The 56,247-nt window shown below is 72.2% G+C and carries 51 protein-coding genes (1 of these 51 running past the window's edge); 18 read left to right on the top strand and 33 right to left on the bottom strand.

Features of this window, described 5'->3' with window-relative positions:
• Positions 1 to 90 precede the first annotated feature (90 nt).
• The 4 genes from ACYVM4_RS05745 (at position 91) to ACYVM4_RS05760 (ending at position 5,152) form a co-directional block, all read left to right on the top strand.
• A complete protein-coding gene (locus tag ACYVM4_RS05745) occupies positions 91 to 1,554 on the top strand; it encodes an LCP family protein (protein WP_460667938.1) in 1,464 nt (487 codons plus the stop codon).
• 174 nt (positions 1,555 to 1,728) lie between these two features.
• On the top strand, positions 1,729 to 3,474 hold the full coding sequence (gene leuA, locus ACYVM4_RS05750; RefSeq protein ID WP_368819663.1) for a 2-isopropylmalate synthase: 1,746 nt from the start codon (positions 1,729 to 1,731) through the stop codon (positions 3,472 to 3,474).
• A gap of 128 nt (positions 3,475 to 3,602) precedes the next feature.
• The gene (recO, locus tag ACYVM4_RS05755) at positions 3,603 to 4,355 is read left to right on the top strand and encodes a DNA repair protein RecO (RefSeq protein ID WP_460667939.1); all 753 of its coding nucleotides are present in this window, start codon (positions 3,603 to 3,605) and stop codon (positions 4,353 to 4,355) included.
• Between the two features lie 2 nt (positions 4,356 to 4,357).
• Positions 4,358 to 5,152, top strand: a complete 795-nt coding sequence (locus tag ACYVM4_RS05760) for an isoprenyl transferase (RefSeq protein WP_368819665.1) — start codon at positions 4,358 to 4,360, stop codon at positions 5,150 to 5,152.
• On the opposite strand, the gene ACYVM4_RS05765 is transcribed toward ACYVM4_RS05760, so the two are convergent.
• Positions 5,083 to 6,162, bottom strand: a complete 1,080-nt coding sequence (locus ACYVM4_RS05765; protein WP_460667940.1) for an alpha/beta hydrolase — start codon at positions 6,160 to 6,162, stop codon at positions 5,083 to 5,085. The genes ACYVM4_RS05760 and ACYVM4_RS05765 overlap by 70 nt on opposite strands.
• Before the next feature lie 93 nt (positions 6,163 to 6,255).
• Here ACYVM4_RS05765 and ACYVM4_RS05770 point away from each other — a divergent pair, with 93 nt between their 5' ends.
• Positions 6,256 to 7,341, top strand: a complete 1,086-nt coding sequence (locus tag ACYVM4_RS05770; protein ID WP_460667941.1) for a quinone-dependent dihydroorotate dehydrogenase — start codon at positions 6,256 to 6,258, stop codon at positions 7,339 to 7,341.
• Between the two features lie 111 nt (positions 7,342 to 7,452).
• On the opposite strand, the gene ACYVM4_RS05775 is transcribed toward ACYVM4_RS05770, so the two are convergent.
• The gene (locus ACYVM4_RS05775) at positions 7,453 to 8,013 is read right to left on the bottom strand and encodes a DUF3043 domain-containing protein (RefSeq protein WP_368819668.1); all 561 of its coding nucleotides are present in this window, start codon (positions 8,011 to 8,013) and stop codon (positions 7,453 to 7,455) included.
• A 107-nt stretch (positions 8,014 to 8,120) separates the two neighbouring features.
• Between ACYVM4_RS05775 and ACYVM4_RS05780 the strand changes: the two genes are divergently transcribed.
• The 5 genes from ACYVM4_RS05780 (at position 8,121) to ACYVM4_RS05800 (ending at position 13,259) form a co-directional block, all read left to right on the top strand.
• Positions 8,121 to 9,542, top strand: coding sequence for a dipeptidase (locus ACYVM4_RS05780; RefSeq protein WP_368819669.1), 1,422 nt, complete (start codon positions 8,121 to 8,123; stop codon positions 9,540 to 9,542).
• 84 nt (positions 9,543 to 9,626) lie between these two features.
• Entirely contained in the window at positions 9,627 to 9,998 is a 372-nt protein-coding gene (locus tag ACYVM4_RS05785; RefSeq protein ID WP_368819670.1) for a HesB/IscA family protein, read from the top strand.
• Positions 9,999 to 10,248: 250 nt separating this feature from the next.
• Positions 10,249 to 11,130, top strand: a complete 882-nt coding sequence (gene ctaC / locus ACYVM4_RS05790) for an aa3-type cytochrome oxidase subunit II (RefSeq protein ID WP_460667942.1) — start codon at positions 10,249 to 10,251, stop codon at positions 11,128 to 11,130.
• 9 nt (positions 11,131 to 11,139) lie between these two features.
• Entirely contained in the window at positions 11,140 to 12,852 is a 1,713-nt protein-coding gene (gene ctaD, locus ACYVM4_RS05795) for an aa3-type cytochrome oxidase subunit I (RefSeq protein WP_460667943.1), read from the top strand.
• 2 nt (positions 12,853 to 12,854) lie between these two features.
• The gene (locus ACYVM4_RS05800) at positions 12,855 to 13,259 is read left to right on the top strand and encodes a cytochrome c oxidase subunit 4 (protein WP_368819673.1); all 405 of its coding nucleotides are present in this window, start codon (positions 12,855 to 12,857) and stop codon (positions 13,257 to 13,259) included.
• Between the two features lie 1,216 nt (positions 13,260 to 14,475).
• On the opposite strand, the gene qcrB is transcribed toward ACYVM4_RS05800, so the two are convergent.
• The 4 genes from qcrB to ctaE form a co-directional block, all read right to left on the bottom strand.
• Positions 14,476 to 16,137: a cytochrome bc1 complex cytochrome b subunit gene (gene qcrB, locus ACYVM4_RS05805; RefSeq protein ID WP_460667944.1), complete on the bottom strand. Its 1,662-nt coding sequence runs from the start codon at positions 16,135 to 16,137 to the stop codon at positions 14,476 to 14,478.
• Positions 16,137 to 17,231: a cytochrome bc1 complex Rieske iron-sulfur subunit gene (gene qcrA / locus ACYVM4_RS05810; RefSeq protein WP_368819675.1), complete on the bottom strand. Its 1,095-nt coding sequence runs from the start codon at positions 17,229 to 17,231 to the stop codon at positions 16,137 to 16,139. Before qcrA ends, qcrB begins: the two co-directional genes overlap by 1 nt.
• A gap of 73 nt (positions 17,232 to 17,304) precedes the next feature.
• Complete coding sequence (gene qcrC / locus ACYVM4_RS05815; RefSeq protein WP_368819676.1) at positions 17,305 to 18,096, bottom strand: cytochrome bc1 complex diheme cytochrome c subunit; 792 nt, start codon at positions 18,094 to 18,096, stop codon at positions 17,305 to 17,307.
• Between the two features lie 59 nt (positions 18,097 to 18,155).
• Positions 18,156 to 18,794 carry an aa3-type cytochrome oxidase subunit III gene (gene ctaE / locus ACYVM4_RS05820; protein ID WP_460667945.1) on the bottom strand — a complete coding sequence of 213 codons (639 nt, stop codon included), beginning with the start codon at positions 18,792 to 18,794 and terminating at the stop codon, positions 18,156 to 18,158.
• 252 nt (positions 18,795 to 19,046) lie between these two features.
• On the opposite strand from ctaE, the gene trpD reads away from it, so the two are divergent.
• Complete coding sequence (gene trpD / locus ACYVM4_RS05825) at positions 19,047 to 20,105, top strand: anthranilate phosphoribosyltransferase (protein WP_460667946.1); 1,059 nt, start codon at positions 19,047 to 19,049, stop codon at positions 20,103 to 20,105.
• Between the two features lie 141 nt (positions 20,106 to 20,246).
• Here trpD and ACYVM4_RS05830 read toward each other — a convergent pair whose 3' ends face one another.
• Together ACYVM4_RS05830 and ACYVM4_RS05835 are read right to left on the bottom strand one after the other, a co-directional pair.
• Positions 20,247 to 20,525, bottom strand: a complete 279-nt coding sequence (locus ACYVM4_RS05830; RefSeq protein ID WP_460667947.1) for an Lrp/AsnC family transcriptional regulator — start codon at positions 20,523 to 20,525, stop codon at positions 20,247 to 20,249.
• A gap of 51 nt (positions 20,526 to 20,576) precedes the next feature.
• Positions 20,577 to 20,993, bottom strand: coding sequence for a DUF3054 domain-containing protein (locus ACYVM4_RS05835; RefSeq protein WP_460667948.1), 417 nt, complete (start codon positions 20,991 to 20,993; stop codon positions 20,577 to 20,579).
• An 802-nt stretch (positions 20,994 to 21,795) separates the two neighbouring features.
• Between ACYVM4_RS05835 and ACYVM4_RS05840 the strand changes: the two genes are divergently transcribed.
• Positions 21,796 to 23,241 (top strand): alanine racemase, encoded by a 1,446-nt coding sequence (locus ACYVM4_RS05840; RefSeq protein WP_368819681.1) that lies wholly within the window; start codon positions 21,796 to 21,798, stop codon positions 23,239 to 23,241.
• 10 nt (positions 23,242 to 23,251) lie between these two features.
• Here ACYVM4_RS05840 and ACYVM4_RS05845 read toward each other — a convergent pair whose 3' ends face one another.
• The gene (locus ACYVM4_RS05845; protein ID WP_368819682.1) at positions 23,252 to 23,650 is read right to left on the bottom strand and encodes a hypothetical protein; all 399 of its coding nucleotides are present in this window, start codon (positions 23,648 to 23,650) and stop codon (positions 23,252 to 23,254) included.
• A 264-nt stretch (positions 23,651 to 23,914) separates the two neighbouring features.
• Between ACYVM4_RS05845 and ACYVM4_RS05850 the strand changes: the two genes are divergently transcribed.
• The 3 genes from ACYVM4_RS05850 (at position 23,915) to ACYVM4_RS05860 (ending at position 26,070) form a co-directional block, all read left to right on the top strand.
• Complete coding sequence (locus ACYVM4_RS05850) at positions 23,915 to 24,406, top strand: NfeD family protein (protein ID WP_368819683.1); 492 nt, start codon at positions 23,915 to 23,917, stop codon at positions 24,404 to 24,406.
• 63 nt (positions 24,407 to 24,469) lie between these two features.
• The gene (locus tag ACYVM4_RS05855) at positions 24,470 to 25,591 is read left to right on the top strand and encodes an SPFH domain-containing protein (protein ID WP_460667949.1); all 1,122 of its coding nucleotides are present in this window, start codon (positions 24,470 to 24,472) and stop codon (positions 25,589 to 25,591) included.
• A gap of 143 nt (positions 25,592 to 25,734) precedes the next feature.
• Positions 25,735 to 26,070, top strand: a complete 336-nt coding sequence (locus ACYVM4_RS05860) for an RNA polymerase-binding protein RbpA (RefSeq protein WP_031283042.1) — start codon at positions 25,735 to 25,737, stop codon at positions 26,068 to 26,070.
• A gap of 84 nt (positions 26,071 to 26,154) precedes the next feature.
• Here ACYVM4_RS05860 and ACYVM4_RS05865 read toward each other — a convergent pair whose 3' ends face one another.
• The 16 genes from ACYVM4_RS05865 to ACYVM4_RS05940 form a co-directional block, all read right to left on the bottom strand.
• Complete coding sequence (locus ACYVM4_RS05865; RefSeq protein ID WP_460667950.1) at positions 26,155 to 26,892, bottom strand: polyprenol monophosphomannose synthase; 738 nt, start codon at positions 26,890 to 26,892, stop codon at positions 26,155 to 26,157.
• Positions 26,893 to 27,087: 195 nt separating this feature from the next.
• Entirely contained in the window at positions 27,088 to 28,776 is a 1,689-nt protein-coding gene (locus tag ACYVM4_RS05870; protein WP_368819686.1) for an amidohydrolase, read from the bottom strand.
• Between the two features lie 93 nt (positions 28,777 to 28,869).
• The gene (locus ACYVM4_RS05875) at positions 28,870 to 31,707 is read right to left on the bottom strand and encodes a DEAD/DEAH box helicase (RefSeq protein ID WP_460667951.1); all 2,838 of its coding nucleotides are present in this window, start codon (positions 31,705 to 31,707) and stop codon (positions 28,870 to 28,872) included.
• A 72-nt stretch (positions 31,708 to 31,779) separates the two neighbouring features.
• A complete protein-coding gene (tatC, locus tag ACYVM4_RS05880) occupies positions 31,780 to 32,673 on the bottom strand; it encodes a twin-arginine translocase subunit TatC (RefSeq protein WP_368819688.1) in 894 nt (297 codons plus the stop codon).
• A 135-nt stretch (positions 32,674 to 32,808) separates the two neighbouring features.
• Positions 32,809 to 33,114 (bottom strand): Sec-independent protein translocase subunit TatA, encoded by a 306-nt coding sequence (tatA, locus tag ACYVM4_RS05885; RefSeq protein ID WP_368819689.1) that lies wholly within the window; start codon positions 33,112 to 33,114, stop codon positions 32,809 to 32,811.
• Positions 33,107 to 33,475, bottom strand: coding sequence for a hypothetical protein (locus ACYVM4_RS05890; RefSeq protein WP_368819690.1), 369 nt, complete (start codon positions 33,473 to 33,475; stop codon positions 33,107 to 33,109). The genes tatA and ACYVM4_RS05890 overlap by 8 nt, the downstream gene beginning before the upstream one ends.
• 23 nt (positions 33,476 to 33,498) lie before the next feature.
• Positions 33,499 to 35,574: a WYL domain-containing transcriptional regulator gene (locus tag ACYVM4_RS05895; protein WP_460667952.1), complete on the bottom strand. Its 2,076-nt coding sequence runs from the start codon at positions 35,572 to 35,574 to the stop codon at positions 33,499 to 33,501.
• A gap of 11 nt (positions 35,575 to 35,585) precedes the next feature.
• The gene (locus tag ACYVM4_RS05900; protein WP_368800690.1) at positions 35,586 to 35,981 is read right to left on the bottom strand and encodes an FKBP-type peptidyl-prolyl cis-trans isomerase; all 396 of its coding nucleotides are present in this window, start codon (positions 35,979 to 35,981) and stop codon (positions 35,586 to 35,588) included.
• A gap of 89 nt (positions 35,982 to 36,070) precedes the next feature.
• Entirely contained in the window at positions 36,071 to 37,030 is a 960-nt protein-coding gene (locus ACYVM4_RS05905) for an FKBP-type peptidyl-prolyl cis-trans isomerase (RefSeq protein ID WP_368819692.1), read from the bottom strand.
• A 132-nt stretch (positions 37,031 to 37,162) separates the two neighbouring features.
• Positions 37,163 to 38,608: a Pup--protein ligase gene (gene pafA, locus ACYVM4_RS05910; RefSeq protein ID WP_368819693.1), complete on the bottom strand. Its 1,446-nt coding sequence runs from the start codon at positions 38,606 to 38,608 to the stop codon at positions 37,163 to 37,165.
• Between the two features lie 5 nt (positions 38,609 to 38,613).
• Complete coding sequence (locus ACYVM4_RS05915) at positions 38,614 to 38,823, bottom strand: ubiquitin-like protein Pup (protein WP_368819694.1); 210 nt, start codon at positions 38,821 to 38,823, stop codon at positions 38,614 to 38,616.
• A gap of 34 nt (positions 38,824 to 38,857) precedes the next feature.
• A complete protein-coding gene (dop, locus tag ACYVM4_RS05920) occupies positions 38,858 to 40,495 on the bottom strand; it encodes a depupylase/deamidase Dop (protein WP_460667953.1) in 1,638 nt (545 codons plus the stop codon).
• Positions 40,492 to 42,318 (bottom strand): proteasome ATPase, encoded by a 1,827-nt coding sequence (gene arc / locus ACYVM4_RS05925; RefSeq protein WP_460667954.1) that lies wholly within the window; start codon positions 42,316 to 42,318, stop codon positions 40,492 to 40,494. Before arc ends, dop begins: the two co-directional genes overlap by 4 nt.
• Positions 42,315 to 43,436, bottom strand: coding sequence for a tRNA (adenine-N1)-methyltransferase (locus ACYVM4_RS05930; protein ID WP_368819696.1), 1,122 nt, complete (start codon positions 43,434 to 43,436; stop codon positions 42,315 to 42,317). Before ACYVM4_RS05930 ends, arc begins: the two co-directional genes overlap by 4 nt.
• A 132-nt stretch (positions 43,437 to 43,568) precedes the next feature.
• Positions 43,569 to 44,702 carry a site-2 protease family protein gene (locus ACYVM4_RS05935; RefSeq protein WP_460667955.1) on the bottom strand — a complete coding sequence of 378 codons (1,134 nt, stop codon included), beginning with the start codon at positions 44,700 to 44,702 and terminating at the stop codon, positions 43,569 to 43,571.
• Positions 44,699 to 45,409 (bottom strand): HAD family hydrolase, encoded by a 711-nt coding sequence (locus ACYVM4_RS05940; protein ID WP_368819698.1) that lies wholly within the window; start codon positions 45,407 to 45,409, stop codon positions 44,699 to 44,701. Before ACYVM4_RS05940 ends, ACYVM4_RS05935 begins: the two co-directional genes overlap by 4 nt.
• A 75-nt stretch (positions 45,410 to 45,484) precedes the next feature.
• Here ACYVM4_RS05940 and ACYVM4_RS05945 point away from each other — a divergent pair, with 75 nt between their 5' ends.
• On the top strand, positions 45,485 to 46,393 hold the full coding sequence (locus ACYVM4_RS05945; protein ID WP_368819699.1) for a PAC2 family protein: 909 nt from the start codon (positions 45,485 to 45,487) through the stop codon (positions 46,391 to 46,393).
• A gap of 102 nt (positions 46,394 to 46,495) precedes the next feature.
• Here ACYVM4_RS05945 and mshC read toward each other — a convergent pair whose 3' ends face one another.
• The 3 genes from mshC to ACYVM4_RS05960 all read right to left on the bottom strand — a co-directional run bounded on the left by mshC (position 46,496) and on the right by ACYVM4_RS05960 (position 49,189).
• Positions 46,496 to 47,779: a cysteine--1-D-myo-inosityl 2-amino-2-deoxy-alpha-D-glucopyranoside ligase gene (gene mshC, locus ACYVM4_RS05950; RefSeq protein WP_368819700.1), complete on the bottom strand. Its 1,284-nt coding sequence runs from the start codon at positions 47,777 to 47,779 to the stop codon at positions 46,496 to 46,498.
• A gap of 97 nt (positions 47,780 to 47,876) precedes the next feature.
• Positions 47,877 to 48,707: an undecaprenyl-diphosphate phosphatase gene (locus ACYVM4_RS05955; protein ID WP_368819701.1), complete on the bottom strand. Its 831-nt coding sequence runs from the start codon at positions 48,705 to 48,707 to the stop codon at positions 47,877 to 47,879.
• Positions 48,708 to 48,817: 110 nt separating this feature from the next.
• Positions 48,818 to 49,189, bottom strand: a complete 372-nt coding sequence (locus tag ACYVM4_RS05960) for a primosomal protein (RefSeq protein WP_368819703.1) — start codon at positions 49,187 to 49,189, stop codon at positions 48,818 to 48,820.
• 40 nt (positions 49,190 to 49,229) lie between these two features.
• Between ACYVM4_RS05960 and ACYVM4_RS05965 the strand changes: the two genes are divergently transcribed.
• The gene (locus tag ACYVM4_RS05965) at positions 49,230 to 49,463 is read left to right on the top strand and encodes a DUF5703 family protein (RefSeq protein WP_368819704.1); all 234 of its coding nucleotides are present in this window, start codon (positions 49,230 to 49,232) and stop codon (positions 49,461 to 49,463) included.
• 30 nt (positions 49,464 to 49,493) lie between these two features.
• Here ACYVM4_RS05965 and ACYVM4_RS05970 read toward each other — a convergent pair whose 3' ends face one another.
• The 3 genes from ACYVM4_RS05970 to ACYVM4_RS05980 all read right to left on the bottom strand — a co-directional run bounded on the left by ACYVM4_RS05970 (position 49,494) and on the right by ACYVM4_RS05980 (position 52,719).
• Positions 49,494 to 50,735 (bottom strand): acyl-CoA dehydrogenase family protein, encoded by a 1,242-nt coding sequence (locus ACYVM4_RS05970; RefSeq protein ID WP_368819705.1) that lies wholly within the window; start codon positions 50,733 to 50,735, stop codon positions 49,494 to 49,496.
• Positions 50,736 to 50,911: 176 nt separating this feature from the next.
• On the bottom strand, positions 50,912 to 52,249 hold the full coding sequence (locus tag ACYVM4_RS05975; protein ID WP_368819706.1) for a M20/M25/M40 family metallo-hydrolase: 1,338 nt from the start codon (positions 52,247 to 52,249) through the stop codon (positions 50,912 to 50,914).
• 38 nt (positions 52,250 to 52,287) lie between these two features.
• Complete coding sequence (locus tag ACYVM4_RS05980) at positions 52,288 to 52,719, bottom strand: hypothetical protein (RefSeq protein ID WP_368819707.1); 432 nt, start codon at positions 52,717 to 52,719, stop codon at positions 52,288 to 52,290.
• A gap of 490 nt (positions 52,720 to 53,209) precedes the next feature.
• On the opposite strand from ACYVM4_RS05980, the gene ACYVM4_RS05985 reads away from it, so the two are divergent.
• Complete coding sequence (locus ACYVM4_RS05985) at positions 53,210 to 54,343, top strand: CAP domain-containing protein (protein WP_460667956.1); 1,134 nt, start codon at positions 53,210 to 53,212, stop codon at positions 54,341 to 54,343.
• Between the two features lie 42 nt (positions 54,344 to 54,385).
• Here the strand turns inward: ACYVM4_RS05985 and ACYVM4_RS05990 are convergent, their stop codons facing one another.
• Complete coding sequence (locus tag ACYVM4_RS05990; RefSeq protein WP_460667957.1) at positions 54,386 to 55,393, bottom strand: zinc-dependent alcohol dehydrogenase family protein; 1,008 nt, start codon at positions 55,391 to 55,393, stop codon at positions 54,386 to 54,388.
• Positions 55,394 to 55,562: 169 nt separating this feature from the next.
• Positions 55,563 to 56,247 carry the 3' portion of an MBL fold metallo-hydrolase gene (locus tag ACYVM4_RS05995; protein ID WP_368819710.1) on the bottom strand. 59 nt of this gene lie beyond the right edge of the window, so the window shows 685 of its 744 coding nt (coding positions 60–744); its start codon lies beyond the right edge, outside the window; its stop codon occupies positions 55,563 to 55,565.

A 56,247-nucleotide genomic window follows, 5' to 3' on the forward strand; every position in this document is an offset into this window, starting at 1 on the left:
GGCGACTAGCATGACACCCGGCGCCCCGGCCGGGCGCCGTCCCCCCGACCCCGGGCCTCGTGCCCGGGGGCCTGCCAGGAGAGAGTCATCGTGTCCTCAACGCCGCCCGACGCCCACGGACGCCACCGCGCCCCCCGATGGTCCCGGAAGCGCTGGGCCGCCGTCGCGCTGGTCGTCGTCCTGCTCGCGGTCCTCGGGGCCGGCGTGGCCGCGACCTGGCGGCTGCAGTCCAACCTGGACACCTCCCCGCTCGACCTGGGCGACGGGACCGGGCCCGAGACCGGTCCGCTGGACATCCTCGTGATGGGCACGGACACCCGTGACGGCGAGGGCAACGAGCGGTACGGCGACGTCGAGGACAGCGCGGGGGCCGGCCTGACCGACGTCATGATGCTGGTGCACGTGAGCGAGGACCGCAGCGGCGTGACCGTGGTGTCCCTGCCGCGCGACCTGGTCGCCGACATCCCGCGCTGCACGGACCCCGGGTCCGGCGAGGTGCACCCGGCGGAGGAGGACGCGATGCTGAACTCGGCGATCGCCAACGGCGGTCCCGGATGCACGGTCGCGACCGTCAACGAGATGACCGGCCTCAAGATCGACCACTTCATGCTCGCCGACTTCAACGCCGTCAAGGAGCTCTCCTCGACCGTGGGAGGCGTCGAGGTGTGCGTCAACGAGGCCGTCGACGACCCGAAGTCGGGGCTGGAGCTGCCCGCCGGCGTGTCCTCCGTGGAGGGCGAGCAGGCTCTGGCGTTCCTGCGCAGCCGCGCCGCCTTCGGCGACGGCGGGGACACGAGCCGGATCCGGTCGCAACAGTCCTTCCTCGCGTCCATGGCCCGCAAGATCAAGGACGAGGGCACGCTGTGGGATCTGCCGAAACTGTACGAGATCGCCGACGTCGCCACGCGCAACCTGCACGTCGACGAGGGGCTGGGCTCCGTCCCGACGGTGGTCGGCCTCGGCACGGCCGTCCGGGGGATAGACCTCGGCAGCATGGTCTTCGTGACGGTGCCCACCGAGCCCTCCGTGCTGGACCCCAACCGGCTCCAGCTCGACGAGGACCCGGCCGAGCACCTCTTCGAGGCCCTGCGCGAGGACCGGCCGCTCACCTCGCCGGCCGCGGAGCCGAGCGAGGACCCGTCCTCCTCGGCGAGCCCGTCGCCCGACGCCGCGGTCCCGACCGTCGACCCGGCCACGGTCCCGCTCACGGTCGCGAACGTCTCCGGCGTCGACGGCCGGGACGCGGACATCGCCGACGTGCTCGAGGAGGAGGGCTACACCGCAGTCGAGTCCGGCCCGCAGGCCACCGAGCTGCCGGGCACGCAGGTCTTCTTCGGCGCGGGCTGGTACGGGGCTGCCGTCGAGGTCGCCGAGCTGCTCGGCGTCCCGTCCTCGCAGATCGTGCCCGCCACCGACGTCGTAGGGGTGTTCGTCTCGGTGGGCCAGGACTTCCGGGAGGGGGACCGGCTCGAGCTCAGGGCGTCGCTGCCCGGGGAGCTCAACGGGCAGACCGCCGAGCAGTACACCTGCCAGCAGGCAGCCGGTGACTGGTGAGAACGCGACCCGGCGCGCCGTACGCCCCGTGATAGGTTGGACACATGCGGACCGGGACGCTCCTCCTTACGTGCCGCAACGGGGCCTGACCCGTCGACGAATGGCCGGCCTCCCGTTGCGGAGTTCCTGATGCCCGGCCACCCGCAGACGTCTCGAGCAGAACAGGTCCCTCCCATGCGCAACTACCAGCAGCCCTCCGGCATGCCGATCCACAAGTACGTCCCGTACCAGCAGCAGTTCCCCTTCGACCTCGCCGACCGCACCTGGCCGGACCGGGTCATCACCGAGGCCCCCCGCTGGTGCGCCGTGGACCTGCGCGACGGCAACCAGGCGCTGATCGACCCCATGAACTCCGACCGCAAGCTCAAGATGTTCGAGCTGTTGGTGCGGATGGGCTACAAGGAGATCGAGGTCGGCTTCCCGTCGGCCTCCCAGACCGACTTCGACTTCGTGCGCCGGCTCATCGAGGAGGACCGGATCCCGGACGACGTCACGATCCAGGTCCTGACGCAGTCCCGCGAGCACCTCATCGAGCGCACCTACGAGGCCATCGACGGCGCCGACAAAGCGATCGTGCACCTCTACAACGCGACCTCCACGCTGCAGCGGCGAGTGGTGTTCGACCAGGACATGGACGGGATCGTGGACATCGCCCTCACGGGGGCGCGGCTGTGCCTGAAGTACGAGGAGCAGCTGAAGAACACGTCCGTGACCTACGAGTACTCCCCGGAGTCCTACACCGGCACGGAGCTCGAGTTCGCCGCGCGGATCGCCAACGCCGTGGCCGAGACCTTCGAGATCGGCGGGGACCGGGAGATGATCCTCAACCTGCCCGCCACCGTCGAGATGGCGACCCCCAACGTCTACGCCGACTCCATCGAGTGGATGTGCCGCAACCTCTACAACCGGGACGCCACCGTGCTGTCCCTGCACCCGCACAACGACCGCGGCACGGGGGTGGCCGCGGCAGAGCTGGGCTACCTCGCCGGCGCCGACCGCATCGAGGGCTGCCTGTTCGGCAACGGTGAGCGAACCGGCAACGTGGACCTCGTGACCCTGGGCCTGAACCTGCTGACCCAGGGCGTGGACCCGCAGATCGACTTCTCCGACATCGACGACATCCGCCGGACCGTGGAGTACTGCAACCAGCTGCCCGTCCCCGAGCGGGCGCCCTACGGCGGGGACCTCGTGTTCACGGCCTTCTCCGGCTCCCACCAGGACGCCATCAAGAAGGGCTTCGACCGGATGGCCCGGGACGCGCAGGAACAGGGCCGGAGCGTCGACGAGCTGGTGTGGGCCGTGCCCTACCTGCCCATCGATCCCAAGGACCTGGGCCGCACCTATGAGGCCGTCATCCGCGTGAACTCGCAGTCCGGCAAGGGCGGGGTCGCCTACCTGCTCGCCAACGAGCACGGGCTGGACCTGCCGCGGCGCGCGCAGATCGAGTTCTCCCGGGTGGTGCAGGAGCACACCGACACCTCCGGCGGCGAGGTCTCCGGCGCGGAGCTGTGGAAGGTGTTCGCGGACGAGTACCTGCCCACCGTCCAGGACGGGGACGCGGGGCGCTGGGGCCGGTACCGGATCACCAACATCACCACGACCTCCGAGGAGGACGGGGAGAGCACCCTCGAGATCGGCCTGGACGTCGACGGCGTCCAGCACCACCGGACGGCGCAGGGCAACGGCCCCATCGAGGCGCTGCTGGCGATCTTCGCGTCCGAGGGCGTGGACGTGCGCGTGCTCGACTACAGCGAGCACGCGCTGTCGGCCGGCGGCGACGCCCAGGCCGCGAGCTACGTCGAGGCCGCCGTGGGGGAGCGGGTCCTGTGGGGCGTCGGCATCGACGCGAACACCACCCGCGCCTCCCTGAAGGCCGTCGTCTCGGCGGTGAACCGGGCCGTGCGGGACGCCCAGGGCTGAGCGCCCACCGGCGCTGTGCGGCGGCGGGCCACCCCGGCACAGGGGGCGGCCCGCCGTCGTCGTCCCGGGGCGCACGACCGGCTGCGCCGACCGCCTGCGCCGTCCGCCCGGCGTGGGACAATGGGGCGGTGGCCAGGACGACGTTCGCATCACGCAGCTACCGGGACGACGCCGTCGTGCTGCGCACCTACAAGCTCGGCGAGGCCGACCGCATCGTCGTGCTCCTGACCCGGGACCACGGGCAGGTGCGGGCCGTCGCCAAGGGCGTGCGGCGCACGACCTCCCGCTTCGGCTCCCGGCTCGAGCCCTTCAACGTGGCCGAGCTGCAGCTCGTCACCGGCCGCAACCTCGACATCGTCTCCCAGGCGCTGGGCAAGCGCGGCTACGGGTCGGTCATCGCCGCCGACTACGCCAAGTACACCGCCGCCGCCGCCATGACCGAGGCCGCCGAGAAGTTCACGGAGAACGACGACGAGTCCGCGGCCCAGCAGTACCGGCTGCTCGTGGGCGCCCTGTCCGCCCTGGCCCGCGGGCTTCACGAACCGGGAGCCGTCCTGGACTCCTACCTGCTGCGCGCCGTGTCCACGGCCGGGTGGGCCCCGAGCTTCACCGACTGCGCCCGGTGCGGCGCCCCCGGACCGCACGAGGCGTTCTCCGCCCCGCTCGGCGGCGCCGTCTGCGCCACCTGCCGCCCGCCCGGGGCCGCCGCTCCCGATCCCGCGACCGTCGAGCACCTCTCCGCGCTGCTCACCGGGGCGTGGGAGCGGATCGACGCGGTGGAGCCCCGCACGGCCCGGGACGCCGCCGGCATCGTGGCCACCTACGTACAGTGGCACCTGGAGAGGGCCGTCCGGTCCCTGAACCTCGTGGAACGGAGCTGACCATGCCCGGCTTTGCCGCCCCGCCCGCCCATCCCAGCGGTGCCTGCGCCCCGCCGATCCCGCAGCAGTTCGTGCCCCGGCACGTGGCCGTGGTCATGGACGGGAACGGGCGGTGGGCGAACCAGCGCGGCCTGCCGCGCAACGAGGGCCACAAGGCGGGGGAGGCGGCCCTGATCGAGGTGATGGCCGGCGCCATCGAGATGGGCATCCCGTACGTCAGCGCCTACGCCTTCTCCACCGAGAACTGGAAGCGCTCCCTGGACGAGGTGACCTTCCTGATGAACTACACCGCCGACGTCATGGAGCGCCAGCTGCCCACCTTCCAGGAGTGGGGCATCCGGATCCGGTGGGCCGGGCGCAAGCCCCGTCTGTGGCGATCCGTCATCCACCGCCTGGAGGAGGCGGAGCGGGCCACCCGCGACAACGACGTCGTCACCCTCACCATGTGCGTGAACTACGGGGGACGGGCCGAGATCGCCGACGCCGCGGCGGCCATGGCCGCCGACGCCCGCGCGGGCACCCTGAACCCGCGGAGCATCGACGAGAAGACCGTCCAGCGCTACCTCGACGAGCCGGACCTGCCGGACGTCGACCTCTTCCTGCGCTCCTCCGGGGAGCAGCGGATCTCGAACTTCCTCCTCTGGCAGTCCGCCTACGCCGAGCTCGTCTTCCAGGACGTCCTCTGGCCGGACGTCGACCGCCGCACCCTGTGGGAGGCCGTCGAGGTCTACGCGCGGCGGGACCGGCGGTACGGCGGTGCCGTCGACCGCGTGGCCGGTCCCGGCGCCTCCGCCTGAGACCGGCGCCGCGGCAGGCCCCGCAGCCAGGCCGCGAGATCCCGCTGCGCGGCCCGCCGCACGGCCTCGCGGGAGAGGTGGACGTCGTGAACCGCGCCCTCGTAGGAGCGCAGCGTCACGTCGGTGCCCAGATCGGCCGCGTGCCGGCGGATCTGCCGGACGTCCAGCACGGTGTCGGCCGAGCGCATCCGCTCGCTCCACCACGGGCGGAGGCACGAGCGGGCCGAGGTCTGCACCAGTACCGGAAGGTGAAGGTCCAACCCCTTCGCAACCTCACCCTGAGCCTGAAGGACAGCGTTGAGCCAGCCCGGGGTGATGTCGAAGCTGGTCTCGGGGCGCCAACGGGAGTCGATCGGCCACTCGCCCTCGGCGTGCTCGCTGATCACCCGGTAGTAGTGGCTGCGCAGCCGGGCCCGCACCGGGTGGTCCGGGCGCTGCGCGGCGAGCCGGGCCACCAGGGGGCGCAGGGCGGCGCCCACGGCGTCCGAGCCGTGGCTGCCGATCCAGGGGGCGTTGAGGGCCAGGCCGTCGAGCCGGCTGGGGTGCCGTGCGGCCCACATCGCCGCGGTGAGGCCTCCGGTGGAGTGCCCCATGAGCACGAGCCGCCCGCGCGGACCGGGCAGACCGTCCTCGGCCAGCACGTCGAGCGCGGCGGCGATGTCGTCGTCGTAGTCCGCGAGGTCCGTGGTGTGCCCCGGTCGGCCGTCCTCCACGGCGAGCACCTCGTCGGTCAGGTTCCGGCCGTAGCCGTGCAGGTCCAGGGCGTAGAACGCGTATCCCGCCGCCGCGCAGGTCCGCGCCAGCTCGGCGTTGAAGAAGTAGTCGGACCAGCCGTGCAGGTACAGCACGGCTCCGCGCAGGCCGCGCGGCGCGGGCGGGACGTCCCCCGGACGGTAGCGGACCACCGTGGCGGTGGAGTGGGGCGCGGAGCCGGGGTCCAGATCCACGGTCCGCGCGCGGAAGCCCGGTCCCAGCACGTCGGGAACCCACGGGTCCGGGGGAGCGCCCATGCCCTCACCTCGCGGGCGGTCCGTCGGGGCGCCGGCCCGGAAGCCCCTCCGCGGCCGCCCGGCCGGAGGAGTGCCCTGTGGAAGACTGGGACCATGCGCTTCTACCCTACGTTCTTCACGGCCGTCTTCTCCCGGATGGACCCCGAGAAGGCCCACCAGGTCGGCTTCCTCGGGATCCGGGCGGCGCGGGCCGCGAGGATCAGCACGGCCCTGCGGGTGTACACCCGGCCCGATCCCGCGCTCGAGGTGGAGGCGCTGGGACTGCGGTTCCCGTCCCCGTTCGGGCTGGCGGCGGGGTTCGACAAGGGCGGAGAAGGGATCGGCGCCCTCACCGACCTCGGCTTCGGCCACGTCGAGATCGGCACCGTCACCGCCCAGGCGCAGCCGGGCAATCCCCGGCCCCGGCTCTTCCGGCTCGTCCGGGACCGGGCCGTGATCAACCGGATGGGCTTCAACAACGAGGGGGCGGCGACCGTGGCCCCGCGCCTCGCGCAGGCGCGCCGGGAGCTCGAGGCGGACCACCGCGGCCGCGCCCGTCCCGTGCTCGGCGTCAACATCGGCAAGACCAAGGCGGTGCCGCTGGAGGACGCGGTGGACGACTACCTGCAGAGCGCCCGGACCCTCGCCCCGCTGGCGGACTACCTCGTGGTCAACGTGTCCTCGCCCAACACCCCGGGGCTGCGCCAGCTGCAGGAGATCGAGAGCCTGCGGCCGCTGCTGAGCGCGGTGGGCCGCACGGCCGACGAGTCCGCGGCCCGGCACGTCCCCCTGCTCGTGAAGATCGCCCCCGACCTGTCGGACGAGGACGTGCTGGCCGTCGCGGACCTGGCCCTCGACCTCGGCCTGGACGGCATCGTGGCCACCAACACGACCGTCGGTCGGGACGGACTGGGACTGGTCTCCGACCCCGCCGAGATCGAGGCCCACGGCGCCGGCGGGCTCTCCGGCGCCCCGTTGCGGCGGCGCTCCCTCGAGGTGCTGCGGCTGCTGCGCGAACGCGTGGGGGACCGGCTGACCCTGGTCTCCGTGGGCGGCGTGACCACGGCCGAGGACGTCCGGGAGCGGCTCGACGCCGGTGCCACGCTCGTGCAGGGCTACACCGCCTTCCTCTACGAGGGCCCCTTCTGGGCGCGCCGCATCAACCAGGACCTGGCCCGGCCAGTGCGGGCCCGGCGCTGACGGGCGCCACGGAGCGGGAACAGCACTGCCCCCGGACCACCGGGTCCGGGGGCAGTGCTGCCGGGGCCGAGCCCGGCGTCCGTGGCGGACGCGGGCCGGGTCCGGTGGGGCTCAGGAGGGGCGCTCACCGCGCGCGACCTGGGGCTTGGGCAGGCGGAGACGGCGCATCGTGAAGGAGCGCATCGCGGCGTACCAGCGCACGCCCCGTTCCACGGTCCCGAACTTCGCCTGCATCGCCTTCTTCATCCGGGCCGTCGACAGCACCGCGTCCACGATGCCCAGGATCATCAGCGCCCAGATGAGGTACACGCCGTAGGTGGCCACCTCCTGGACGGGGAAGAACAGGATGACGAGCGCGAGCAGCGCCACGACCATGAGGTACTCGCCGACGTTGATCCGCGAGTCCACCCAGTCCCGCGCGAACCGGCGCTGCGGGCCGCGGTCCCGCGGCCCGAGGAACCGCTCGTCCCCGGCCGCCATGCCCGCCTGCGCGCGCACCCGCTGCTCGCGCGCGGCATCACGGGACTGCGCCTTCGCGGCCTTGCGGTCCTCCGGGACCAGGGGCCGGCGCCGGGCCGCCTCCTGCTGCCGGCGGCTGGGCGTGGGCCGGCCCTTGCCCGGGGTCTGCCGCTGAGCGGCCGACGGTCCCGTGGGGGCGGGCGCAGCGGTCACCGACGTGGACCCTGCGCGGTCTGCTTCCTTCTTGCGTCCAAACACCCGTCAAGGATAGCCGACGGACCTGCCCGTCCCTGCCGGGCCCCGGACATAGGGTGGGTGCCATGACCGAGCCCTGTGCCCCGACCGTTCCCGTTCCCGTCGACGCCGTGCGCGCGGCCGTGCGCGAGGACATGCCGCGGACCCTTGAGCAGCTCGTCGAGCTGGTCGCGATCCCGGGCATCGCCTGGGAGTCCTTCGACCCCGCGCAGCTCGAGCGCAGCGCGGTGGCCGTGGCCGGCGTCCTCTCGGACGCCGGGCTGGACGAGGTGGAGATCCTGCGCGTGCCCCTCGGGGACGGGCCGGGCCACCCCGCCGTCGTCGCCCACCGCCGACCCGCGCCCGGACATCCGACCGTGCTCCTCTACGCCCACCACGACGTCCAGCCCCCGGGAAGGCGCGAGCTGTGGGACTCGGAGCCGTTCGCCGCCGAGGAGCGCGACGGCCGCCTCTACGGACGGGGCGCGGCCGACGACAAGGCCGGGATCATGGCCCACGTCGGCGCCCTGCGCGCCGCGGCCGCCCTCCGCGGGGACGGTCTCGGCCTCGGCGTGACCGTCTTCGCGGAGGGGGAGGAGGAGGCCGGCTCCCCGTCCTTCCGCGACTTCCTGGAGGTCCACCGGGACCGGCTGGCCGCCGACGTCATCGTGATCGCGGACTCCTCCAACTGGGAGGTCGGCGTGCCCGCCCTGACCACGAGTCTGCGGGGCATGGTCGGCGCCGTCGTGGAGCTGTCCGTGCTCGAGCACGCCGTCCACTCGGGCATGTACGGCGGACCGGTCCTGGACGCTCCCACGCTGCTCGCGCGCCTCATCGCGACCCTGCACGACGACGACGGCGCCGTCGCGGTCGAGGGACTGCTCGCCGAGGACCGCACCGACCTGGTCTACGACGAGCAGCGGTTCCGCACCGACGCCGCGGTGCGGGACGGCGTCCGACTGGCCGGCCGCGGCTCGATCGCCTCCCGGCTCTGGACGCAGCCGGCCCTGTCCGTCACCGGCATGGACGTCACGCCCGTGGACATCGCCTCCAACACCATCGCCCCCTCGGCCCGGGCGAAGCTGAGCCTGCGCACGGCGCCGGGGCAGGACCCCGCCGAGGCCGCGGAGGCGCTGCGGCGCCACGTCGAGGAGCACGCGCCGTTCGGGGCGCACGTGCGCTTCGAGCTCGAGGAGACGGGCCAGTCCTTCCGCACCGACATGGGCTCGGAGGCCGCCCGGATCGCCCGGTGGGCGCTGGGGGAGTCGTGGGGCCGGCCCGCCGTGGAGACGGGGATCGGCGGCTCCATCCCCTTCACCGCGGACCTCATGGAGGTCTATCCGGACGCCGGCATCCTCATCACCGGCGTCGAGGACCCCGACTCCCGTGCGCACAGCGCCAACGAGTCCCTCCACCTGGCCGAGTTCGAGCGCGCGGTGGTCGCGGAGACGCTCATGCTGCTCGCTCTCGACGACGCCGCCCGTTGCACGCCTCGGCCTCGGGAATGAACCCGGCCGCCCATCCGTTGTGCCCCTGACAGACCCGCCGCCGGCCCGACCCCGTGCGGCACCCCTCCACAGAAAGTGAGCATCATGAGCGTCTCGACCGAGAACGGCGCCGCAGTGGACGGCCTGCCCACCCACGGCGTCCAGCTGACCGAGGTCGCGTCCCAGAAGGTCCGCGCCCTGCTCGAGCAGGAGGGCCGCACCGACCTCCGGCTGCGCGTGGCGGTGCAGCCCGGCGGCTGCTCGGGCCTCATCTACCAGCTGTACTTCGACGAGCGCATCCTGGACGGGGACTCCGTCCGCGACTTCGGCGGCGTCGAGGTCGTCGTGGACAAGATGAGCGTGCCCTACCTCGAGGGCTCGACCGTCGATTTCGAGGACACCATCTCCAAGCAGGGGTTCTCGATCGACAATCCCAACGCGGGAGGATCCTGCGCCTGCGGCGACTCCTTCCACTGAGTCCGTCCGCACTCCCCGAGAGGCCCGTCGTCCGTCCGGACGGCGGGCCTCTCGGCGTTCCGGAGGGCCCCTGAAGACAGCCTCCGGAGAGGTCCCGGAGCGCCGCGCGGAAGCTGACACTGTGTCACCAGATGTCAGCGACACGGGGTAAGCTCGGAGGGAAACATTCCATCTGACTGTGTCCGGGCTCTTCGAATCGGGGCCTTCGGCGCGCAGACGACGAGCACGAGAAGACAAGGAAGGGCCGTCTGTGAGTTCGCACACACGTACCGACAGCCTCCGGCGCCGAACGGCGAAGGTGTCTGCGGTAGCAGTCCTGACAGCAACCGCGCTGACGGGTTGCTCGGAAGAGGCGAAGCTCGGCTGGATGCCCACCGAGCGTGGCATCACCGACAACGCCGACATGATCCTCGACCTGTGGGTCGGGTCCTGGATCGCGGCCCTCGCCGTAGGACTGGTGACCTGGGGGCTCATGCTCTGGTGCATGATCGCCTACCGCCGGCGCAGGAACGAGACCGGCTACCCTCGCCAGGTCGCGTACCACGCCCCCCTTGAGGTCTTCTACACCATCGTCCCGATCGCCCTGATCATGTCCCTGTTCTTCTTCACCGAGCGGACCCAGGCCGAGATCACCGCCCTGGACGACAACCCGGACGTGACCGTCCAGGTCTACGGCAAGCAGTGGGCCTGGGACTTCAACTACCTGAGCGAAGACGTCTGGGACACCGGCACCCAGGGCCACCTGGACGGGGAGGAGGGCGTCCCCGAGCGCGTGCCCACCTTGTACCTGCCCGTCGACAGCGACGTCGAGCTGCAGGTCACCTCCCGCGACGTCATCCACTCGTTCTGGGTCCCCGCATTCCTCGAGAAGCGGGACATGTTCCCGGGCCGCACCAACAACATCGCCATCACCACGGGACAAGAGGGTTCCTACTTCGGCAAGTGCGCCGAGTTCTGCGGCGAGTACCACTCCGAGATGCTGTTCAACGTCAACGTGGTCAGCCAGGCCGAGTACGACGCCCACATCCAGTCCTTGCGCGACGCCGGCCAGACCGGGGCCCTGGGCGAGGAGTACAGCCGTGACTCCTACCCGGGCGCGGACGACCAGCAAGACGATTCTTTTAACAACTAAGGAGTACCGGTGTCCACACTCGAGTATTCACGCGACGAGGTAGCGACTGTCGCTCCGCGCGTGGTGCCTCGCTCCAAGGGACGGATGGTCGTCAACTGGATCACGTCCACCGACCACAAGACGATCGGGTACATGTACCTGATCTCGTCCTTCGCGTTCTTCTGCATCGCCGGGGTCATGGCGCTGCTGATCCGCGCCGAGCTCTTCCAGCCGGGCATGCAGATCCTGGAGACCAAGGAGCAGTACAACCAGCTGTTCACCATGCACGGCACGCTGATGCTGCTGATGTTCGGCACCCCGCTGTTCGTCGGCTTCGCCAACGTGATCGTCCCGCTGCAGATCGGGGCGCCGGACGTGGCGTTCCCTCGGCTCAACGCCCTGGCGTTCTGGTTCTTCCTGTTCGGTTCGTTGATCGCCACCGCCGGATTCCTGACCCCGCAGGGTGCGGCCTCCTTCGGTTGGACGGGCTACACCCCGTTGAGCAACGCCTCGTTCACGCCCGGGGTCGGTGGCGACCTGTGGGTCTTCGGCCTGGCGCTGTCCGGCTTCGGCACCATCATGGGCGGCGTCAACTTCATCACCACCATCATCGCGATGCGCGCCCCCGGCATGACGGTGTGGCGGATGGGGCTGTTCACCTGGAACGTGCTCATCACCTCGCTGCTGGTGATCATGGCGTTCCCGCCGCTGGCGGCGGCGCTGTTCGCGCTGGGGATGGATCGCACCCTCGGGGGGCACATCTTCGACCCGGCCAACGGCGGGGCGGTGCTGTGGCAGCACCTGTTCTGGTTCTTCGGCCACCCCGAGGTCTACATCCTGGCTCTGCCGTTCTTCGGCATCGTCTCCGAGATCATCCCGGTGTTCTCCCGCAAGCCGCTGTTCGGCTACAAGGGCCTGGTCTTCGCCACCATCGCGATCGCCTCGCTGTCGGTGACGGTGTGGGCCCACCACATGTACGTCACCGGCGCGGTGATGCTGAGCTTCTTCGCGTTCATGACCATGATGATCGCCGTGCCCACCGGGGTGAAGTTCTTCAACTGGATCGGCACGATGTGGCAGGGCTCGATCACTTTCGAGACCCCGATGCTGTGGGTGCTGGGCTTCATGTTCACGTTCCTCTTCGGCGGGCTGACCGGCGTCATCCTGGCCACCCCGCCGCTGGACTTCCACGTTTCGGACTCGTACTTCGTGGTCGCCCACTTCCACTACGTGATCTTCGGGACCGTGGTGTTCGGCATGTTCGCCGGGTTCTACTTCTGGTGGCCGAAGTTCACCGGGAAGATGCTCAACGAGCGGATCGGCAAGATCCACTTCTGGTTGCTGTTCCTTGGCTTCCACATGACCTTCCTCATCCAGCACTGGCTGGGCGTGGACGGGATGCCGCGCCGCTACGCGGACTACCTGCCCGAGGACGGGTTCATGTGGATGAACCAGATCTCCACGGTAGGAGCCATGCTGCTGGGGGTGTCGATGATCCCGTGGTTCTGGAACGTCTACACGACCTGGCGCAACGCGCCGAAGGTCGAGGTCGACGACCCGTGGGGCTTCGGCGGATCGCTGGAGTGGGCGACGTCCTGCCCGCCGCCGCGGCACAACTTCACCTCGTTGCCGCGGATCCGCTCCGAGCGCCCGGCACTGGACCTGCACCACCCGGAGCTGGCCGCGGAGTCCCCGCAGCAGTCCCCGGTCGACGACGGCGCCATCGCCACGCGGAAGGACTGAGCATGAAACTCTCCATCAAACTGTTCATCCTCATAGGGGCCTTCAGCATCCTGGCAGGCGTGGTATACGGCTTCCTCACCCGCTTCGACGAGCTCGTGGGCTTCCCCGGGCTGCTGGCCGTGGGCATCATGTCCTTCATGCTGGCGGTGTATCTGTGGCTCGTGGATCGCAACACCGGTGGTGTCCTCCCGGAGGACAAGCTCGACGGCGAGATCGTCGAGTCGGCCGGCGAGTACGGACACTTCTCCCCGTGGAGCTGGTGGCCCCTGCTGCTCGGCACGGGCTGCGCGCTGGCGTTCACCGCTCTCGCCATCGACTGGTGGATTCTCGGCTTGGCGGTGCCCGTGGTTGTCCTGGGCTTGCTCGGCCTGATCTTCGAGCACTCCCGCGGCGACCACGCCCACTGACACGGGCGGCTGATTGTCGATACCGACGAGGCCTCGGACACCAAGGGGTGTCCGGGGCCTCGCGCATGCCGGTGCACAGCAGGGCACTGTCGTCCAGGGCTCGACTCGCGAGGCAGGCCCGGGCCGACACACATCAACTGCGTGGGGACCAGGCGACGGTGCCGGGGTTCCGGGCAACGGGGATGAGCGGTGCCGGAGCCTTCCGCCTCACCCGGTGCTCCGGGATGGCGGCTAAGGGGCCCGACGAGGCGCCTGGCGCCGACGTCGAGGAGGTGCCGGCCGCGGCACAGCGGGCATCCGGGCTCCGTCGCCGGTGACCCCGGGTTCGCCGAGGGATGTCCGAGCCGCCCGTCGCACCGCGCAGCGCCCCGGCCGGGGGCTTGAGGCGCCCAGGACGTTGCCGGGGGCGGACTCGCGGCGGCAAAAGGGCGTTTTTTTGTGGCCGGTCGGAGGTCCAGATCATGCGTCAGGCCGTGGCACTCGGCAGAGTCGTGCTGCGGTGCCATGTCCCCGTTGCCGCTCACTGTCGCCGCGCTCGGGCACGCAGAGCGGCCCGGCCCCCCCCCGCTGCGCCGGGTCCGGGAAACTCTCAATGCCCGCGTCTGGACGGCACCCCTCCGCAGGACCGAACCAAGCCGCGTACCGGACCCATGCCTTCCTGTCGTTGCAGCAGTCTCCGAGCTCCTCGGCATCACCGTCGGCGTCCCGTCGACCACCGGATGGACGTGGGCTTCCTGCGGAAGACGACCCGAGCCGACCGCTGCGGCCGCCTCCGAGATCCTCGGTCTCTCCCTCCCTGCGTGCCGTGGGGGTCGGGAGCGTCGAGAGCGACGGACGTGCGAGAGCGGCCGACTTCGGTCCTGACGCCCGCGCGGCCACTGTCGACGCGCAGAGCGAACCCGCCGCTGCGAGGGAGCAGTTCTCATCGGAGCATGCCTACAACCGGCTCAGGACCGGAATGCCGGTCAGCACACCGAGGACGGCGTCCGACATCAGCACGAGTATTGTGAGCGCCTCTGCGGGCCAGCCGGGGCGCGATCCACCGGGAGGAGATCGGGCACCCATGACTCTTCGCTCCTGTGAGCGCGGTGCTGGGTGCCGGGAGCAGGCGCACGGTCGCGTCATCCGGCACTGCGGGCCGGCCGGGCAACCCCGGACGTGAACAAGGCCCCGAGAGGGTCGATCCTCTCGGGGCCCTGTCAGCCTCGGTCCGGGCTCAGCGCACGAGCTCCCGGTCCTGAGAACCCGTGGTCAGGGCGTCGGCCTCGTGGTGGTGATGCGCCGACTCGAGCTCTGCAGGAGTGACAGGCGCGACACGATCCTCGAAGAAGAAGCGGCTGACACGCTCGCGCGCCTTCTCGGTGGCCGTGATCTTGCCCTTGGCGTTCGGCTGCGCCGGCTCCACCTGATAGTTGGGCATGTTGACCAGACGGTAGCGCTTGTACTCGTCCAGCGGCTCGTGCACCTCGATGAATTCCCCGTGGGGGAGCTGCTGCACACGCCCGGTCTCCCGGCCGTGGAGGACGATCTCGCGGTCCTTGCGCTGCAACGCCAAGCAGATCCGCCGCGTGATGGCGAAGGCGAGGATCGGGCCGAGGAAGTACAAGGCTCGCAACCAGTACAGGACGTCGTTGACCGCCAGGTGGAAGTGCGTGGCGATGAGGTCGCCGCTGGCGGCGATGAGCATGATCGTGTAGAAGGTCACGCCCGCGGCACCCATGGCGGTGCGGAACGGCGCGTTCCGGGGCCGGTCGAGGATGTGGTGCTCCTGGTCGTCCTTGGTCACCCACCGCTCGATCCACGGCCACGCGGCCATCAGACCGAACAGCACAGCCAGGGGTGCCATCGGCAGCAGCACGTTCATCGGGATCGACATGCCCCAGAAGGTCCACTCCCAATTGAAGGGCCAGTTGCCGGGCATGAGGCGCACAGCTCCGTCGGTGAAGCCCATGTACCAGTCCGGCTGGGAACCCGCCTGGACCGGGGAGGGATCGTACGGGCCGTAGTTCCAGATGGCGTTGATGGTGGTGGTGCCCGCCATCAGCGCCATGATGCCGAACACGATGAAGAAGAACCCACCGGCCTTCGCCGCGTAGATCGGTCCCACGGGGAAGCCGACCACGTTGTTCTCCGTGCGCCCCGGGCCGGGGAACTGGGTGTGCTTGTGCACCACGACCATGAACAGGTGGATCACGATCAGCATCAGGATGACGGCCGGGATCACGAGCACGTGGAGGATGTACAGGCGCGCGATGATGTCGTGCCCAGGGAACTCGCCGCCGAACAGGAACATCGACAGGTACGCGCCGACAATGGGCAGCGCCTTCAGGATCGCGTCCGCGATGCGCAGTCCGTTGCCGGAGAGCACGTCGTCGGGGAGGGAGTAGCCGGTGAATCCGGCCACGATCGCGAGGAGGAAGAGCGCGACACCGACGAGCCAGTTCAGCTCGCGCGGGCGCCGGAAGGCGCCGGTGAAGAAGACGCGCAGCATGTGCACGGCCACGGCCGCGGCAAAGACCAGGGCCGACCAGTGGTGGATCTGGCGCAGGAAGAGACCGCCGCGGATGTCGAACGAGATGTCGAGGGAGGACGCGTAGGCCGCAGACATCTCGACCCCCTGCATCGGGACGTAGGAGCCCTCGTACTCCATGGCGACCATCGACGGTTCGAACCACAGGGCCAGGAAGGTGCCGGAGAGCAGCAGGATGACGAAGGTGTACAGCGCCACCTCGCCGAACATGAAGGACCAGTGGTCCGGGAAGATCTTCCGGCCGAACTCCTTGACGATCGGCGACATGCCGACACGGGTGTCGACGAAGTTCGCGATCCGGCCGGTGCCCGTCTGGGGCTTGTACTCGTAATCAGTGGACGTGGACATCAGTTCGCCTCACCCTGCATCTCCTCGACATGGGTACCGCGCTGCGAGTAGGTCGGACCGACCGGCTCCTGGAAGTCGCTGCGGGCCACGAGGTAACCCTCGTCGTCCACAGTGATCGGCAGCTGGGGAAGGGGCCGGGCAGCCGGCCCGAAGATGACCTCGCACTCGTTGGTGAGGTCGAACGTGGACTGGTGGCACGGGCACAGCAGGTGGTGCGTCTGCTGCTCGTAGAGCGCGACGGGGCAGCCGACGTGGGTGCACACCTTCGAGTAGGCGAAGATCCCGTCGACGTTCCAATCGGCCCGTTCCGGGGAGACGTTGACGGACTCCGGGTCGAGGCGCATGAGCAGCACCACGGCCTTCGCCTTCTCGTCGAGGTAGCCCTCGTTGTGACCGATGGCGCTCAGGTTCTCGGGGACCACGTGGAAGGTGGAGCCGAGCGTGACGTCCGAGGCCTTGATGGGCGTTCCGGAGGGATCGCGCACCAGACGGATCCCCTCGTCCCAGATGGTTTCCTTGAGGACGTCCAGGTTCGTGGGGCCGAGGTCGCGCAGCAGGCCGACGAACGGCAGGGGAGCGAGCACGGCCGCACCGATGAGAGTGTTGCGCAGCAGCGGCCGGCGCTTGATCCCGGACTCGTCGTAGATCGTGGTCAGGATGCTCTGCGCCTCGGCGCGCTGCTCCTCCGTGCGCACGGCGTGCCGGTTCTCGACGAGCTCGTGGTCCGGCATGAGGGTGCGGGCCCAGTGGACGACGCCGAGGCCGATGCCGAACATGCCCAGGGCGACGCCCAGGCCGAGCAGCAGGTTCTGCAGCTGCAGGGCCCGCGTGGGCTCCGTGTTCGTGACGTCGTACATCGGGCCCTCGACGCGGATGCCGAAGTACCCGACGAAGAACAGGATTGATCCGACGATCGAGAGCAGGAACAGCAGGACGACCTGCCGTTCAGCACGCTTCGCGGCCCCGGAGTCGACGTCCGTCAGGCGCGGGCGGTGCGGGGGCAGTCCGGGGTCGGGGAAACGCTCCATTGCCGTGGTGCCCGTGGTGGCAACGGCTCCCGACTGGTGGGGAGTGCCGTCACTGTGGCTTCCCATGTGGTCCCTCATTCTTCTCTTGGTGCAGTTGATCGTAGCTTCGGGGTCCGACATCCGCTGCCGGCACGCGGCGTCAGGCGGATCGCGAGGTGAGCCAGACCGTGAACCCGATGATGACGGCGAGTCCGATGGTCCAGACGAACAGCCCCTCGGACACCGGGCCGAGGGCGCCGAGCCCGAATCCACCGGGGTTCGGGCTTTCCTCGAGGGTCTTCAGATAGGTTATGACGTCGCGCTTCTCCTCGGGGGTGATGTTCGCGTCGTTGAACACCGGCATGTTCTGCGGACCGGTCTGCATGGCCTCGTAGATGTGCTTCTCCTCGACGCCCATGAGCGAGGGGGCGTACTTGCCGCGGGTCAGCGCACCGCCGGCGCCGGCGGCGTTGTGGCACATGGCGCAGTTCGCGAGGAAAACCTTCGCGCCGTTGGCGGCGTTGCCCTCGGCGACGTCCAGGTACTGCTCCTCGGGGATGCCCGGGCCGGCGCCGAGGGTCGCCACGTAGGCGGCGAACTGGCGGACCTGCTCGTCGTTGAACTGGACCGCCTTCTCCTCGGCCTGGGGACCGTTGGCCTGCATGGGCATGCGCCCGGTGCCGACCTGGAAGTCGACGGCGGCGGCACCGACGCCGACGAGCGAGGGACCGGAGGGGGTTCCGGCGCCGTCGAGGCCGTGGCAGGTGGAGCAGTTCGCGACGAACAGTTTCTCGCCCTCCTCGATGTCCTGGGCGGTGTAGGACTCGGTCTGGGCCTTGGCCTCGTTGGTGGTGGTGGCGACTGCGTAGAGCCCACCGCTGAGGAGCAGGGCCAGGACCATCAGTACCAGGACGGCCAGAGGGTGGCGCCGCTGCTGCGAAAGTGCCTTCACGTCAAACGTTCCTTTTACTCGGTGTTGGTTTGCTGGGTGCGTCCTCCGGGCGGCGCGGCCTACCGGAGGAAGTAGACCACGAGGAACAGCACAATCCAGACGACGTCCACGAAGTGCCAGTAGTAGGACACGACGATCGCCGAGGTGGCCTCGAAGTGGCCGAAGCGCTTGGCGATGAAGGCGCGGCCCATGATGAACAGGAACGCGATGAGACCGCCGGTCACGTGCAGGGCGTGGAAGCCCGTGGTGATGTAGAAGGCGGAGCCGTAGGAGGTGGCGGAGATGCTGATGCCGTGGGAGACCAGCTCGGCGTACTCGAAGGACTGCACCGCTACGAAGGTCGCCCCCATGAGGAAGGTGAGGGCGAACCACTCGACCATTCCCCACCGGCGAAGATCGAACAGGCCGCCGGCCCGGCGGGGCTGGAGTCGCTCGGCCGCGAAGACGCCGAACTGGCACGTCACCGAGCTCAGCACCAGGACGATGGTGTTGGCGAGGGCCAGCGGGACGTTGAGCTTGGCCGACTCCTCGGTCCAGAGCTCCGGGGCGGTGGAGCGCAGGGTGAAGTACATGGCGAAGAGGCCGGCGAAGAACATGACCTCGGAGGCGAGCCACACGATGGTGCCCACTGAGGTGAGGTTGGGTCGGTTGATCGACCCGCCTACCGGCTTGGTTGGGGTATGGGTTGCAGTCGTCACAGAGACATTATGTCGCCAAAACTGCCGGTGGACCAACCAGGAGGGGATCGGGCGGTTCGCGTGTCCGGGTGCCCGTCGCCGTCCCCGACGAGGTGGCCCGGCGGTCGCACGCTCCCGGGGGCCCGCTCGGCCGCGGATGTGCGGGCCCCGGCGCCCGGAATGCGACCCCCGTCACACGACCTCGGCTCGAGCTGTCGTGGCGGCCGGGCAACTGTTCCGGGGGGTCCGGTGGTGGGCGATACGATCGGGAGCGTGAACACGACGACACCGACGACCGCACCGCACTTCGAGTGGCCGGACCTGATCACCGGCCTGATCTCCGGCGCCGACCTGACCCGCGACCAGGCCTACTGGGCCATGGACACGATCATGTCGGGAGAGGTGTCCGACGTCGTCATCGCCGGTTTCCTCGTGGCCCTGCGGGCGAAGGGGGAGACGGTCGACGAGCTGACCGGGCTGGCCGACGCCATGGTGGGCAACGCGCGGCCGGTCGACATCCCCGGTCCGGCCCTGGACATCGTCGGGACCGGCGGCGACCGGCTCTCCAGCGTGAACATCTCCACGATGTCGGCCCTCGTGTGCGCCGGCGCCGGGGCGAAGGTCGTCAAGCACGGCAACCGCGCGTCGTCGTCGAAGTCGGGCTCCGCCGACGTCCTGGAGGCGCTCGGGGTCCGGCTGGACCTTCCGGTCGAGATGGTCGAGTCCGCGGCCCGGCACGTGGGCATCACGTTCCTCTTCGCCCAGACCTTCCACCCGTCGATGCGCTTCGCCGCGGCGGCCCGGGCGCAACTGCGCGTGGCCACCGCCTTCAACTTCCTGGGACCCATCACGAACCCGGCGCGGGTCGAGGCGTCGGCCATCGGTGTGGCCGACCGCGCGCTGGCGCCGCTGATCGCGGGCGTCTTCGCGGCCCGCGGCGATCGCGCCCTCGTCTTCCGGGGCGGCGACGGCCTCGACGAGCTCACCGTGACGGCGCCCTCCGAGGTGTGGGAGGTCCGCGACGGGCGCATCGACCACCACGACCTCGAGCCGCTCGACCTCGGCATGCCCCGGGCCACCATCGAGGACCTCCGGGGCCAGGACGCCCGGTACAACGCGGGCGTCGTCGAGCGGGTCCTGGCGGGGGAGAAGGGGCACGTGCGCAACGCCGTGCTGCTCAACTCCGCCGCCGGGCTCGTGGCCTTCGACACCGGCGCCGAGGGGTCCTTCCACGAGCGGATGGCCGCGGCGGTGCGCCGCGCCGAGGAGTCGGTGGACAGCGGCGCGGCCCGCGCAGTCCTGGACCGCTGGATCGCCCACACCGCGCGCTGAGGCGCCGCGCCGGCGGAGGGCCGACGACGGAGGTCGGTGGGCGCTGCCGCACCGGCCTCTTGCTGTCCGCGCCCGATCGCCGCGCAGGCGCCGGTCCGGTCGGTCGCTCCTGGTCGATCGTTGCCGGTCAGTCGTTGCCGGTCAGTCGATGCCGAGCGAAAAGGCGGCCTCCAGGTCGTGCTTGCTGTAGGTCCGGAAGGCGATGTTGGTGTTCGTGCCCACGACGCCCTCAACCTTGGAGAGCCGGTCGGCGATGACGTCCGCGAGGTCCTCGTGCCGGTGCACGCGCACCATCGCGATGAGGTCCCAGTCACCGGTCACGGAGTACACCTCGCTGATGCCGGCGATGTCGGAGATCTGCTCGGCGACCTCGGGGATCCGGTCGGCGGAGGTCTTGATGAGGACGATGGCGGTGAGCATGGAGCACCTTTCTCGGAGACGGGGCCGGTGGGTCCGGCGGGACGGGGCGGATCAGCCCGGGCGGCGGGAGCGGTTCGCGCGCAGCGCCGTGACCAGGGCCCGGGGGCCCAGGAGGAAGACGCCCAGCACCGCGAGCGTGACGAGGACGAAGCTCGGAGCCGTGCCCTCGCCGACGACCAGGCGCAGACCCATGCCCACCGCCACGGTCGTCGCCCACAGCGCGACACCCATTGGCCGGACGGCGAACGGGGCGCGGCGCACCCGCCACACGAGCCAGCCCAGCAGGAGCCCGGTCAGGAACGGCCACGCCGTGACCAGCAGGCCGGTGGCGCTCAGGGCGTGGGTGCTGCGGCCGAGGCCGGCGAACAACAGAACGAGGAGCACGTCCACGGTTAGCGCCGCGACCCAGGCGCTGGTGCCCGTGGGGCGTTCCTCGGGGAGGACAGTGAGGGGGGCCGACGTGTGCATGCTCGCAGTCTAGTGCGGCGTCGACGAGCCGCGACCCGGGCCCGGAAGAGCTTCAGGTACACCTTGAGAGTTAGGGCCCCATGGCAGAAAAGTCTCAACCTTCCACCAGGAGTCGATGGTGCGGGCCGGGGTGCGGCGGAACGCCCCGGGGTCCGGGAATCCTGGGGTTCCCCGAGGAGATCCGCGTCGGCCCGGGCGGTCTCGCAGAACGGGGTGCGGCCGCAGGCGTGGCAGCGGTCCGGCTCAGGAGCCGGGCCCGCGTGCACCGGACATGTCCGTGAGGCGCGAAGTGTCGACGTGGTACATAAGGGCGGGACGGCGCCGCAGGGGAGTCTCCGCTCTGTTCGACTTTACATAATGTAGATTATCGGCGTTATGGGAAGGGGTGCTCAGCCGCCGTCTTCCCGCCTTCTGACAGCGCATCCGGGGCTCCCGAAAACTTCCCCGCGACAGGGCTCGCCGCGTGGCAGTCGGTCACCCGATCACCGTCGCCGTCCGTGCTGCTCGCCGGCCGGACGACGCCGATCTGATCGGTGACGTCGTCGTGACGACGCCGACCGGTGAACGGCGGAATGTGTTGCACCGATGCCTTGCGGGCCGCTCACTCGTGCCATGAGACGTTGTGAGGAGACGTGGCCGCGGCGTGCAGATCTCCAAATGTTGCGCCGCCTGGCCCGCCTGCTGTGGCCACTTGTGGGGAGATTGCCCCGGCGACCACGCTCGGGCGGTCGGTCGTCGGTACTCTCGCTGTGGCCGACATGAATTCGCATCGGCAAATTCGGGGTTCAAGGGGAGGAAATCCGTGGGACGACAGAACTGTGTGACGGCGGCCGGGGGCCGGGGGCGCCGGTTGGTGACGTCCGTGCTGGCCCTGTCGGTGCTGGTCCTTGCCGGCTGCGGACAGGACGACGGCTCGGACGCGCCCCCCGCGGTCGCCTCCGGATCGGTCGCGCTCTCCCCCTCGCACGGCGGGCTGCAGGGCGGGAATCTGGTCCTGGCGGACACCGGCGGGGACATCGACGGCCCGGTCACCGTCCGCTTCGGCGAGACGGAGGTCGAGTGCGAGTTCGACGAGCGCTCGGCGCGCCACGCCTGCGTGGCCCCGGCCCGCGGGACCCCGGGCACGGTCGAGGTCTCCTTCGCCTCCGGCGGGAGCGACGTCGGGGAGAAGACCGCCTACACGTACACGACGCAGGGCACGCAGGACATCCCGCTCCTGACGGTGAACACGGAGACCGTGCGGCGCAACGCGGAGGAGATCAGGGCGGACTTCCCGGGGGACGTCCAGTTGGGCGCCGTGCTCAAGAACGGCGAGCCCGTGGACGTGTTCGGGAAGGTCATCGAGGATGCGGCCAAGGTCGACTACGTCTTCGTGCCGAAGCTCGAGGACGCCATCTCCCTGCGGGAGGCCGGTGTCGAGGCGAAGATCGCCGTGCTCTACGTCGCCCAGGTCGAGGACATCCCGCTGCTGATGCACTACGACGTCGAGGTCGCCGCCACGGACCCCGCGTGGGTGGAGGCGGCGGAGCAGGTGCTGTCCACCACGGGCGGGACGCTGAAGGTCCATCTCTGGGTCGACACGGGCATGGGGCGTGAGGGCGTGGTCCCGGAGGAGGCACTCCCCCTGGCCCGGGCCATCGAGGACGCCCCGCACCTCGACCTCGCGGGCATCGCCACCCACTTCTCCACGATCACCGAGGCGGACGCGGCCGCCATCGAGAGCAACGACGAGGCCAACACCACGGTCGCCCAGAAGAACCGCTTCGACGGCGCGGTGGCCGCGATCCGGGACGCCGGACTCGGCAAGGACGCCCTGATCCACGCGGGGGCCAGCGACGTGCTCGACCAGGAGATCGAGCCGCTGTACTACGACCTCTTGCGGATCGGCGGCATGTTCTTCGGCGGCTCCGCGCCGGAGGAGCGGGTCTACTCCTGGAAGACCGAGCTGAGCCAGGTCAAGACGCTCCCGGCGGGGTGGTGCATCGACTACGGGTGCACCGACCCGATCAGGGAGCCCAAAAAGGTGGGGCTGGTCCACCACATCCCGTCCCGGGAGAACGAGCTGACGTACACGGTCGGCGGCCGGCAGGTGCCGGTGCTGCTGGACCACGGCACCGTCCTGACCCTCGACCTGTCGGGGGTGCCGGAGGCCGCCGCCGGGGACGAGGTCGTCATCGACTTCAGCGCCGAGACCTTACACATGCTCGACGCGACCGCGCCGCTGCCGGTGACGACCACCGGCGGGTGACCTGCGCCGCTCAGGGGCGCCCGGCCGCGCCCTCGGCGTCGTGGTCCAGTTCGAGGTCGGCATCGTGGTCCAGTACGAGGTCGGCGTGGAAGCTCCGCGCCAGCTCCCGGGTGCGGGCCGTCTGCCGCGCGGAGGCGCCCGGCCGGACGGTGAGGTCCACGTAGACGACGGGCCGGCCGCACGACACCTCGAGCCGGTCCCGCAACGCCTCCGCCCGGTCGTCGTCGAGCGCGCGGTGCCCCGTGCCGAGCAGGACGAAGGCGCGGTCGAAGTCGGGCTCGGCGGTGAGTCCCCGTGCGATCATGGCGGGCAACCGCGACTGCAGCGCGGAGAGGCCGACCACGGCGGTCGCCGTCCCGGCGAACCAGGCACCGGCGGCGGAGACCGCCACCGAGGTGATGAGCTTCATGGATCTCCTCCTCCCGCGGGCCGGGGGTCGGTGGGTTCCGGCCGGCACAGGGTACCGGTCAGTTCAGGGGCGGCGGCGTGCGGTCCACGAGGAATACGGTGCCACCACCGTAGAGATCCCAACGCCCGCGGAACAGCGCCTATTCCGGGACGACCGCAGGGCCCTGCCGCCACGCCGCTCCAGCGTCCTGTCAGGGCCGTGGGGCACAATGAAGTCACGGCGAGGGTGCCCTCGCGGAGGCGTTTCGAGAGGCCGGGGACCGACATGTGGGAGTGGCTCGTCGAGAACTCGTGGGTCCTGTGGCTGATCGCCGTGATCGCGCTGGCCGCGATCGAGATGCTCACGCTGGACTTCCTCTTCCTGATGATGTCCGCCGCCGCGCTGCTGGCGTTCGCGGTGAGCTGGGTGACGGACAACTTCGTGCTCCAGGTGGTGACGTTCGCCCTCGCCTCGGTGCTGCTCATCTTCGTGGTGAGACCGGTGGCCCTGCGCCGCATCAACCGGTCCTCGCCGGAGACCGCGTCCAACGCCGCCCGGCTCATCGGCCTCCCCTGCCAGGTCCTGGACCCGGTGGACGGCCGCAGCGGTCTGGTGCGGCTGGAGGGCGACACCTGGAGCGCCCGCTCGGTCACCGGCGAGCAGCTGCCCCCCGGCACCGACGTCTTCGTCCACGACATCGAGGGCGCCACCGTCCTCGTGGCCCCGCACCCGGCACCGGCCGCCGGCGGCGGGCCCGCGCCGCGCCCGTCCTTCTGACCCACCGACCGCATGGCCCCGGCGTCGTCGACGTCCGGGCCCGCCCCACCGAGAGAGGCACCCGTGGACCTAGCCGTCATCGTCCTGCTCGTCATCCTGGTCGTCCTGGTCTTCATCATCCTGCTGAGGTCGGTGCGGATCATCCCGCAGGCCCGGGCGGGGATCGTCGAGCGCCTCGGCAAGTACCAGAGCACCCTCACTCCGGGCCTGCACTTCCTGATCCCGTTCGTGGACCGGCTCCTGCCCCTGCTCGACTTACGTGAGCAGGTCCAGTCCTTCCCGGCGCAGTCCGTGATCACCGAGGACAACCTCGTGGTCGGCATCGACACCGTCGTCTACTTCCAGGTCATGGACCCGCGGGCCGCGACCTACGAGATCGTCGACTACATCCAGGCCGCCGACCAGCTGACGTCGGCGACCCTGCGCAACGTCGTGGGCGGGCTGAACCTCGAGGAGGCGCTGACCTCCCGCGACAAGATCAACGCCGAGCTGCGCGGGGTGCTGGACTCCACCACGGGACGCTGGGGCATCCGGGTGTCGCGGGTGGACATCAAGGAGATCACTCCCCCGCCGTCCATCCAGGACTCGATGGAGAAGCAGATGCGCGCCGAGCGGGAGCGCCGTGCGGTGATCCTCACGGCCGAGGGCGACAAGCAGTCGCGGATCCTCATGGCCGAGGGCCAGCGGCAGGCGGCCATCCTGTCCGCGGAGGGCGAGGCGAAGGCCGCGATCCTGCGCGCCGACGGCGAGGCCCAAGCCATCCGGAAGGTCTTCGACTCGATCCACCGGGCCCGGCCGACCCAGAAGCTGCTGGCCTACCAGTACATCCAGACCCTGCCCAAGGTCGCCGAGGGCAGCGCCAACAAGGTGTGGATGATCCCCGCCGAGCTCGGCGACGCCCTGCGCGGCGTGGGCGACTTCCTCTCGCGGCCGGACGAGGACGGCCAGGGTCCCGGCCGGACCTGGTCGGACGCCGACGACGAGCCGGAGCCCGAGCCCGCGGACGAGCCCCTCGTGACGCCCGACGCCGTCCGGGTGACGGAGGAGGACCTGCAGCCGAACCTGGAGCGCACCACGGTCGACCCGGACGAGTTCACCATCCCCCGGCCCGCGACCATCGACCCGGACGCTCCTGTGCGCCTCGACGACCCGATGCCACCGCGGGACGGTCCGGGCTCCCGCTGACCCGGCGGCCCCGCCCAGGGGCCCCGGGGAACAACCCCGGGGGCCCGCACGTTGCACCCAACGGATCCCGGGTCCACGACCCGCCGTCAGCCCGAGCGTGCGCCACTGCCGTGGCCACCGTCAGTTATGGAGGAACCACCACAATGAGCGACCGCAGCCTCAGGGGAATGCGTCTGGGCTCCCAGTCCATGGAGACGGAGGCCGGTGTCGAGCCGGCCCCGCGCCAGCGCGTCGAGTACCGCACCGCGGACGGCGAGAAGGTCACGGTGACCTTCGCGGCGGAGGCGGAGATCCCGCCGGTGTGGGTGTCGAAGACCGGCAAGGAAGCGATCATCGTCAACGGCGAGAAGCCGGTGAACCCCAACGAGAAGCACCAGCGCACGCACTGGGACATGCTCCTGGAGCGGCGCAGCACGGACGAGCTGGAGGAGATCCTCGCCCAGCGCGTCGAGTTCTACCGGGAGAAGCACGCGATCTGAGTCCGCTCCCCGGCACGCGCGGAGGGCCCCACCCGGTTCGGGTGGGGCCCTCCGCGCGTGCCGGGCGGTGCGCCGGCCGGGAGCTCAGCGGCGGGTGAGCTTGCCCGCCAGGGTCTTCGCGCGGGCCGTCAGCCCCCACTGGGCGACGCGCACGACGGCCTCCCGGGTCACGTCCGGACTCATCTTGGACTCGCCCTCGGCGCGCTCCACGAAGGTGATCGGCACCTCGACGACGCTCAGGCCGGCCCGCTCGGTGCGCCAGCCGAGATCGATCTGGAAGCAGTATCCCTTGGAGTCCACGGTCTCGAGGCCGATCCGCTCGAGGGTCTCGCGGCGGAAGGCGCGGTAGCCGGCGGTGATGTCGTGGATCCGGGAGCCCAGGAGCGTCCGGGCGTAGAGGTTGCCGCCGCGCGAGAGCAGCTGGCGCTGCAGGGGCCAGTTCACGGTGCGACCGCCCGGGACGTAGCGGGAGCCGATGGCGAGGTCGGCGCCGCGCTCCACGGCGTCCAGCAGCAGCGGGAGCTGCTCGGGCTGGTGGGAGCAGTCGGCGTCCATCTCGACCAGGACGTCGTAGTCCCGGGCCAGTCCCCAGCGGAAGCCGGCGATGTACGCGGCGCCGAGGCCTTCCTTGCTGGTGCGGTGCAGGACGTGGATGTTCCCGTCCGCGGCCGCCATCTCGTCGGCGAGGCGACCGGTCCCGTCCGGGCTGTTGTCGTCCACCACCAGCACGTGCCCGTCCGGGACGGACGGGCGGAGCCGGTCCATCACGGTCGGCAGCGACTCGTGTTCGTTGTAGGTGGGGATGACGGTCAGTACGCGCACCGGGTCGTTCCTTTCGAGGTCTGCCTGCCGCACCACGGGGCAGGCTCCCTCGCCTTCGGACCAGTCCGGCCTTGAGGGGATGCCGGCCTGTTTTCTAAGGACGAGCGAGCCCGCCCGGCAGCAGTTGTCCAGCCTATCCTGCCCCGTGCCTGCGACCAAGATCGCGCGGCACGGGCTGGCGGCCCGCCCCGCGGCTCAGAACCCGGCGGAGCGGTACAGCTCCACGCCGTCGAGCACGGTCTGGCGGCACACGGGCACGGACGCGCCGTCGAGCGCGGGCAGCAGGGGGGTGCGGGCCCGCGGGTCGGTGCTCCAGGAGGACCCGGTCCCCTCGGCCTGCTGCACCATCAGGGCCTCGACGTCCCAGACGGCGAACGTGGCCGGGGTGCCCGGTGCGAGCTGGCCCTGCATGGGGTCGGGGTGGCGGGCGGCCCGCCACGCGCCCCGGGTGGAGGCCAGGAACGCGGCCCGCGCTGAGATCCGCTGGTCGGGGTCGTGGTGGTGGAGGCAGGCCCGGACCGTCTCCCACGGGGACAGTGGCACCACGGGGGCGTCGCTGCCCAGGGCCACGGGGACCCCGGCACGGTAGAAGGAGGCCAGCGGGTTCATCGCGGCCGCCCGGTCGGCGCCGAGCCGCTGCTCGTAGAGCCCGCCCGGTCCGCCCCAGGCGGCGTCGAACCCCGGCTGCACGGAGACGGTCACGGCGTGGTGGGCCAGCCGCTCGATGCCCTCGGCGTCGACCATCTCGGCGTGCTCCAGGCGGTGGCCGGCGCTGTGCAGGGCCCGCTCCCCCACGAGCTTCGCCGCGCGGTCGAGGCCGTCGAGGACGATGTCCATCCCGGCGTCCCCGATGACGTGGAACCCGCCCTGCAGGCCGGCCTCCGTGGTTGCGGCGAGGTGGGCGGCCACGGCCGCGGCGTCGAGGTAGCGGTTCCCCAGATGGCCCGGGGCGTCGGCGTAGGGGGCGCGGAGGGCGGCGGTGCGGGAGCCGAGGGCGCCGTCGACGCACAGGTCCCCCGCGAGCCCGACGAGCGACTCCCGCCGGTCCACGGCGCGTCCCAGCAGGTCCGCCAGGGCGGCGTCGAACCGCTCCACCACCGCCCGCGCCTCCTCGGCCGTGACCGCGAGCTCACCCCGGTAGGGCAGCACGCGGGGCGTCGGGCCCTCGGCGCCCACACCGTGGTTGGCGAGAGCCGTCAGCTGGACGAGGTCCTGGAACGGGGCGACCTGCTCGGCGTTGGCCTCGGCCAGTGCCACGTAGCCCTGGGAGGCGGCGTGCCGCAGGGCGAGCCGGTGCAGCTCGCCGCGGCGACCGGCGCCGAAGTCGAGGGCCGCGGCGCGCACGCGGTCGTGGGCGAGGTTCTCCACCCGGCCGTCGCCGAGCCATCCCTCGACGCCGGCGAGACCCAGCCGCCGCGCCAGGGACGAGGACACCACCCCGGAGTGGACGTCGATCCGCGTCAGGTAGACCTCGCGCCCGCGGGCGGCCCGGTCGAGCTCCTCCGCCGTCGGCGCCCGCCGCTCCGGCCACACGGACTCGTCCCAGCCGGCGCCGAGGACCGGGCCCGTGCTCGTGCGGGCGGCGCCGGCCACGGCGTCGAGCACCCCGTGCAGGGAACCGGCCGCCGTGAGGTCCAGGGTGGACAGCGCCAGCGCGGTCTCCGTCACGTGCACGTGGGAGTCCACGAACCCCGGGGCCAGCAGCCGCCCGTCCAGGTCGACCACGTCCATGGAGGAGTCCTGCAGGGACTGCGCCGCCTCCTCGGAGCCGACCCAGGCCACGCGGGCGCCGTCGACCAGCAGGGCGGTGGCGAACGGGTCGGCGGGGCTGTAGACGGAGCCGTTGCGGTAGAGGACGGGGCGGGCGGGGACGGTGGTGCGCACGGGTCTCCTGTTCGGGACGGGCGTTCGGGGTGGGGGTCCTGGGCGGGCGTGCCGGCGGACCGGGGTGGCGCGGAGCGCGGGGGACGGCGCCGTTCAGTCCTCGAACGCGGAGTGCGCCACGACGCCGCGGCGCACCAGCGCGATCGCGCGCTGGCACTGGGCACGGGTGCCGGCGTCGAGGAGGTCGATCCCCGCGAGCTGGTCGAGCATGTCGATCACCTGCTTCGCCCAGCGCACGAAGTCACCGGCGGCGAGCTCCGTGCCGGACAGGGCCGTGCTCAGGGTGGCGCCGCGCGCCCAGAGGTACATCGCCTCCACGAGACCGAACTCCGGCTCCGAGGTCGCGGGGAGGTGGTGCTCCTGCTCGCGGTCGGTGAGCCGGGACCAGTTGCGCACCACAGTCTGCGCGGCACGGTCCATGGCGGCCGACGGCAGGACGGGCTGGATCCCCTGCTCCTCGCGCTTGGCCTGGTAGACGAGCAGCGTCACGAGCCCCGCGGTGGCGGCGGGATCGAGCCCGTCGAGGAAGCCGTCGCGCAGGCTGAGGGCGAGGAGCAGGTCCCGGTCCCCGTAGATCCGTCGCAGCTGCTCCCCGGCGCGGGTCGGCCGGACCTCCCCGTCCGGAAGGGTCTCGAGGTAGCCGAAGGAGCCCAGCACCTCGGAGACGCGGTCGAAGGTCTTGGCGATCGTGTTGGTGCGGCTCTCGATCTGGCGCAGCAGCCCGTCGGTGTCCCGGCGCAGCGTCCACCAGCGCTCGGCCCAGCGGGCGTGGCTCTCGCGGTCCGAGCAGCCGTGGCAGGGGTGGCCGCGCAGGGCCTTGCGGACCTCCGTGATGCGCCGCTCGGCCGCGCTGGTGCCGCGGTCGAACTGGATGGTGTGCCCGCGCCCGCCGCCGCGCGGGGGCCGGTGCTCGTGCAGGGCACTGCGCGCGGACGAGGCGAGGTCGCGCCGCTCCTTGGGCGTCCGGCCCGTGAACTGCTTGGGGATCCGGATCCGCGAGACCGGCTCGAGGGGCCCGTCCAGGTCCTGGGCTCCCACCCGGCGCAGCTGGTGGTCCAGGGTGAGGATCGAGGGGCGGGGGTCGTCCCGGTTGGGGTCGGTGGCCAGGATCACGGCGTAGCCGGCGTTGCGCCCCCGCGGGATCTCCACGACGTCCCCGGGCAGCAGGTCGTGCAGGGACGCGACGGCGTCCGAGCGGCGCCGCCGGGAGCCGGCCTTCTCCTCGGCGCGCTCGAGGTCCTTGAGCTCCCGCCGCAGGGCGGCGTACTCGGAGAAGTCCCCCAGGTGACAGGTCATGGCCTCCTCGTAGCCCTTGAGGGACTCCTCCTGGGAGCGGACCCGGCGGGCGAGGCCCACCACGGAGCGGTCGGCCTGGAACTGGGCGAAGGAGGACTCGAGGATCTTGCGGGAGCGGTGGGCGCCGAACTGGGCCACCAGGTTCACGGACATGTTGTAGGTGGGCCGGAAGCTCGAGTTCAGGGGGTAGGTGCGCTTGGAGGCGAGACCGGCCACGGCGTGCGGGTCCATCCCGGGCTGCCACAGCACCACGGCGTGGCCCTCGACGTCGATCCCCCGGCGCCCGGCGCGCCCGGTGAGCTGGGTGTACTCCCCCGGCGTGATGTCCACCCGGGACTCGCCGTTGAACTTGTCGAGCTTCTCGAGCACCACGGAGCGGGCCGGCATGTTGATACCCAGCGCCAGGGTCTCCGTGGCGAAGACGGCCTTGACGAGCCCGTCGGCGAACAGCTGCTCCACGAGCTCCTTGAACGCGGGCAGCATCCCCGCGTGGTGGGCGGCCACGCCGCGCAGCAGGCCGTCGCGCCACTCGTAGAAGCCGAGGACGTTGAGGTCCGCGGCCTCGAGCGAGGAGGCGGTCTCGGCCACACGGGCGCGGATCGTCTGCTGCTCCTTCTCGCCGGTCAGCCGGATGTCCGCGGTGACGCACTGCTGCACGGCGGCGTCGCACCCGGCGCGGGAGAAGATAAAGGTGATGACGGGCAGCAGGCCCTCCGCGTCGAGGCGGCGGATCAGCTGCGGGCGGGACACTCGGCGCGTCTCGGGGCTCGGCCGGTGGTCCTCGCCGCCGTTGCGGCGGGAGAACCGGTCGCGGGACCGGCCCCCGGGGCCGCGGCCTCCCCTGCGGCCCCCGCGCGGGTGCTCGGCGCGGGCGAGCTGGAGCAGCTCGGGGTTGACGTCCGGCTCGTCGCTGCCGGGCCCCTCGAGCCGCTCGGCGGCCTCCTCGACCGTGGTGTCGTCCAGGAACAGGTCGAGCAGCCGCCCGCCCACCTGCACGTGCTGCCACAGCGGGACGGGCCGGTGCTCGGAGACGACCACGTCCGTGTCGCCGCGCACGGTGTCCAGCCAGGCCCCGAACTCCTCGGCGTTGGAGACGGTCGCGGACAGGGAGACCAGCTGGACGCTGTCCGGCAGGTGGATGATGACCTCCTCCCACACCGCGCCCCGGAAGCGGTCGGCGAGGTAGTGCACCTCGTCCATGATCACGAAGCCGAGGTTCAGCAGGGTGGGCGAGTCGGCGTACAGCATGTTCCGCAGGACCTCGGTGGTCATCACCACGACGTCCGCCTCGGAGTTCACGGAGGTGTCCCCGGTGAGCAGGCCGACCCGCTCGGCGCCGAAGGCCCGGGAGAACTCGTGGAACTTCTGGTTGCTGAGCGCCTTGATGGGCGTCGTGTAGAAGGCCTTCTGCCCGCGGGACAGGGCCAGGTGGACGGCGAACTCCCCCACCACGGTCTTGCCGGCGCCGGTCGGCGCGGCGACGAGCACCCCCCGGCCCTCTTCCAGGGCCCCGCAGGCGGTCGTCTGGAAGTCGTCCATCTCGAACTCGAGCCGGTGCTGGAACACGGCGAGCTCGGTCCTCGCGTGGGCGGCCCGCTGCTTGGCGGCCAGGTATCGGTCGGCGTAGGAGGACATGGGTCCACCCTACTGCTCGACCCGGACGTGGTCGGGTCCGCCGGGGGCCCGAACCCGCCCGGGCCGAGCGGATCAGGCGCGGGATCCGTCCTCGGGCTCGTGGCCCAGGCGTCGGAGCTCGTCGGCGGGGGTCGCGACGTCGGCCGCGGCGCCCGTGCCCGCCGCGAGGCGCGCCTCCTTCCGGGCCCGCCGGCGGTCGAGCAGCAGGCACAGCCCGACCGCCACGAAGAAGAGCGTGAGCAGCGGCACGGCGAGGTAGAACATCGTCATCGGGTCGGGCCCCGGGGCGGCCATCGCGGACACGACCATCACGAGGACCACGACGATCCGCCAGCTCTTGAGCACGGTGCGCCCGGAGAGCACGCCCAGCATGTTCAGGCCCACCAGGAACACGGGCAGCACGAAGGCGACCCCGAAGGTCAGGATCAGCTGGAGGAAGAACCGCAGGTACACGTCCGCGGAGATGAAGTTGGTCCCGCCCGCGGGGGTGAACGCGGTGAGGGCGTAGACGGCGGTGGGCAGGGTGAGCACGGCGACCGCGATCCCGCCCAGGAACAGCGGGACGGCCGCGGCCAGGAAGCCGACCGCGTAGCGGCGTTCGGACCGGTGCAGGGCCGGCGTCACGAACGCCCAGAGCTGGTAGAGCCACACGGGGCTGGCCAGCACCAGGCCGAGCACCAAGGAGACCTCCACCATGATGTTGAAGGACGAGCCCACGGCCGAGTAGTTGATGGAGGCCTCGCTGCCCTCCGCCGCGGCCAGCCGCTGCAGGGGCTCCGTGATGTAGGCCATGAAGGGGATGTACAGGAAGAAGCCACCGACCATGCCCACCACGGTGGCCACCGCGGACGTGATGAGCCGGTTGCGCAGCTCCCGCAGGTGCTCGGCCAGGGCCATCTGCGCCTGCGGGTTGGCCTTGCGCGCGGTCCGGCGCTTCTTCGGGCCGCGGGGGGACTGCGAGGACATGAGGGCCTTCGGGACTCGGGGGGCGCACGGTGCGCCGGGGCCGGCCGGACGGTCCGACCCCGGCCGGGGACGCGGACCGCCCGGTGGCGGCGGGGAGGATCGGGACGGCGGCGGAAGCCGGAAGAGGGGCCGGGATCAGGCCGGAGGACGGCCCGGGCGCTGCTCGGGGTCGCGCGGGGTGTCTGTGCCGGGGGTGCCGGCCGCGCCGGGGGCCCGGTCCGGGGTCCCGTCGTGGCCGGGCTGCACGGCCTGGCCGTCGATGACCACGTCCGAGCCGTCCGGCTGGTCGTCCTTCTTCATCTCCTTGACCTCGGACTTGAAGATGCGCAGCGACTGTCCGAGGCTGCGGGCCATGCCCGGGAGCTTGGGCGCGCCGAACAGCAGCAGGATCACCAGCAGGATGATCAGGATCATGAAGGGGCTGTCGAAGAGCCTACCCATGGAACATTCCTTTCCGTTCGGCCCGGCGGAGGTCGCTGATCCGCTGCGGCTGGCCCATCCGGTCCTTGCGCTCGATGCGGCGTCTCAGACGGGCGGTTTCTCGTTGGTCACGGCCGACCCGGTAGTCGGCCACGGCTTGCCCCACCGGTGTGAACAGGGCCGGGTCCGGGGCGGCCCGGACGGGACGCTGCACCCCGGCGGCCGCGTCGTCCCAGCGCCGGGCGAACTCCCCGGCCACCGTCTCGGTCTCCCGGAGCAGGACGAAGAAGGTCTTCACCAGCCGCCACAGCATCAGTCCGAGGAATGCCGCGCCGAGCAGGACGAGGACCGTCCACAGCAGGACCCAGGACCACCAGAGCATGCCTTCCAGTATAGGCGGGCGGATCATGCCGGCCCGGACGTCCCGTAGGCGCCGAGCGCGGAGTCCACCCAGAGTTCCACCTGCGCCACCACGTCGTCGGGCCCGATCACGGCGAGCTGACCGCCGTAGCGGGTGACGAGCGCGCACACGGCCTCGACCGTCTGGAACCCGATGAGCGCGGCCTCGTGGTCGGCCGCCGGCCCGGTGCGGGCCCCGCCGGGGACCCGGACCACGGCGGTGCGGGTGGCGTGGTACTGGTCGGCGATCCACCGGCTGCGCCGGTCGGTGACGAGCACGACCTCCACGGTGTCCGGGGTGCCGGGGGCGGGCGGCGCCGCGGCGGCGGCCTCCTGGGCCGCGGGGCGCTCGCCCGCCGGCCCGGCGTCCTCGACGGCGGAGATCCGGTCCAGCCGGAAGTTGCGCATCCCCTCGGCGTCGAGGCACCAGGCGCGCACGTACCAGTGGGTGTTGGAGGAGAACACCTGGACCGGGTCGACGACCCGCTCCGTGAGCTCGTCGCGGGACGGCACCACGTATCGGATCCGGATCCGGCGGCGCTGCTCGACGGCGCGGCGGACCGCGGACATGACGTCGGCGAGGGCGGGCGCGGGGGTGTCCGTGATGGGGCGGGCGCCCACCGCGTTGGCGAGCACCCCGGCGTCCCCCGCCGCGCCGGCGACCTTCGCGATCGTGGAGGCCACCGCCTCGGAGTCGCCGCCGGGCACGGTGCGCAGCGTCTGCAGCCCCACGAGCAGCGCGGAGGCCTCCGGCTGGGTGAGGCGCACGGGGTCGGAGAGCTCGTCCGCGTTGGAGAGGTAGACGTGGCCGTCGTCCCAGGACGCGTCGATCAGCTGGTCCGGCATGTGCCCGGGCTTGCCGCACACGAACAGGGTGTTGAGGTCCGCGATCAGCTCCTGGTCGGTGATCCCGAACCGGCGGGCGGTCTCCTCGAGCTCCGCGCCCTGGTGGGCGTAGACCCAGCGGACGATCTCGAGCAGCCGCGAGAGGTGGTCCGCGGTGGAGAGCTTGTTGCGCGTGCCCTTGCGGGACCGCAGGCTCCAGTCGACCTGCACCCCCCGGAAGCGGGCCACGGCGGACGCGGCGCTCTGCAGCCGGCGCACCACGGCGGCGCGGACCTCGGCCTGCATCGTGGGCGCGGTGCCGTCCCCGTCCCGGGGCACGACGACGCCGGGGCCCGCCGCGGCGATCTCCTCGGCGAGGATCTCGGTCTCCGCGAACGGGATGTGCAGCCGGTCCCAGCGGTCCACGCCGTCCCCGGCGCCGACGCCCGGCTCCTGTCGGGCGGCCATGCGGCGCAGCATGTGCGCGTGGCCGGGGCGGGCGAGGACCTCCACGGTGCGCGCGGGGGCGTGGGAGACCATGTGGGACAGCGACTCGTTCATGGAGAAGCCCTCGGGCGGGTCGAACTCCTTGCGGGTGACCGTGACGTCGGACATGATCCGCGACAGCCGGAACGTGCGGGAGTCCTTGCGGTCCAGGTCCCAGCCGACCACGTACCAGTTGCCGTAGCGGGAGCCGATCCCCCACGGCCTCAGCCGCCGGGTGGTGAGCTGGTCGGTGCTGCGGGCCAGGTAGTCGAAGCGCACCTCGCGGTGGCGCACCACGGCCGAGAGCAGCGGCTCGAAGGACGGCTCGTGGGCCGTGAGGGTGGGCTGCAGCAGCGGCGGGGCGTCGTCCTCCGGCAGGCCCCCGATGGCGGGCTCGAGCTTGCGCAGGGCCCGGCGGGCGAGCTCCCCGAGGGAGGCGTCCGTCCAGGCGTTGGCCGCGAGGGCGAGGACCGCGGACTCCTCCGCCGTGAACTGCAGCGGCGGCAGCGTGAACGAGCCGCGCGGGATCCGGTAGCGGTGACCGTGCGTGTCGTCGGGGAAGAGCGGGTCCTCGGAGACCTCCTCGATGGGGTAGCCGAGGTCGCGCAGCTCCGCCTTGTCGCGCTCGAACATGCGCTCGAACGCCTCGTCGGACGCGGACTCCGCGTACGACGGAACGGCCTCCCTGAGCTCGGCGCGGGTGTACCCGCGTTCGCGGGAGACCAGGGCGATGAGCAGGTTGAGAAGCCGCTCCGTCGATCGGGCTGCCATCCGGTGGGTCCTCAGCGCACGTCCAGGAGGTCCACCACGAAGATCAGGGCCTCGTCCGGACCGATGACCCCGCCGGCGCCCCTGGAGCCGTAGGCCTGGTCCGAGGGGATCTCCAGCCGGCGGCGGCCGCCGACCTTCATGCCCAGCAGGCCCTTGTCCCAGCCCTCGATGACCTGGCCGACGCCCACGGTGAAGTCGAGGGGCTGGCCGCGGTTCCAGGAGGCGTCGAACTCCTCGCCGGCGGAGAACGTCACGCCCACGTAGTGGCAGGAGATCTGCTTGCCGGGGGTCGCCTCGGCGCCGGTGCCCTCCACGAGGTCCGTGATGACGAGCTCGGTCGGAGCCTCCCCCTCGGGGAAGTCGATCTCGGGCTTGCTGCGGTCGAGCTTGCGCTCTCCGAAGGACATGGGTGCTCCTGTTCGTCGGGTCGTCGACGGGTGGTCGTCGGGAAGGGTGGGGCCTCCGGCCCCACCGGGCCACCATAGCCGACCGGGGGCTACTCCTCGGTCGCGGAGGGGGACGGCGAGGCCGAGGGCTCCTCCGCGGCGGGCGCCTCCGGGGTGTCCACGGCCGCCAGGATGTCGACGACGAAGAGCAGGCTGCCGGCCGGGTAGTCGGAGTCCTTGCCCAGTTCCTTCTCCGTGCCGTAGGCCTGGCCGACGGGCACGGAGAGGACCACGCGGGAGCCCTCCTTCTTGCCCTCGAGGCCCTTCTGCCAGCCCTCGATGACGTTGTCGAGCGGGAAGGAAGCCGGAGCGCCGTTCTCGTAGGAGGAGTCGAAGGTCTCGCCGTCGGACCACTTCACGCCCACGTAGTTCGCGATGACGGTGTCGCCCTCGGCGACCTCCTCGCCGTCGCCCTCGATGAGGTACTCGGAGACGAGCTTCTTCGGCGCGTCGTCCTCGGGCTTCGCCACGGCGGGCACGCCCTCGTCGTTCTCGGTGATCTCCGGCAGGCCCCGCGGGCTGTCCTGCATGTCGCCCTCGATCTCGGTGGGGATCTTCCGGACGACCTCGTAGACCTCCACGGAGGTCGACTCGTCGCCGGCGGCGCCGGCGGTCTCCGGGGAGGAGTACGCGATGATCGCGCCCTCCTTGGCGCCCACGAGCGCGTCGTACATCTCCGGGATGGAGTCCTTCAGGCCCTGCTCGAGCTTCATCACCTGCCCGGCGCCGCGGGAGTAGGTCTCACCGATGGAGGTGCCGTCGGAGCCCTTGTAGAGCGCCGCCTGCAGGAGGATGGTGTCGCCCTCGGCGAGCTCCTCCCCGTCGCCCTCGCGCAGCTCCTTCGCGCCGGCCTCCTCGGCGTTGAGCGGGGTCTCGAACGTGACCGACGGGGCCGTGCCCGGGGCCGGGTCGTCGTTGAGCTCCACGGAGTCGACGCCGGGCCCGGAGCAGCCCGAGAGGACGAGCGCCAGGGTCAGGGCGGCACCGGAGGTGGTCAGGGTCTTTCGCACAGGATTCTTCCTCAGGGGTCGGGCCGGGTGGGGTCGGTGGGGTCGGACGGCTCGGGCCGGGACGGCGGCCAGCCTAGTGCAGGGCGCTGGGCGTTGACTGGACGGACGGCGCCCGGGGGAACCCGGAGCGGATCAGACCACGGGGGCGTCCCCGTGGGCCCGTCCCGTGCCGTCGCGCTCGCCGAGGGCGGCCACCAGGGCGTCGGCCTCGGCGTTCCGCACGGCGAAGGGGTCCTTGCACAGCACCGTGCGCTGGCCGCGGTCGTTGACCTTCAGGTGCACCCAGTCGACGGTGTAGTTGTGCCCGGACGCGAGCACCGCGTCGATGAATCGGCCGCGCACGGCGGCCCGGGTGGGGGGCGGGATCCGGGCGGCCTCCTCGACCCGCTCGCCGGGTACGAACGTCGCCGCCCGTCCCCGGCGCTGCAGGAGGTTGAACAGCCCCCGCTCCGGGGCGGTGTCGTGGTAGGCGAGGTCGAGCTGCGCCATCCGGGGCGAGGAGAGGTCCAGGCCGTCGCGGGCGGCGTAGCCGTCGAGGAGCTTCTTCTTGATCGCCCAGTCGATCTCGGTGTCGATCGCGGAGGCGTCCTGGCGGGCCACGGCGTCCAGGGCCCGCTCCCACAGGTCGAGCACCCAGGGCACCCGGTCGTGGTGGGCGCCCTCGCGGTCCACGAACCGGCGCACGGCCTCCAGGTGCTCGTGCTGCAGGTCCAGGGCGGAGCGGCGGGTGCCGTCGGCCAGCAGGACGGGGCGGGTGCCGGTGAGGTCGTGGGAGACCTCCCGCAGCGACCGGACCGGGTCCACCATGGTGCGGTCGGGCAGGATCTGCCCGGCCTCGATCATCCGCAGCACGAGGTCGGTGGTCCCGATCCGCAGCGCGGTGGTGGTCTGGGACATCGTCGAGTCGCCCACGATGACGTGCAGCCGGCGATAGTGCTCGGCGTCCGCGTGCGGTTCGTCGCGGGTGTTGATGAGGGGCCGGGAGCGCGTCGTGGCCGAGGAGGAGCCCTCCCAGATGTGGTCGGCGCGCTGGGAGAAGGAGTAGCTGGGCGTCCCGGCGTCGTCCCCCATCCGCACGGCGCCGAAGTCCTCGGGACCGGCGGGGTGCACCTTGCCGGCGCCGACGAGCAGCTGGCGGGTGACGAGGAACGGGATGAGGATCTGCACGAGCCGGGCGAACTCGGTGCGCCGGGAGATCAGGTAGTTCTCGTGGGAGCCGTAGGAGTTGCCGCGCGAGTCCACGTTGTTCTTGAACAGGTACAGCTGCCCGGCGACCCCCTGCTCCCCCAGGGTGTCCTGGGCCTGCCGCCGGAGGTCGTCGACGATCAGCTCGCCGGCCTTGTCCTGCGCGACGAGGTCCTCGAGCGTGGCGCACTCCGCGGTGGCGTACTCCGGGTGGGAGCCGACGTCCAGGTAGAGGCGTCCGCCGTTGGGCAGGAACACGTTCGAGGACCGGCCCCAGGCCACGACGGGGCGGAAGAGGGTGCGCGCGGCCTCCTCCGGGCTGAGCGGGCGGGCGCCCGGGGCGCTGTGGGTGAGGCCGAACTCGGTCTCGACCCCGTAGATCCTGCGGTCCATGGGGGCTACTGGCCGCCCTTCTGGACGAAGCCCTTCACGAACTCCTCGGCGTTGGACTCGAGGACGCCGTCGATCTCGGCGAGCAGGTCGTCGGCGCTGACGGCGCTGGTCCGGGACTGGGCGGTGGCGGCCGTGGGGGCGGGGGTGCCGGGCTCGGGGAGCTCGGTCTCCTCGCGGCGCTGGGCGCCGGTGCCGAAGATGCGTTCCTGGGCCATGTCGGGGTCCTCCTGGGTGTGGTGGTCGGGGTGCTCAGCCGAGGGAGCCGGTGTGCACGAGGGCGGGTCGGGCCGTGGCGAGGGCACGGACGAGGTGCTCGGCGTCGGGCGCCGCGGACAGCAGGGGGTCGACGTCCTCGCGGGTCAGCTCGAGCGGCTCGGGCATCGTGATCCGTGCGCCGCGGCGGACGCCCGGCAGGGTCAGCGAGACCGAGTCCCAGTTGGCGGTGAGGACGTCGTCAGGGAAGCGGGTCACCAGCCGGCCCCGGAACCACGCCCGGGTGTCGGCGGGGGGCAGGCCCGCCGCGCGCTCCACCTCCTCCGCGGTGAAGAAGGTGCGCATCCGGCCGGCCGCGACCAGCCGGTGGTGCAGCCCCTTCTCCGGGCGCACGTCCGCGTACTGCAGGTCGATCAGCGTCAGGCGCGGGTCGTCCCAGGCGAGACCGTCGCGCCGCCGGTAGCCCAGGAGCAGGGCGTGCTTGGCGACCCAGTCCAGGCGGTCCGCGAGGGACAGGGGGTCGGTCTCGAGGGCGTCGAGGACCTCCTCCCACAGCTCGAGCACCTCGCGGGTGTCCGGGTCGGGGCCCCCGGTCGCGTCCTCGTGCGCCCGGGCCGCGTCGAGGTAGAGCCGCTGCAGCTGGACGCCCGTGAGCCGCCGGCCGTCCCGGAGCGGGACGGTGGTGGTCAGTCCCGGGTCGTGGCTGATGGCCTGCAGGGCGGCCACCGGGTCCGCGAGGGCGGCGTCCGGGGCGGCACCGGCCTCGATCAGGCCCAGGACCAGGGAGGTGGTGCCGAACTTCAGCAGGCTCGAGGTGTGGGAGAGGTTGGCGTCGCCGATGATGACGTGCAGGCGCCGGTGGCGGGTGCGCTCGGCGTGGGGCTCGTCGCGGGTGTTGACGATGGGCCGGTGGATGGTGGTCTCGAGGCCGACCTCGCGCTCGAAGAAGTCGGCGCGCTGGCTGATCTGGAAGCCCGGGTGCCCGCCGCGCTCGCCGAGGCCGACGCGACCGGCGCCGCACACGACCTGGCGGGAGGCGAAGAAGGGCAGCAGGCCGGTGGCGAGGGCGGCGAAGGGCACGGCGCGGGGCACGAGGTAGTTCTCGTGGGCGCCGTAGGAGACGGACTTGTTGTCGGTGTTGTTCTTGTAGAGGTTCACGACGTCGAGCCCGGTCGTGGCGGCACTGGCCGCGATCGCCCGGACCGCGTCGAGGGCGACGCGGTCCCCGGCGGCGTCCCAGAGGACGGCGTCGCGGGGGGTGGTGACCTCCGGGGAGGAGTACTCGGGGTGCGAGTGGTCCACGTAGAGCCGGGCGCCGTTGGGCAGGACGGTGTTCATCACGACCTGCCGCCAGTCCAGGGACTCGGCGTGGGCCCCGGTCTCCCGCAGCGCCTCCGCGGCGACCTCCTCGGCGGTGAGCACGGGCGCGACGTCGGTGAGCTGCGAGGGGTCGGCCTGCTCGCGGGGGACGGTGAAGCCGCGGGCGTCCTGGAGGGGGGTCTCGCCGTGGTAGTCCCAGCCGGCGGCGGCGCGCGACGCGCCGAGGCGCCGCCGCACGAGGGCGGCGTAGGTGGTGACCACCTGGCTGGAGAGCACGGTGGCGTTGGCACCGGGGTTGCCGGCGGCGAGCACGCCGAACTCGGTCTCGGCGCCCATGACGCGGCGGACGCTCACGCGGGCCCCTCCCCCGGTGCGGCCCGCTCCGGTCCGGGCGGCGTCGGTCCGGTCAGGGCCCGGTCGGCCGGTGCGGAGGCCCGGCGCTCGCCCGGCCCGGCCGGGTGCGGGTCGCGGTGCAGGACCACGCGCAGGTCCGTGATGGTGTCGCCGCGGCGCCCCGAGATCCGGGCCCAGTCCTCCGGGTTGGAGGTGTTGGGCAGGTCCTGCTGCTCGTGGAACTCCTCGTCCACCGCGCGGACCAGGTGGTCGCGGCCCAGACCGCGGACCCCGGCGGTGAGCAGGTCCTTGATGGCCTGCTTCTTGGCCCGGTCCACCACGTTGCGGATGACCGCCCCGGAGGTGAAGTCGCTGAAGTAGAGGGTCTCCTCGGTGCCGTCCCGGTAGCTCAGGTGCAGGAACCGGGTGCCGGGGCTCTTCTCGTACATCCGGGCGACGGCGGCGTCCACGAGGGCGGCGACGGCCCCGCTGCGGGAGCCGGCGGCGTCGACCTCGTCCTGGCGCAGGGGCAGGTCCTCGGTGACGTAGAGCCGGAGGATCTCGGCGGCGCCCTCGGCGTCCGGGCGGTCGATGCGGATCTTCACGTCCAGCCGGCCCGGGCGCAGCACGGCGGGGTCGATCATGTCCTCGCGGTTGGTGGCGCCGATGACGATGACGTTGTCGAGGCGCTCCACGCCGTCGATCTCGGTGAGCAGCTGCGGGACGATGGTGGTCTCCACGTCCGAGGACAGCCCGGAGCCGCGGGTGCGGAACAGGGAGTCCATCTCGTCGAAGAACACGACCACGGGGATGCCGCGGGCCGCCTGCTCGCGGGCGCGCAGGAAGATGGAGCGGATCTGCCGCTCGGTCTCGCCCACGTACTTGTCCAGCAGCTCGGGGCCCTTGATGTTGAGGAAGTAGCCCAGGGCTCTCCCGCGCCCGGCGCGGTCCGCGGCGCCCTCGGCGAGGGAGCGGGCCACGGCCTTCGCGATGAGGGTCTTGCCGTTGCCGGGGGGCCCGTAGAGCAGGATGCCCTTGGGCGGGGTGAGCCCGTGCTCGCGGTAGAGCTCGGGGTGGACGAAGGGCAGCTCGACGGCGTCGCGGATCTGCTCGATCTGCGGGCCGAGGCCGCCGATGTCGCCGTAGGAGACGTCGGGGACCTCCTCGAGGACGAGCTGCTCGACGTCGGAGCGCTCGATGGGCTCGAGGGCGAAACCGGTGCGGTGGTCGATGGACACGGCGTCGCCGATCTCCGGGCGGCTGCGGCGCAGGAGCCCGGAGAGCAGCAGGACCCGCTCCTCGTCGGAGCGCCCCACGGTGAGGACGCGGTCGTGGTCGACGATCTCCTTGACGGTGGCGATCTCGCCGGTCTGCTCGTAGTCGAGGACCGCGCCGACGGTGTAGTTCTGGTCGAGGAGGACCTGGCGGCCGGGCTCGCAGGCGGCGAAGCCTACGAGCGGGCTGAGGGCCACACGCATCCGGCGGCCGGCGACGAGGACGTCGAGGGTGCGGTCGGTGACGGCGGGCCCGCTGCCCGTCTGCTCGCCGACGGGGGCGCGGCCGGGGTTGACCTGCAGGACGGTGCCCTGGCTCAGGGGCGGGACGAGGTCGTTCTCCAGGGCGCGCTTGAGCTGGGCGATCTCGGTGCGGGTGGCGTCGAGGAGCCGGACGAGCTTCTGGTTCTGGGTCCCTGCGGCGGCGAGCTGCTTGTCGAGGGCGCGCTTCTGGTCGCGCAGGATGTTGACCTGCCGCTGGGCGTTGGTCAGGGCGCGGCGGGTCTGCTCCGCGTCCGCAGGTCCGGTGCCGGCCGTGCCGGTGCTCTGCTGCGATGAGGGCTCGTTCACGGGCGCTCCTCGTGGGGGTCCTCGGGCCCGGGAGCCGGTGCCGGGTCCGGTGCCAAGGCCGGCGGGGGCGTCGTGCCGGGCGCGGCCGGCGCGGTCGCGCGGGCGGCGCGCTCGGCCAGGCCGAGGGCCTCGCGGCCGGCGCGGCGCAGCTTCTTGTCGGTGACGTCCCGCTCGCCGAGGGCCACGGGGGTCCAGGCCTGCAGGTCCTCCTCGCTGTACTCGGACTTGGAGGCCCGCCGCTTGGGGGCCAGCCGCTCTGAGCCGTCGGCGAGCCGGCGGGCGGAGAGCAGGAAACCGGTGTGGGCGACCATGCGGTGGTCGGGGCGCACGGCCAGGCCCTCGACGTGCCAGCCGCGGACCATGGTCTCGGACGCGTCGGGCTCGGTGAAGCGGCCGTCGGCGCGCATCGCCTCGGCGGTGCGGGAGAGCTGGGTGACGGTCGCGACGTAGCACATGACCACCCCGCCGGGGGTGAGGGCCGTGGCCACGGCGTCGAGGCACTCCCAGGGGGCGAGCATGTCGAGGACCACGCGGTCCACGGAGCCGGGCTCCTCGTGCTCGCCGAGCTCCTCGGCGAGGTCCCCGATGCTGATCTGCCACGCGGGGTGGGGGCCGCCGAACATGGTCTCCACGTTGCCGCGGGCGATGTCGGCGAACTCCGCCCGCCGCTCGAAGGAGTGCAGACGGCCCTCGTCGCCCACCGCGCGCAGCAGCGAGATGGACAGGGCGCCGGAGCCGACGCCGGCCTCGACCACGCGGGCGCCCGGGAAGATGTCGGCCATCGTGACGATCTGGCCGGCGTCCTTGGGGTAGACCACCGCGGCGCCGCGCGGCATCGACAGCACGAAGTCCTTGAGCAGCGGGCGCAGGGCCTGGTAGCGGAACCCGGCGGAGTTCTCGACCACGGTGCCCTCCGGGCGGCCGATGAGCTCGCCGTGGCTGAGCACGCCGCGGTGGGAGTGGAACTCGCCGTCGTCCGCGAGCGTGACCGTGTTCATCCGCCCGCGCTCGTCGGTGAGCTGCACGCGCTCCCCGGCCCGGAAGGGACCGCGCCGGTTGGCGGCGCCCCGCGGGGACGCGGGCGAGGGGGCGGCGGTCTGGTCAGCGGTTCCGGTCATCGGCTCACTCTCGGGGCAGGACGTGGTCTGGTGGGGTCGTGCGGGGGCCGGCGGATGCTCCCCCGGCCCGGGGTCCTCCCCCATTGTGTCATCGTGGCGCGGGGTGCCTCCCCGGGGCGGGGGCGTTGCGGGTCAGCCGGCCAGCAGGTGCTCGAGGGCGGCGATGCGCAGCACGCCCACGAGGGCGCCGTCGGGTCCCGTCACCACGTAGTGGGGGTACTCCCGGGCGGCGACGGCCCGCAGCAGCGACTCCTCGCGCAGCCCGGCGTCGAGCACGGCGTCGGCGGGCAGGTGCTGCAGCACGGACGTCAGCGGGGTGTCCGCCCGCCGGTCCGCGGGGACGGCCTCGGCCGCGGCCGGCAGGAGCAGACCCACCACCTGGCGGTCCGCGGAGACCGCCAGCACGTGCGGGACCGTGCCGTCCGGGTCGGCGGCGCCGGCGAGGTGGTCGGTGATCACCCGGTCGGTGTGGGCCAGGGAGGCGCTCGCGGGCACCGCCACGGCGGGTTCGGCCAGCGCGGCGGCGCTGACGCCGTGCACGCGGGACAGCACGGCCGCCCCGCGCAGGGAGGCGCCGGCGCCCTGCCACATGAAGCCGGCGATGAGGACGACGAGCACGAGGGCCACGGGCTGGCGCCACAGGCCGGTGAGCGCGGCCCCGGCGACGAGGCCCACGGCGAGCAGCCGGCCCGTCCAGGCCGCCACCACCGTGCCGTGGTGCTCCCGGCCGGTGGCCGCCCACACCAGGGCCTCGACCACGCGGCCGCCGTCCAGGGGCAGGCCGGGCAGCACGTTGAAGACGCCCACGATGAGGTTCGCCCACGCGGTGAGGTCGAGCAGCACCCAGCCGAGCGTGGGGGACGGCTCGCCGGTGCGCAGCAGCGTCCAGCCGGCGAGGCCGAGTGCGAGGTTCACGGCGGGTCCGGCCAGCGAGACAGCGGCGGAGGCCAGCGGGGTGCTGCGCACGTCCCCGAAGTGCGTGTGGCCGCCGAGCAGGCTGAGCACGATCCGGCCCGTGGGCCAGCCGAAGGCCCGGCCCGTCCAGGCGTGGGCCAGTTCGTGCAGCAGCACGGACAGGGCCAGGGTCAGGGCGAAGCCGAGGGACGCGGCGTAGTTGAGCGCGCCCAGCCGGGGGTAGGCCTCCATGAGCACCGGGGTGTAGAGGAGCACGGTGACGGCGGCGATCACGAACCACGACCAGGAGAGGGTGACGGGGACCCCGCCGATCCTGCCCAGGGGGATGCCCTCGGTGCGGGTCCGGCTCACGCGCGGGCCCCGGCCACGATGCGTCCGAGGTCCTCGGGGCCCACGCCGGCGAGGCTCGGCAGCACGAGGTCGGCGCCGGCGTCGTCGAGCGGGACCATGTTGGGCACGCCCACGGTGAAGATCCCGGCGGCGGTGGCCGAGCGGATGCCCGTGCGGGAGTCCTCGACGGCGACCATGCCGGCGCGCTCCAGCGGCCGGCCGGCCCGCTCGGCGAGGCCGGCGGCGCCGATCCGGTACGGGTCGGGGGCCGGCTTCGCCGGGTGGCCGAGGTCGCCGGTGACGACGACGTCGAAGACTCCCGGGCCGCCGAAGGCGTCGAGGACGACCTCGGCCAGGGGCGTCTCGCTGCTGGTGACCAGGGCCAGGGGCACGCCGCGCGCGCGCAGGGCGGCGACCAGCTCCGGCGCCCCCTCCTTGTAGACGACCCGTTCCCGGGTGCGGGCCGCGACCCGGGTGATGAGCCGGTCCACGATCTCGCGGATCCCCAGGCGCACGCCCTGGCGCTGGAACACGGCGGCGGCGTCCTCGAGGCCGGTGCCGACCATGGCCAGGGCGTCTGCCTCGGTCCAGGTTCCCCCGTGCGCGCGGACCAGCTCGATCTCGGCCTCGATCCAGTACGGCTCGGTGTCCACGAGGGTCCCGTCCATGTCGAACAGCACGGCGGTGGGCAGGAGGTCGTCGGGGGGCGCGGAGGGGAGGCGGGACATGGCCTCCATCGTAGTGTCCGCAACACGGGGCTCCTCCGGCCGGAGCCCCTTGCCGTCGATGCCCCGGCGCGTAGTGTGGGTTCCGTGAGCAACAACTTCGACGAGACGTTCCCCCGCCCCCAGGCGGGGCCGTTCGGCGTGGTCCGCGAGGACGGTGACCAGGAGCGCGTGACCGTCCTGGTGGCCGCGTTCGAGGGGTGGAACGACGCCGGGGACGCCGCCACGGACGCCGTGCAGTTCCTGGCCGGCCACTACGGGGCGAAGGACGTCTTCGAGGTGACGTCGGACGACTACTACGACTACCAGTTCTCCCGGCCGATCGTGCGCCGCGGCGCGACCGGCGACGTGAAGATCGTGTGGCCCACCACCCGGCTCTCCACGGCCACGGTGCCCGGCACCAACCTGGACCTCGTACTCCTGCACGGGTGGGAGCCCTCCTACCGGTGGCGCTCGTTCACCGCGGAGCTGCTCGCGCAGGCGACCCTGCTCGACGTCGACTTCGTGGTGATGGTCGGCGCGCTGCTCGCGGACGTGCCGCACACCCGGCCCATCCCGGTGACCAAGACCTCCGACACCGCGGAGCTCCAGGAGGAGCTGGGCATCGACTCCTCCCAGTACGAGGGGCCCACCGGGATCGTGGGCCTGCTCTCCCACATGGCCTCCCTGGGCGGGTTCCCCACGGTCAGCCTGTGGGCGGCGGTGCCCCACTACGTGGCGCAGTCCCCCTCCCCGAAGGCCGAGCTGGCCCTGCTGCGGGAGCTCGAGGAGCTGCTCAGCATCACGCTGCCGCTGGACTCCATCGCCGAGGACGCCGAGGCGTGGGAGCGCGGGGTCAACGAGCTCGCCTCCGACGACCCCGAGATCGCCGCCTACGTCCAGCAGCTCGAGGAGGCCAAGGACACCACGGACCTGCCCGAGGCCACCGGGGACGCGATCGCCAAGGAGTTCGAGCGCTACCTGCGCCGCCGCCGCGACGAGAAGTGAGCGCCGCCGGCCCCCGGGGAACGGGAGCCGAGCGCCGAGGGGCGGCACCCGGGACCGGGTGCCGCCCCTCGGCGCTCGCACGGGACCGGGCCCGCGGGCGGGTCAGAGCTCGATGCCGAGCCGGGCGTCCACCAGGTCCCGGACCAGCCGGGCGTCCGCCCCGCAGGGCCCCGGGGTGCTGCCGGTCAGGGCGTCGGCGGCCCACGCGTCCAGGGCCGCCAGCGCCGCGGGGGCGTCCAGGTCGTCGCTCAGGGCGGTGCGCACGGCCTCCAGCAGCGGGGCCGCGCTCCCCTCGGGGGCCACGGCCAGGGCGCGGCGCCACGCGTCCACGCGGGCGACGGCGCCGGCCAGCACGAGGTCGGTCCAGTACCAGTCGTCGGTGTAGCGGTGGGCCAGGATCGCGGTGCGGATCACGGCGGGGTCCACGCCCTGGGCCCGCAGGGCGGACACGAGCACGAGGTTGCCCTTGGACTTGGACATCTTCTCCCCGTCCAGCCCGACCATCCCGGTGTGCAGGAAGTGCCGGGCCATGGGCCGGCCCGTCAGCGCCCAGCAGTGGCCCGCGCCCATCTCGTGGTGCGGGAAGACGAGGTCCGAGCCGCCGCCCTGGACGGTGAACGGCGCGGGCAGGTGCTCGAGGGCGATGAGCGAGCACTCGATGTGCCAGCCCGGGCGCCCCGCGCCCAGCGACGCGCCGTCCCAGGCGGGCTCGCCGGGGCGCTCCGCGCGCCACAGGAGCGGATCCAGCCGGTGCCGCTTGCCCAGGCGCTCGGGGTCCCCGCCGCGCTCGGCGAACAGCGGCAGCATCTGCTCGGGGGTCAGGTGGGAGACGTCGCCGAGCACCCAGGCGTCGTCGTCGTCGGTGGGCAGGGCACCCGCGGCCTCCACGTCGAAGTAGACGTCCCCGTCCGGCTCGCCGTCCCGGCCCTCCACCCGGTAGGCGAGGTCGCGCGCCACGAGGCGTTCGACGGCGGGCACGATCCAGCCGACGGCCTCGGTCGCGCCCACGTAGTGCTGGGGCGGCAGGACGTTGAGCGCGCTCATGTCGGTGCGGAACAGCTCGGTCTGCTCGGCGGCCAGCTCCCGCCAGTCCACGCCGGTGGCCTGGGCCCGCTCGAGCAGGGGGTCGTCCACGTCGGTGACGTTCTGCACGTAGTCCACCGGGGTGCCCGCGTCCAGCCAGGCCCGGTGCAGCAGGTCGAAGGCCACGTACGTGGCGGCGTGGCCCATGTGGGTGGCGTCGTACGGGGTGATCCCGCAGACGTAGAGGCTCGCCCGCTCCTGCCGGGGCAGCTCCACCCGCCGCCGCAGCCGGGTGTCCTGCACGACGGGCAGGGCCGCCTCGCCGGGGAGGTCGGGGACGGGTCGGGCGGACCAGGCTTTCATGCTCACCTCGGGTGGTTCGGGGATCGGACGACGGCCGCGGGGCCTCACCCAACCTACCGGACCGGCCGGCGCCGCCGATCCCGGGGTGACGAACGGCTCAGGCGCTGATGACCCCCAGGCCCAGGAGCACGAAGATGGCCAGGCCCAGCGCGATGCGGTACCACACGAAGATCGTGTAGCTGCGGTTGGAGATGTAGTGCATGAACCAGCCGATGATCACGTACGCCACCACGAACGCGATGCCCGTCGCCACGAGCGTCTCCGTCATGCCGTAGGGCCCCGCCTGCGGCCGGCCCAGGGACTGCGCCAGCTTGTACAGCCCCGAGGCGAACACCGCCGGGATGGCCAGCAGGAACGCGTAGCGGGCGGCGGCCTCGCGCGTGTAGCCCATCAGCAGCCCCGCCGTGATCGTGCCCCCGGAGCGCGAGACCCCCGGGATGAGGGCCAGCGCCTGGGCCAGCCCGAAGAGCACGCCGTGCTTGACGGTCAGGTCGTCCAGGTGGCGGGCCTGCCGGCCCACCCGGTCCGCCACCGCCAGGATCACGCCGAAGACCACCAGCATCGTGGCCGTGATCCACAGGGAGCGGAACTCCGTGTCGATGTAGTCCTCCAGCAGCAGCCCCAGCACGCCGATGGGCAGGGAGCCCAGGATGATCAGCCACCCCATCCGGGCGTCGGGGTCCGAGCGCTCCACCCGGCCGACCAGGGACAGCGTCCACTGCTTGAGGATCCGGACGATGTCCCGCCAGAAGTAGATGATCACGGCGGTCTCGGTGCCCAGCTGCGTGATGGCCGTGAACGCGGCCCCGGGGTCGGCGCTGTTGGGCAGGAGCTCGCCCACGATGCGCAGGTGCGCCGAGGAGGACACCGGGAGGAACTCGGTCAGGCCCTGGACGAGGCCGAGAATGATGGTTTCGATCCAATTCACCCGGCCACCCTACGGCACCGTCCGCCCCGTGGACGGCGGGACAGGCCCGGACGCGGCAGGAACGGCCCGCCGTGCGGGCCGTTCCGGGGACGTGCTGCGGGGATCGGGGCTCAGCGGGCGGAGCGCGCCTCGTCCGTGTCGTCGAGGTCCTCGTAGTCCTCCTCGTCGACGAGGTCCTCGTCGAGCATCTCGTTGTCCTCCAGGAGCTCCTCGTCGTCGTCCGAGTCGTCCTCGTCGTCGTTCTCGTCGTCGTCCGAGTCGTCCTCGTCGGAGTCGTCCTCCTCCGCGAACACGGTCAGCGGGGTGACCTCGTCGTAGGCGTCGTAGAGCGCCTCCTCGTAGGCGTCGAAGGCGTCGGCGATGGCGATGTAGGCGCCGTCGACGGCGGGGTCGTCGTCGCTGCGCCGGTTGGACGCGGCGACGAGATGTTCTTCGAAGGCGCTCACGAGGGCCTGCAACGCGGCACGAGGGTCATTGCTCATGGAGTAGACGTTAGCGCTATTCCGTGCAGAATGGGGACCGATGAGAGAACAAGTCCGGACCAGCTCGGCGACCCTCACGAGGGACGCCGACCAGCGCTACGAGTACCTCCTGCTGACCGTGGCGCCGCACGAGGCGCTCGGCGACGCACGGGCCCGGCTCAGCGAGCACGCCGAGTACGGCAAGTGGGAACTGACCCGTTCCGTCCTGCTCTACGGCGGCACCCGCAAGTACTGGATGCGCCGCCGGGTGATGCGCGTGGAGCGCACCGTCTGAGCCCGGAAGCCCTCCCCCCACCGGCCGGGCTCAGCCCCCGACCGGGCCCAGCAGCGCCTTGGCCACGGCCGCGTGCACGGACTCGTCGTCGGAGGGGTGGTAGATCCCGGCGAGCACGTCCCGGTACAGCCGTTCCAGCTCCCGGCCCCGGGAGTACTGCGCCCCGCCGGAGGTGCGCATCGCGAGCTCGACGACCTGACGGGCCGCCTCGGTGGCCCGATGCTTGACCCCGGAGAACAGCAGGAACCAGCGGGGACCGTGCTCCGGGGCACCGGCGGTGCCGAGGGCGTCGACGTCCGCGGTGAGCCGGAGCAGCTGCAGCTCCACGCCGTCGCGCAGGAGCGCGGCCTCGGCGATCTGCCGGCGGACGTCGGGGTGCTCGGCTCGCGGCGGTCCCCCGCCGCGGGACCGCCGGGTGCTCGCGATCTCCACGGCCAGCTCCACCGCACGGTCCGCGATCCCGGTGTAGACGGCGGCCAGGAGCAGCTCGAAGCAGCCGAAGACGCCCCACACCACGGGGTCCGGGTTCGGCCCCACGGGAGTGCGCGTGAGCACCTGCTCCGCGGGCATCGGCACCGAGCGCAGCACCGTGGTGCGGGACTGGGAGGCCCGCATGCCCATGGTGTCCCAGTCGTCGAGGACCTCGATGCCCTCCGCCGCCCGGTCGAGGAGGCCGAACACCAGCGCAGCACCGTCCTCGGCGTCGTCGCGCGCGTGGACGATCAGCCGGGTCCACACGGGCGAGAGCGAGGTGAAGATCTTCGTTCCCGTGATCCGGTAGCCGTCCTCGGCGGTCACGGCGGTGGTGTCGGCGTCGAAGAGCACGGAGTCGTTGCCGGCCTCCGAGATGCCGAAGGCGAAGATCTCCCCGGCCGCGGCCTGCTCGAAGATGTGGTCGGCCCGGGCGTCCCCGCGCAGGCGCAGGGTGTGCGCCACGCCCACCAGGACGTGGTGCATGTTGATGCCCAGCGCCGTGGCGGGGGCGGCCGCGGCGAGGCGGCGCTGCGCGGCGACCGCCTGCTGCAGCGTGAACCCGAGGCCGCCCCGGTCCCGCGGCACCAGCATGAGCGGATAGCCGATGCGCACCAGGTCCGCGAAGTCCTCGTCGAAGAACCGGTTCTCCCGGTCGTAGCCGGCGGCGCGCTCGCGGAACGTCGCCAGCAGGTCGTCCGGGAGCAGGGTCTCGGGCACCAGGTCCCCGAGCGACCGGTCCTCGGAACGTGCGGGCTCGGGCAGTGCGGGCTCGGGCTCCGGCCCGGTCGGGTGGGGCATCTCGCTCCTGTCGGCGGTCCTCGGGGCGGAGGACGCTTCGGTGGTCGTGGGCGCGTCGGTGGTCGTGGGCGCGTCGGTGGTGGTGCGGTGCGTCGGTGGTGGTGCGGCGCGTCGGTGGTGCGGCCTCGGTACCAGTTCAGTACCGGGCCAGCAGCCGGTGCGGCCTCGGTACCGGTTCAGTACCGGGTCAGCAGCCGGTGCAGCACACGGGAGCCGAACTCCAGCGAGTCCGTGGGCACGCGCTCGTCCACGCCGTGGAACATGGACGGGAAGTCCAGCTCGTCGGGCAGCCGCAGCGGCACGAACCCGTAGCCGGTGATGCCGAGCGGGTCCAGGGACTTGTTGTCCGTCCCGCCGGAGAGCATGTACGGCAGCACGACCGCCTCCGGGTCCTCGGCGTGCAGCGCGTCGACCATGGCGTCGACCACGGTTCCGGAGAACGGCACCTCGAGGGCGATGTCGTCCGACTCGAACTCGAAGGACACCCCGTCCCCGGCGAGCTCCGCGAGCTTCTCCAGCACGACCTCGCGCTGGCCCGGCAGGTAGCGCACGTCCAGCCCCGCCTGGGCCGAACCGGGAATGACGTTGACCTTGTAGCCCGCCTCGAGCATCGTCGGGTTCGCCGTGGTCTGCAGGGTCGCGCCCACGAACCGGGCGACGGAGCCGAGCTCGGCGAGCAGCCGCTGGGGGTTCTGGGGGTCGAACTCCACGCCCGTCAGCTCGGTGACCGAGTCCAGGAACGCCCGGGTGGTCTTGGTGAGCTCGACGGGCCACTGGTACTCGCCGATGTCGGCCAGCGCCCTCGACAGCCGGGTGACCGGGTTGTCGCCGTTGATCTGGGAGCCGTGCCCGGCCGTCCCCTGCGCGTTGAGGCGCAGCCACATGAGCCCCTTCTCCGCGGTCTGCAGCAGGTAGGCGCGCCGGCCCCCGATGGTGGCCGAGTAACCGCCGACCTCGCTGATGGCGTCGGTCACCCCGTCGAAGAGCCCGCGGTGGTGCTCCGCGATCCAGTGGGAGCCGTACACCATGCCGGCCTCCTCGTCGGCGAAGAAGCCGAAGACGATGTCCCGCCGCGGCCGGTCCCCGGTGCGCACCATGTGGCGCAGCACCGAGATCATCATGGCGTCCATGTCCTTCATGTCCACGGCGCCGCGGCCCCAGATCATGCCGTCCCTGATCTCGCCCCCGAACGGGTCCACGGACCAGTCGGCGCCGATCGCGGGCACCACGTCGAGGTGGCCGTGCACCAGCAGGGCGTCGGCGGAGGGGTCGGTCCCCTCGATCCGGGCGAAGACGTTGGCCCGGCCGGGCGCGGACTCGAGGACGGTCGTCGAGAGACCGACCTCCTCGATCAGCCCGGCCACGTACTCCGCGGCCCGCCGCTCCCCCTTGGCGTCGCCGCTGCCGTAGTTGGAGGTGTCGATGCGGATGAGGTTGCGGCAGATCTCGACGGTCTCGCCCTCGGGCGACGACGACGCGGCCGCCGCGGCGGGAACGGTCTGAGGATCGGTCATGGCGGTCCTTCCTGGGGTTCCTGGTGGGCGGGTGGGGCTCAGCGGACGGCGGTGTCGCGGCCGGGATAGCTCAGCAATACGAGACGTCCGGACTCCTCGACCACGACGACCTCCTCCGTCTCCTCGGGGGCGTCCTCGGGGGCGACCTCGAGCCGGTACCCGTCTGCGGTCTCGACGGCCACGCCCTGGACGGCGAGCGTCTCGTAGCGGGAGGTGTCCGCGTGCCGGCGCTCGAGGTAGAGGCTGCAGTACTGCGAGCTGCCCTCCGTGGCCCGGTGCACGAAGTCGTGGGACAGCAGCCCGCAGGCCTCGACCCAGTCGCGCTCGGCCATGGCGTCGACGAAGGCCCGGGTGGTGCCCTCGGGCGTGCCGAGGTCGGGACCGCACCCGGTCAGACCCACGGCGGCGGCGGCGAGGCACAGCCGCAACGGACCCCGGACGCCGGAGGCGCGGGTGGCGTGGACGGTCATCGGGCTCCTCTCCGGGCGTGCCCTCCCAGCCTATCGTCACCTGCCACGGACCGTTCGCCGCAGGCACGGCACCACGGTGCCCCCTCCGCGGCGGAGGCGGCTCTGCGCTCGGCGGCCTCGCGGTCACGCAGCGGGCGGCGGGGTCGGAGACCCCGGTGGGGGGCGTTCCGGGGTCGCGGAGCGTGCCGCTCAACGGCGCGAGAACCGCTCACTATAACCACGGGAATACGGGCCTGTCGGCACATTCCGTGATGTCGCCGTTATTGTTCCGTGATAGGCGACACAATTTCACACATTTCCTATTTGCAATCGGAATTCCTTAGCATTTCCGTGGGCGCCTTCCCCAGCCCAATCTGTCTCGTCGTCCGGCCGGACGACGATAGCCCCCCGCCGCGCGGAACCCCCAACTTTTCCGTGCGTGCAGACAGACCAGGAAGCAGAAGCACCCATGGCGAAACATCGCTGCGCCCCCGCGCGCCGTCACGGCCGCATGGCCGCTCTGGCCCTCTCCGCCGGCATCGGCGTCACCACCCTCGCCGGCACCTCCCTGCTGGCCGCTCCGGCCCATGCCGCCGTGCCGGACATCGTCGCGGTGGACGCGGCCACCCGTCAGGCCGACGCACAGTTGATCCTCGACGAGATCAACCGCTACCGCGAGTCCCTCGGCGTGAAGCCGCTCAAGTACTCCGCCACGCTGTCCCAGGTGGTGCAGAAGGAGTCCGACCGGCAGGTCGTCGAGGAGAAGTTCTCCCACAGCACCGCCTTCCTCACCGACCCGCGGACCGGGCCCTGGACCAGCGCCAACGAGGTCATCGCCCTGGAGCACCACCGGGACGTGCGCGCGCTGGTGACGTGGTGGAAGTCCTCGGCCGCCCACGACAAGGCGATCAAGGACCCGCGCCACGAGGTGATCGGCATCGGCCTCACCTACGCGGACGGCCGGCTCGAGAACACCGGGCAGCCCTGGCAGGTGCTCTCCACCGTCAACCTCTACGGGTACGCCAACGGGGGCGCCCCCGCGGACGCCTCGACCCGGGTGAACGGGGCCCCTGCCTACACCTACGAGACGCCGACGCCCGTCCAGACCCCGGCGGGCTACGGCGTGGCCGGCGCCATCGGGGCGAAGTACCACGCCCTGGGCGGCGCCCCGGTCCTCGGTCCTCCCGTGACGGCGGAGCGCGGCGGCCTGCGCGCCGGAGGCGCCTATCAGGAGTTCGCCCTGAACGGGCGCACGTCCACCCTGTACTGGAGCCCCTCCACGGGCGCCCACCGGGTCGAGAACGCCACGGTCATCGGCCAGAAGTTCGTGGCCGCGGGCCGGGAGAACGGCTACGGCTTCCCGACCACGGAGGAGCGCCGACTGGCGGACGGGTCCTCCTACCAGGTCTTCTCCCGGGACGGGGTCCTCACCAAGGTGCTGTGGACGCGCGCCCACGGCGCCCGCGCCGTGAACGAGACCGCCCCCATCGGCCGCGCCTGGAAGGCCGCCGGCTACGAGCGGGGCTACGGCTACCCGGTCACCGACGAGATCCGCTCCGGGGCCACCGTCTACCAGCGCTTCTCCAACGGTTACAAGGTGAACTGGTCGCCGGCCACCGGTCAGGTGTGGGTCACCGGCTGGTGACCCCGGCGCCCCGGGACGAGTTCCCCGGGGCGCCGGCCGGGCTCAGTGCTCGAGCACGATCTTGCCGAAGTGGCGGGCCGACTCCATCTCCCGGAACGCGTCGGCCGCCTCGGCCAGGTGGTGGCGACGGTCGATCACCGGGCGCACGCCGGTCGCCTCGAGCGCGCGGACGAAGTCGGCCTGGTCCCGCCGGCTGCCCACCAGCAGCCCCTGGAGCCGCGCCTGGCGCGCCATGAGCAGCGCTGTGGGGACGTCGCCCGCCGCCCCGGTGAGCACGCCGATCAAGGAGATGTGGCCGCCGATCCGGACGGCCCGGAGGGACTGCGCCAGCGTGCCCGGCCCGCCGACCTCGATCACGTGGTCCGCGCCGCGTCCGTCCGTGAGCTCCTGGACGGCGCGCCCCCACTCGGGGGTCTCGCGGTAGTTGATCACGTGGTCCGCGCCGAGCCGGCGGACGCGGTCGAGCTTCTCGTCGGACGAGGACGTGACCACGACCGTGGCGCCCATGGCCTTGGCGAGCTGTGCGGCGTAGACCGAGACGCCGCCGGTGCCCAGGGCCAGGACCACGTCCCCGGCCCGGAGCCCGCCGTCCACCACGAGCGCCCGCCAGGCGGTGACACCGGCCGTGGTGATGGTCGCGGCCTCGGCGTGCGACCACCCCGCCGGGGCGCGCGTGAACCACGTGGCGGGACGCACCACCGCCTCGCGGGCGTAGCCGTCGAGCCCGTCCCCGGGGACCCTCCGGAAGTTGCCGTCCACGGGCGGGCCGTCCTGCCACAGCGGGAAGAAGCAGGAGACCACGGCGTCGCCCTCCGCGAGGTCGTCGACGCCCTCCCCCACGGCCTCGACGACGCCCGCGCCGTCGGCCAGCGGGATCCGTCCGTCCTCGGTCCGCGTCCCGCCGGAGACCACGAGGTAGTCGTGGTAGTTCAGGGAGCTGGCGTGCACGCGGACGCGGATCTCGCCGGGGCCCGGCGCCCCGAGGTCGGGTGCGTCGCCGAGCTCGAGCCGGTCCAGGCCGCCGGGGGCGGAGAGGGTCAGTTGCTTCACGGGTGGTCCTCCTGAAGGTGCGGGGTCGTCGCTCGACGCCCACGATAGCTGCCGCAGCCCTGCGAGTCATCAGCACGCTTTCCATTCCCCGGGGTGCCGATCGGAGCGACCTCCCCTGTGCGCGCCCCGGACGGCCGTGGCCGTCCCGGGCGCGTTCCGCGGGTCGCGCTCAGTGGGCGCCCACCGCGCGGGCGTGCCGGACCGCGGCCTCGGCGCCCTGGGTCCAGCGCTCCCCGTGGCCGGGCAGCACGGTGCGCGCCCCGGTGGCGGCCACCGCGTCGAGGGAGTCGAGGGCCACGGCGGAGTCGTTGGTCGCGGCCGCGGCGACGATCTGCGGGCCGCGCCGGCCGGTGTAGGGGTCCAGCGTCACGAGTGCGTCCCCGCTGAGCACGGTCCCCCGGTCCGGCAGGTCCAGGACGCAGTGCCCGTCCGTGTGACCCGGCGTGTGCACCACCACCGGCCGGCCCGGGACCGGCAGGGCGGAGCCGGCCTCGAGCGGGCGCAGCTCCCGCACGCCCTTGACCGTCAGGGCTCCGGCCGCCGCCATGCGGCCGAGCAGCGGCAGGGACCGCGGGTGGGTGAAGGGGTAGAGGAACCGGTTGCGCTCGGGCCGGTAGCGGTACGGGTGCGCCGCCAGCCGCGCGTCGTCCGGGTGCCCGTAGACGGGCAGCTGCCACTCCTCCTGCGCGCGGCGGGCGAAGCCGACGTGGTCGAAGTGTGCGTGCGTGAGCACCAGCGCCCTGACCTCGTCGGGGCGCCGCCCGCGCTCCTCGAGGCCCGCGAGCAGCATGGGCCACATGCTCGGCAGGCCGGCGTCCACGAGCGTGACGCCGTCCTCGTCCTCGACCAGGTAG

Source organism: Kocuria himachalensis, from assembly GCF_054784195.1.

What these genes read in the sequence shown, in the direction of transcription:
- leuA (WP_368819663.1), top strand. Translation starts at nt 1,729, where the DNA reads ATGCGCAACTACCAGCAGCCCTCCGGCATGCCGATCCACAAGTACGTC.
- ACYVM4_RS05760 (WP_368819665.1), top strand. Translation starts at nt 4,358, where the DNA reads ATGCCCGGCTTTGCCGCCCCGCCCGCCCATCCCAGCGGTGCCTGCGCC.
- ACYVM4_RS05765 (WP_460667940.1), bottom strand. Translation starts at nt 6,162, where the DNA reads ATGGGCGCTCCCCCGGACCCGTGGGTTCCCGACGTGCTGGGACCGGGC.
- ACYVM4_RS05770 (WP_460667941.1), top strand. Translation starts at nt 6,256, where the DNA reads ATGCGCTTCTACCCTACGTTCTTCACGGCCGTCTTCTCCCGGATGGAC.
- ACYVM4_RS05780 (WP_368819669.1), top strand. Translation starts at nt 8,121, where the DNA reads ATGACCGAGCCCTGTGCCCCGACCGTTCCCGTTCCCGTCGACGCCGTG.
- ACYVM4_RS05785 (WP_368819670.1), top strand. Translation starts at nt 9,627, where the DNA reads ATGAGCGTCTCGACCGAGAACGGCGCCGCAGTGGACGGCCTGCCCACC.
- ACYVM4_RS05800 (WP_368819673.1), top strand. Translation starts at nt 12,855, where the DNA reads ATGAAACTCTCCATCAAACTGTTCATCCTCATAGGGGCCTTCAGCATC.
- qcrB (WP_460667944.1), bottom strand. Translation starts at nt 16,137, where the DNA reads ATGTCCACGTCCACTGATTACGAGTACAAGCCCCAGACGGGCACCGGC.
- qcrA (WP_368819675.1), bottom strand. Translation starts at nt 17,231, where the DNA reads ATGGGAAGCCACAGTGACGGCACTCCCCACCAGTCGGGAGCCGTTGCC.
- ACYVM4_RS05830 (WP_460667947.1), bottom strand. Translation starts at nt 20,525, where the DNA reads ATGCTCACCGCCATCGTCCTCATCAAGACCTCCGCCGACCGGATCCCC.
- ACYVM4_RS05835 (WP_460667948.1), bottom strand. Translation starts at nt 20,993, where the DNA reads ATGCACACGTCGGCCCCCCTCACTGTCCTCCCCGAGGAACGCCCCACG.
- ACYVM4_RS05845 (WP_368819682.1), bottom strand. Translation starts at nt 23,650, where the DNA reads ATGAAGCTCATCACCTCGGTGGCGGTCTCCGCCGCCGGTGCCTGGTTC.
- ACYVM4_RS05850 (WP_368819683.1), top strand. Translation starts at nt 23,915, where the DNA reads ATGTGGGAGTGGCTCGTCGAGAACTCGTGGGTCCTGTGGCTGATCGCC.
- ACYVM4_RS05860 (WP_031283042.1), top strand. Translation starts at nt 25,735, where the DNA reads ATGAGCGACCGCAGCCTCAGGGGAATGCGTCTGGGCTCCCAGTCCATG.
- ACYVM4_RS05875 (WP_460667951.1), bottom strand. Translation starts at nt 31,707, where the DNA reads ATGTCCTCCTACGCCGACCGATACCTGGCCGCCAAGCAGCGGGCCGCC.
- tatC (WP_368819688.1), bottom strand. Translation starts at nt 32,673, where the DNA reads ATGTCCTCGCAGTCCCCCCGCGGCCCGAAGAAGCGCCGGACCGCGCGC.
- tatA (WP_368819689.1), bottom strand. Translation starts at nt 33,114, where the DNA reads ATGGGTAGGCTCTTCGACAGCCCCTTCATGATCCTGATCATCCTGCTG.
- ACYVM4_RS05890 (WP_368819690.1), bottom strand. Translation starts at nt 33,475, where the DNA reads ATGCTCTGGTGGTCCTGGGTCCTGCTGTGGACGGTCCTCGTCCTGCTC.
- ACYVM4_RS05895 (WP_460667952.1), bottom strand. Translation starts at nt 35,574, where the DNA reads ATGGCAGCCCGATCGACGGAGCGGCTTCTCAACCTGCTCATCGCCCTG.
- ACYVM4_RS05900 (WP_368800690.1), bottom strand. Translation starts at nt 35,981, where the DNA reads ATGTCCTTCGGAGAGCGCAAGCTCGACCGCAGCAAGCCCGAGATCGAC.
- pafA (WP_368819693.1), bottom strand. Translation starts at nt 38,608, where the DNA reads ATGGACCGCAGGATCTACGGGGTCGAGACCGAGTTCGGCCTCACCCAC.
- ACYVM4_RS05915 (WP_368819694.1), bottom strand. Translation starts at nt 38,823, where the DNA reads ATGGCCCAGGAACGCATCTTCGGCACCGGCGCCCAGCGCCGCGAGGAG.
- ACYVM4_RS05930 (WP_368819696.1), bottom strand. Translation starts at nt 43,436, where the DNA reads ATGACCGGAACCGCTGACCAGACCGCCGCCCCCTCGCCCGCGTCCCCG.
- ACYVM4_RS05940 (WP_368819698.1), bottom strand. Translation starts at nt 45,409, where the DNA reads ATGTCCCGCCTCCCCTCCGCGCCCCCCGACGACCTCCTGCCCACCGCC.
- mshC (WP_368819700.1), bottom strand. Translation starts at nt 47,779, where the DNA reads ATGAAAGCCTGGTCCGCCCGACCCGTCCCCGACCTCCCCGGCGAGGCG.
- ACYVM4_RS05960 (WP_368819703.1), bottom strand. Translation starts at nt 49,189, where the DNA reads ATGAGCAATGACCCTCGTGCCGCGTTGCAGGCCCTCGTGAGCGCCTTC.
- ACYVM4_RS05965 (WP_368819704.1), top strand. Translation starts at nt 49,230, where the DNA reads ATGAGAGAACAAGTCCGGACCAGCTCGGCGACCCTCACGAGGGACGCC.
- ACYVM4_RS05970 (WP_368819705.1), bottom strand. Translation starts at nt 50,735, where the DNA reads ATGCCCCACCCGACCGGGCCGGAGCCCGAGCCCGCACTGCCCGAGCCC.
- ACYVM4_RS05975 (WP_368819706.1), bottom strand. Translation starts at nt 52,249, where the DNA reads ATGACCGATCCTCAGACCGTTCCCGCCGCGGCGGCCGCGTCGTCGTCG.
- ACYVM4_RS05980 (WP_368819707.1), bottom strand. Translation starts at nt 52,719, where the DNA reads ATGACCGTCCACGCCACCCGCGCCTCCGGCGTCCGGGGTCCGTTGCGG.
- ACYVM4_RS05985 (WP_460667956.1), top strand. Translation starts at nt 53,210, where the DNA reads ATGGCCGCTCTGGCCCTCTCCGCCGGCATCGGCGTCACCACCCTCGCC.